74 protein-coding genes and 1 pseudogene (2 of these 75 running past the window's edge) are annotated in these 55,247 nt (G+C 44.1%); all 75 read left to right on the forward strand.

What is annotated here, in order from left to right; translation table 11 throughout:
* Positions 1-1,233, forward strand: partial view of a Mu transposase C-terminal domain-containing protein gene (locus GPK90_RS14280; RefSeq protein ID WP_009297067.1) — the 3' portion only. Its footprint begins 717 nt before the window's first position; only the last 1,233 of its 1,950 coding nucleotides appear in the window; its start codon lies beyond the left edge, outside the window; the stop codon is at positions 1,231-1,233.
* Positions 1,233-2,189: an AAA family ATPase gene (locus GPK90_RS14285; protein ID WP_215703293.1), complete on the forward strand. Its 957-nt coding sequence runs from the start codon at positions 1,233-1,235 to the stop codon at positions 2,187-2,189. The genes GPK90_RS14280 and GPK90_RS14285 overlap by 1 nt, the downstream gene beginning before the upstream one ends.
* Before the next feature lie 25 nt (positions 2,190-2,214).
* Positions 2,215-2,523, forward strand: coding sequence for a hypothetical protein (locus GPK90_RS14290; protein WP_215703294.1), 309 nt, complete (start codon positions 2,215-2,217; stop codon positions 2,521-2,523).
* A gap of 94 nt (positions 2,524-2,617) precedes the next feature.
* Complete coding sequence (locus GPK90_RS14295) at positions 2,618-2,794, forward strand: DUF6906 family protein (RefSeq protein ID WP_009297061.1); 177 nt, start codon at positions 2,618-2,620, stop codon at positions 2,792-2,794.
* A gap of 170 nt (positions 2,795-2,964) precedes the next feature.
* Positions 2,965-3,234 (forward strand): hypothetical protein, encoded by a 270-nt coding sequence (locus GPK90_RS14300; protein WP_009297058.1) that lies wholly within the window; start codon positions 2,965-2,967, stop codon positions 3,232-3,234.
* Between the two features lie 11 nt (positions 3,235-3,245).
* A complete protein-coding gene (locus GPK90_RS14305) occupies positions 3,246-3,626 on the forward strand; it encodes an addiction module toxin RelE (protein WP_215703295.1) in 381 nt (126 codons plus the stop codon).
* A 99-nt stretch (positions 3,627-3,725) separates the two neighbouring features.
* Positions 3,726-3,968: an AbrB/MazE/SpoVT family DNA-binding domain-containing protein gene (locus GPK90_RS14310; protein WP_009297056.1), complete on the forward strand. Its 243-nt coding sequence runs from the start codon at positions 3,726-3,728 to the stop codon at positions 3,966-3,968.
* Positions 3,968-4,612, forward strand: a complete 645-nt coding sequence (locus GPK90_RS14315; protein ID WP_009297055.1) for a hypothetical protein — start codon at positions 3,968-3,970, stop codon at positions 4,610-4,612. The genes GPK90_RS14310 and GPK90_RS14315 overlap by 1 nt, the downstream gene beginning before the upstream one ends.
* 19 nt (positions 4,613-4,631) lie before the next feature.
* Positions 4,632-5,162, forward strand: a complete 531-nt coding sequence (locus GPK90_RS14320) for a regulatory protein GemA (RefSeq protein ID WP_009297054.1) — start codon at positions 4,632-4,634, stop codon at positions 5,160-5,162.
* Positions 5,122-5,448 carry a Mor transcription activator family protein gene (locus GPK90_RS14325; protein ID WP_009297053.1) on the forward strand — a complete coding sequence of 109 codons (327 nt, stop codon included), beginning with the start codon at positions 5,122-5,124 and terminating at the stop codon, positions 5,446-5,448. The genes GPK90_RS14320 and GPK90_RS14325 overlap by 41 nt, the downstream gene beginning before the upstream one ends.
* Positions 5,449-5,555: 107 nt before the next feature.
* Positions 5,556-5,933, forward strand: coding sequence for a hypothetical protein (locus GPK90_RS14330; RefSeq protein ID WP_009297052.1), 378 nt, complete (start codon positions 5,556-5,558; stop codon positions 5,931-5,933).
* Positions 5,930-6,268 carry a hypothetical protein gene (locus GPK90_RS14335; protein WP_009297051.1) on the forward strand — a complete coding sequence of 113 codons (339 nt, stop codon included), beginning with the start codon at positions 5,930-5,932 and terminating at the stop codon, positions 6,266-6,268. Before GPK90_RS14330 ends, GPK90_RS14335 begins: the two co-directional genes overlap by 4 nt.
* Complete coding sequence (locus GPK90_RS14340) at positions 6,268-6,828, forward strand: phage protein Gp27 family protein (protein ID WP_215703296.1); 561 nt, start codon at positions 6,268-6,270, stop codon at positions 6,826-6,828. The genes GPK90_RS14335 and GPK90_RS14340 overlap by 1 nt, the downstream gene beginning before the upstream one ends.
* A 3-nt stretch (positions 6,829-6,831) precedes the next feature.
* Positions 6,832-7,392 (forward strand): transcription termination/antitermination NusG family protein, encoded by a 561-nt coding sequence (locus GPK90_RS14345; protein ID WP_215703297.1) that lies wholly within the window; start codon positions 6,832-6,834, stop codon positions 7,390-7,392.
* Positions 7,393-7,670: 278 nt separating this feature from the next.
* Entirely contained in the window at positions 7,671-9,428 is a 1,758-nt protein-coding gene (gene terL, locus GPK90_RS14350) for a phage terminase large subunit (protein WP_009297048.1), read from the forward strand.
* 15 nt (positions 9,429-9,443) lie between these two features.
* On the forward strand, positions 9,444-10,838 hold the full coding sequence (locus GPK90_RS14355) for a phage portal protein (RefSeq protein ID WP_009297047.1): 1,395 nt from the start codon (positions 9,444-9,446) through the stop codon (positions 10,836-10,838).
* Entirely contained in the window at positions 10,816-12,264 is a 1,449-nt protein-coding gene (locus GPK90_RS14360) for a minor capsid protein (RefSeq protein ID WP_009297046.1), read from the forward strand. The genes GPK90_RS14355 and GPK90_RS14360 overlap by 23 nt, the downstream gene beginning before the upstream one ends.
* Positions 12,264-12,473 carry a hypothetical protein gene (locus GPK90_RS14365; RefSeq protein ID WP_009297045.1) on the forward strand — a complete coding sequence of 70 codons (210 nt, stop codon included), beginning with the start codon at positions 12,264-12,266 and terminating at the stop codon, positions 12,471-12,473. The genes GPK90_RS14360 and GPK90_RS14365 overlap by 1 nt, the downstream gene beginning before the upstream one ends.
* Positions 12,474-12,593: 120 nt before the next feature.
* A complete protein-coding gene (locus tag GPK90_RS14370) occupies positions 12,594-13,265 on the forward strand; it encodes a capsid assembly scaffolding protein Gp46 family protein (protein ID WP_009297044.1) in 672 nt (223 codons plus the stop codon).
* Between the two features lie 14 nt (positions 13,266-13,279).
* Positions 13,280-14,212, forward strand: coding sequence for a hypothetical protein (locus GPK90_RS14375; protein ID WP_215703298.1), 933 nt, complete (start codon positions 13,280-13,282; stop codon positions 14,210-14,212).
* A 13-nt stretch (positions 14,213-14,225) separates the two neighbouring features.
* Positions 14,226-14,573 carry a hypothetical protein gene (locus GPK90_RS14380; protein WP_100931880.1) on the forward strand — a complete coding sequence of 116 codons (348 nt, stop codon included), beginning with the start codon at positions 14,226-14,228 and terminating at the stop codon, positions 14,571-14,573.
* Between the two features lie 10 nt (positions 14,574-14,583).
* Positions 14,584-14,958, forward strand: a complete 375-nt coding sequence (locus GPK90_RS14385) for a head-tail connector protein (RefSeq protein ID WP_009297041.1) — start codon at positions 14,584-14,586, stop codon at positions 14,956-14,958.
* Positions 14,959-15,061: 103 nt separating this feature from the next.
* On the forward strand, positions 15,062-15,307 hold the full coding sequence (locus GPK90_RS14390; protein ID WP_252197487.1) for a hypothetical protein: 246 nt from the start codon (positions 15,062-15,064) through the stop codon (positions 15,305-15,307).
* Complete coding sequence (locus GPK90_RS14395; RefSeq protein WP_009297039.1) at positions 15,307-15,705, forward strand: HK97 gp10 family phage protein; 399 nt, start codon at positions 15,307-15,309, stop codon at positions 15,703-15,705. Before GPK90_RS14390 ends, GPK90_RS14395 begins: the two co-directional genes overlap by 1 nt.
* Before the next feature lie 6 nt (positions 15,706-15,711).
* The gene (locus GPK90_RS14400; RefSeq protein ID WP_215703299.1) at positions 15,712-16,173 is read left to right on the forward strand and encodes a phage tail terminator family protein; all 462 of its coding nucleotides are present in this window, start codon (positions 15,712-15,714) and stop codon (positions 16,171-16,173) included.
* Positions 16,174-16,175: 2 nt separating this feature from the next.
* On the forward strand, positions 16,176-17,243 hold the full coding sequence (locus GPK90_RS14405) for a phage tail sheath C-terminal domain-containing protein (protein ID WP_009297037.1): 1,068 nt from the start codon (positions 16,176-16,178) through the stop codon (positions 17,241-17,243).
* A gap of 13 nt (positions 17,244-17,256) precedes the next feature.
* The gene (locus GPK90_RS14410) at positions 17,257-17,697 is read left to right on the forward strand and encodes a phage tail tube protein (RefSeq protein WP_009297036.1); all 441 of its coding nucleotides are present in this window, start codon (positions 17,257-17,259) and stop codon (positions 17,695-17,697) included.
* 15 nt (positions 17,698-17,712) lie between these two features.
* A complete protein-coding gene (locus GPK90_RS14415) occupies positions 17,713-18,120 on the forward strand; it encodes a hypothetical protein (RefSeq protein WP_009297035.1) in 408 nt (135 codons plus the stop codon).
* Between the two features lie 175 nt (positions 18,121-18,295).
* Positions 18,296-20,629, forward strand: a complete 2,334-nt coding sequence (locus GPK90_RS14420) for a phage tail protein (protein ID WP_100931874.1) — start codon at positions 18,296-18,298, stop codon at positions 20,627-20,629.
* Positions 20,630-20,639: 10 nt separating this feature from the next.
* Positions 20,640-21,314, forward strand: coding sequence for a LysM peptidoglycan-binding domain-containing protein (locus GPK90_RS14425; RefSeq protein ID WP_215703300.1), 675 nt, complete (start codon positions 20,640-20,642; stop codon positions 21,312-21,314).
* 14 nt (positions 21,315-21,328) lie between these two features.
* Positions 21,329-22,312: an XkdQ/YqbQ family protein gene (locus GPK90_RS14430; RefSeq protein ID WP_215703301.1), complete on the forward strand. Its 984-nt coding sequence runs from the start codon at positions 21,329-21,331 to the stop codon at positions 22,310-22,312.
* Between the two features lie 11 nt (positions 22,313-22,323).
* Positions 22,324-22,713: a hypothetical protein gene (locus GPK90_RS14435; protein ID WP_009297031.1), complete on the forward strand. Its 390-nt coding sequence runs from the start codon at positions 22,324-22,326 to the stop codon at positions 22,711-22,713.
* A complete protein-coding gene (locus GPK90_RS14440) occupies positions 22,710-23,162 on the forward strand; it encodes a DUF2634 domain-containing protein (protein ID WP_215703302.1) in 453 nt (150 codons plus the stop codon). Before GPK90_RS14435 ends, GPK90_RS14440 begins: the two co-directional genes overlap by 4 nt.
* Positions 23,163-23,870: a baseplate J/gp47 family protein gene (locus GPK90_RS14445; RefSeq protein ID WP_009297029.1), complete on the forward strand. Its 708-nt coding sequence runs from the start codon at positions 23,163-23,165 to the stop codon at positions 23,868-23,870. It abuts the gene before it with no gap.
* Positions 23,871-23,910: 40 nt separating this feature from the next.
* Positions 23,911-24,720, forward strand: a complete 810-nt coding sequence (locus GPK90_RS14450; protein WP_215703303.1) for a hypothetical protein — start codon at positions 23,911-23,913, stop codon at positions 24,718-24,720.
* Positions 24,717-25,100 (forward strand): hypothetical protein, encoded by a 384-nt coding sequence (locus GPK90_RS14455; RefSeq protein WP_009297027.1) that lies wholly within the window; start codon positions 24,717-24,719, stop codon positions 25,098-25,100. Before GPK90_RS14450 ends, GPK90_RS14455 begins: the two co-directional genes overlap by 4 nt.
* A 12-nt stretch (positions 25,101-25,112) precedes the next feature.
* Positions 25,113-25,367: a hypothetical protein gene (locus GPK90_RS14460; protein WP_009297026.1), complete on the forward strand. Its 255-nt coding sequence runs from the start codon at positions 25,113-25,115 to the stop codon at positions 25,365-25,367.
* A gap of 97 nt (positions 25,368-25,464) precedes the next feature.
* A complete protein-coding gene (locus GPK90_RS14465) occupies positions 25,465-26,763 on the forward strand; it encodes a hypothetical protein (RefSeq protein WP_215703304.1) in 1,299 nt (432 codons plus the stop codon).
* Positions 26,764-27,170: 407 nt separating this feature from the next.
* Positions 27,171-28,364, forward strand: coding sequence for an RNA-directed DNA polymerase (locus tag GPK90_RS14470; RefSeq protein ID WP_215703305.1), 1,194 nt, complete (start codon positions 27,171-27,173; stop codon positions 28,362-28,364).
* Positions 28,324-28,656 (forward strand): hypothetical protein, encoded by a 333-nt coding sequence (locus GPK90_RS14475; protein ID WP_215703306.1) that lies wholly within the window; start codon positions 28,324-28,326, stop codon positions 28,654-28,656. The genes GPK90_RS14470 and GPK90_RS14475 overlap by 41 nt, the downstream gene beginning before the upstream one ends.
* Position 28,657: 1 nt before the next feature.
* A complete protein-coding gene (locus GPK90_RS19170; protein ID WP_252197489.1) occupies positions 28,658-28,771 on the forward strand; it encodes a CD1375 family protein in 114 nt (37 codons plus the stop codon).
* An 18-nt stretch (positions 28,772-28,789) separates the two neighbouring features.
* Positions 28,790-29,017 carry a hypothetical protein gene (locus GPK90_RS14480; protein WP_009297021.1) on the forward strand — a complete coding sequence of 76 codons (228 nt, stop codon included), beginning with the start codon at positions 28,790-28,792 and terminating at the stop codon, positions 29,015-29,017.
* A 51-nt stretch (positions 29,018-29,068) separates the two neighbouring features.
* On the forward strand, positions 29,069-29,341 hold the full coding sequence (locus tag GPK90_RS14485; protein WP_009297020.1) for a hypothetical protein: 273 nt from the start codon (positions 29,069-29,071) through the stop codon (positions 29,339-29,341).
* Positions 29,334-29,684 (forward strand): phage holin, encoded by a 351-nt coding sequence (locus GPK90_RS14490; protein WP_100931863.1) that lies wholly within the window; start codon positions 29,334-29,336, stop codon positions 29,682-29,684. The genes GPK90_RS14485 and GPK90_RS14490 overlap by 8 nt, the downstream gene beginning before the upstream one ends.
* Positions 29,685-29,689: 5 nt before the next feature.
* Positions 29,690-30,463 (forward strand): SH3 domain-containing protein, encoded by a 774-nt coding sequence (locus GPK90_RS14495; RefSeq protein WP_100931862.1) that lies wholly within the window; start codon positions 29,690-29,692, stop codon positions 30,461-30,463.
* Between the two features lie 79 nt (positions 30,464-30,542).
* Positions 30,543-31,301 carry a DNA adenine methylase gene (locus GPK90_RS14500; RefSeq protein ID WP_009297017.1) on the forward strand — a complete coding sequence of 253 codons (759 nt, stop codon included), beginning with the start codon at positions 30,543-30,545 and terminating at the stop codon, positions 31,299-31,301.
* Positions 31,302-31,381: 80 nt separating this feature from the next.
* Positions 31,382-31,654 (forward strand): helix-turn-helix domain-containing protein, encoded by a 273-nt coding sequence (locus GPK90_RS14505; RefSeq protein WP_009297016.1) that lies wholly within the window; start codon positions 31,382-31,384, stop codon positions 31,652-31,654.
* A 428-nt stretch (positions 31,655-32,082) separates the two neighbouring features.
* Positions 32,083-35,127, forward strand: a complete 3,045-nt coding sequence (locus tag GPK90_RS14510) for an SrtB-anchored collagen-binding adhesin (RefSeq protein WP_215703307.1) — start codon at positions 32,083-32,085, stop codon at positions 35,125-35,127.
* 238 nt (positions 35,128-35,365) lie between these two features.
* Complete coding sequence (locus GPK90_RS14515; protein ID WP_032684675.1) at positions 35,366-35,692, forward strand: YdcP family protein; 327 nt, start codon at positions 35,366-35,368, stop codon at positions 35,690-35,692.
* Between the two features lie 15 nt (positions 35,693-35,707).
* A complete protein-coding gene (locus GPK90_RS14520) occupies positions 35,708-36,091 on the forward strand; it encodes a YdcP family protein (RefSeq protein ID WP_080715019.1) in 384 nt (127 codons plus the stop codon).
* A 98-nt stretch (positions 36,092-36,189) separates the two neighbouring features.
* Positions 36,190-36,948: a helix-turn-helix domain-containing protein gene (locus tag GPK90_RS14525; RefSeq protein WP_006857111.1), complete on the forward strand. Its 759-nt coding sequence runs from the start codon at positions 36,190-36,192 to the stop codon at positions 36,946-36,948.
* A 64-nt stretch (positions 36,949-37,012) separates the two neighbouring features.
* Positions 37,013-38,407 (forward strand): FtsK/SpoIIIE domain-containing protein, encoded by a 1,395-nt coding sequence (locus GPK90_RS14530; RefSeq protein ID WP_008393306.1) that lies wholly within the window; start codon positions 37,013-37,015, stop codon positions 38,405-38,407.
* A 183-nt stretch (positions 38,408-38,590) separates the two neighbouring features.
* Positions 38,591-39,787, forward strand: coding sequence for a MobT family relaxase (mobT, locus tag GPK90_RS14535; protein ID WP_173718289.1), 1,197 nt, complete (start codon positions 38,591-38,593; stop codon positions 39,785-39,787).
* A 33-nt stretch (positions 39,788-39,820) separates the two neighbouring features.
* Positions 39,821-39,934: pseudogene (locus tag GPK90_RS14540) on the forward strand (DUF3789 domain-containing protein); the annotation flags it as partial.
* Positions 39,935-40,156, forward strand: a complete 222-nt coding sequence (locus GPK90_RS14545) for a hypothetical protein (RefSeq protein ID WP_002323342.1) — start codon at positions 39,935-39,937, stop codon at positions 40,154-40,156.
* Between the two features lie 93 nt (positions 40,157-40,249).
* Positions 40,250-40,429, forward strand: coding sequence for a hypothetical protein (locus tag GPK90_RS14550; protein ID WP_036744758.1), 180 nt, complete (start codon positions 40,250-40,252; stop codon positions 40,427-40,429).
* A gap of 96 nt (positions 40,430-40,525) precedes the next feature.
* Positions 40,526-40,822, forward strand: a complete 297-nt coding sequence (locus GPK90_RS14555; protein WP_173770430.1) for a conjugal transfer protein — start codon at positions 40,526-40,528, stop codon at positions 40,820-40,822.
* Positions 40,741-41,244, forward strand: coding sequence for an antirestriction protein ArdA (locus tag GPK90_RS14560; protein ID WP_173770429.1), 504 nt, complete (start codon positions 40,741-40,743; stop codon positions 41,242-41,244). The genes GPK90_RS14555 and GPK90_RS14560 overlap by 82 nt, the downstream gene beginning before the upstream one ends.
* Positions 41,245-41,261: 17 nt before the next feature.
* Positions 41,262-41,765, forward strand: coding sequence for an antirestriction protein ArdA (locus GPK90_RS14565; RefSeq protein ID WP_067536062.1), 504 nt, complete (start codon positions 41,262-41,264; stop codon positions 41,763-41,765).
* Between the two features lie 109 nt (positions 41,766-41,874).
* A complete protein-coding gene (locus GPK90_RS14570; protein ID WP_010723729.1) occupies positions 41,875-42,273 on the forward strand; it encodes a conjugal transfer protein in 399 nt (132 codons plus the stop codon).
* Positions 42,251-44,701: a conjugal transfer ATPase TcpF gene (tcpF, locus tag GPK90_RS14575; protein ID WP_195388412.1), complete on the forward strand. Its 2,451-nt coding sequence runs from the start codon at positions 42,251-42,253 to the stop codon at positions 44,699-44,701. Before GPK90_RS14570 ends, tcpF begins: the two co-directional genes overlap by 23 nt.
* Entirely contained in the window at positions 44,701-46,902 is a 2,202-nt protein-coding gene (locus tag GPK90_RS14580) for a CD3337/EF1877 family mobilome membrane protein (RefSeq protein WP_173770341.1), read from the forward strand. Before tcpF ends, GPK90_RS14580 begins: the two co-directional genes overlap by 1 nt.
* On the forward strand, positions 46,899-47,906 hold the full coding sequence (locus tag GPK90_RS14585) for a bifunctional lytic transglycosylase/C40 family peptidase (RefSeq protein ID WP_173770342.1): 1,008 nt from the start codon (positions 46,899-46,901) through the stop codon (positions 47,904-47,906). Before GPK90_RS14580 ends, GPK90_RS14585 begins: the two co-directional genes overlap by 4 nt.
* Before the next feature lie 17 nt (positions 47,907-47,923).
* A complete protein-coding gene (locus tag GPK90_RS14590; RefSeq protein ID WP_215703308.1) occupies positions 47,924-48,835 on the forward strand; it encodes a conjugal transfer protein in 912 nt (303 codons plus the stop codon).
* A 121-nt stretch (positions 48,836-48,956) separates the two neighbouring features.
* Complete coding sequence (locus tag GPK90_RS14595; RefSeq protein WP_006857100.1) at positions 48,957-49,328, forward strand: GntR family transcriptional regulator; 372 nt, start codon at positions 48,957-48,959, stop codon at positions 49,326-49,328.
* A gap of 2 nt (positions 49,329-49,330) precedes the next feature.
* The gene (locus tag GPK90_RS14600; RefSeq protein WP_118003844.1) at positions 49,331-50,179 is read left to right on the forward strand and encodes an ATP-binding cassette domain-containing protein; all 849 of its coding nucleotides are present in this window, start codon (positions 49,331-49,333) and stop codon (positions 50,177-50,179) included.
* Positions 50,179-50,832 carry an ABC-2 transporter permease gene (locus GPK90_RS14605; RefSeq protein WP_006857098.1) on the forward strand — a complete coding sequence of 218 codons (654 nt, stop codon included), beginning with the start codon at positions 50,179-50,181 and terminating at the stop codon, positions 50,830-50,832. The genes GPK90_RS14600 and GPK90_RS14605 overlap by 1 nt, the downstream gene beginning before the upstream one ends.
* 130 nt (positions 50,833-50,962) lie before the next feature.
* The gene (locus tag GPK90_RS14610; RefSeq protein WP_008370354.1) at positions 50,963-51,154 is read left to right on the forward strand and encodes a DUF4177 domain-containing protein; all 192 of its coding nucleotides are present in this window, start codon (positions 50,963-50,965) and stop codon (positions 51,152-51,154) included.
* Between the two features lie 23 nt (positions 51,155-51,177).
* On the forward strand, positions 51,178-51,408 hold the full coding sequence (locus tag GPK90_RS14615) for a hypothetical protein (RefSeq protein WP_021423130.1): 231 nt from the start codon (positions 51,178-51,180) through the stop codon (positions 51,406-51,408).
* A gap of 16 nt (positions 51,409-51,424) precedes the next feature.
* A complete protein-coding gene (locus GPK90_RS19450; protein ID WP_006857095.1) occupies positions 51,425-51,745 on the forward strand; it encodes an ATP-binding protein in 321 nt (106 codons plus the stop codon).
* Positions 51,746-52,038: 293 nt separating this feature from the next.
* Positions 52,039-52,458, forward strand: a complete 420-nt coding sequence (locus GPK90_RS14625) for an RNA polymerase sigma factor (RefSeq protein ID WP_044998991.1) — start codon at positions 52,039-52,041, stop codon at positions 52,456-52,458.
* A 1-nt stretch (position 52,459) separates the two neighbouring features.
* Positions 52,460-52,708 carry a helix-turn-helix domain-containing protein gene (locus tag GPK90_RS14630; RefSeq protein ID WP_004613734.1) on the forward strand — a complete coding sequence of 83 codons (249 nt, stop codon included), beginning with the start codon at positions 52,460-52,462 and terminating at the stop codon, positions 52,706-52,708.
* 371 nt (positions 52,709-53,079) lie between these two features.
* Positions 53,080-53,283: an excisionase gene (locus GPK90_RS14635; protein WP_004613735.1), complete on the forward strand. Its 204-nt coding sequence runs from the start codon at positions 53,080-53,082 to the stop codon at positions 53,281-53,283.
* A 78-nt stretch (positions 53,284-53,361) separates the two neighbouring features.
* The gene (locus tag GPK90_RS14640; protein WP_006857094.1) at positions 53,362-54,552 is read left to right on the forward strand and encodes a site-specific integrase; all 1,191 of its coding nucleotides are present in this window, start codon (positions 53,362-53,364) and stop codon (positions 54,550-54,552) included.
* Between the two features lie 260 nt (positions 54,553-54,812).
* A protein-coding gene (locus GPK90_RS14645) for an RNA polymerase sigma factor (RefSeq protein WP_215703309.1) crosses the window boundary here: on the forward strand, positions 54,813-55,247 show its 5' portion. It continues 126 nt past the right edge of the window; only the first 435 of its 561 coding nucleotides appear in the window; the start codon lies at positions 54,813-54,815; its stop codon lies beyond the right edge, outside the window.

The following is a 55,247-nucleotide window of genomic DNA, read 5'->3' on the forward strand; positions in this document are numbered from 1 at the left end:
TTCAATGACCGCTGCGCTCCATACATCAAACGTATTTATGATGAGATGCAGAGCAATGAGTGGTGGATCGCTGATAACCATACCTTCGATGTAATGGTGAGGGATAAGTCAGGCAAGCTGCACAGGCCATATCTGACAGCCTTCCTGGATGCAAGAAGCGGAATCTTTACAGGGTACTACATTACATATAACCCAGGTTCAGAGGCAACGCTGATCGCGCTCCGGAAGGGAATCCTGGAATATGGCATCCCGGATAATATCTACGTGGATAACGGTCGAGAGTTCCTGACCTTCGATATTGGCGGCCTTGGCCACCGGAAGAAGAAGCCAAAGAATGGCGAGGAAACCTTTGAACCGCCGGGCGTATTCAAACGCCTGGGAATCAATATGACAAATGCTATCGTCCGAAATGCGAAGGCGAAGATCATTGAGCGCCGGTTCAATGATGTGAAGAACGGCCTTTCCAGACTGTTCAATACTTACACGGGCGGCAGCGTGGTGGAAAAGCCAGAGCGTTTGAAATATGTCCTGAAGAAAGATGCCATTTACACAGACGATGAGTTCCAGGAGTATGTGGATGCAATTCTGAAGTATTACTTCAACATGATGGAATACGATGGCCCGGTGGCAGAAGACAAAGGAAAGCTCAAAATGGATGTGTTTAATGAGCATCTGATTAAGCGCCGGGTGGCAGCCGCAGAAGAATTGAACCTGATGCTCATGAGAAGCAGCCGTCCACAGGCCGTGGGCCGCCGGGGAGTGCATCTGGATATCAATGGAGGCCGCCTGGAATATTGGAACGATGAACTGTTGATGAGACATTTCGGTGAGAAGGTATACTTCCGGTACAATCCGAATGACCTGAAGGAAGTCCGGATCTACAACCTGGAAGACAAATATCTGATGACGGTTCCGGTAGATAATACGGCGGTTCTTACATATGGCGCAACCAAGGATGATGTGAAGGCCGGAATGGCAGTGACCAGGAAGCTGGAGAAGATCGCGAATGAATATAAAAAGAACGTGGTCATCGCAGAAGCCGACCGGGTTACCGCGCTGGATCTGGTACTTCGCCAGGCACAACGCAACAAAGAAAGCTACACAGGCAAAGCAGACCCGAAGGTACTGGAGGTTCAGCGGGCAGATGAAACACCGGTATATCAGAAAGTGGTCGGCGGAGTCGATCTTGACACAATGATTGAAAATGCAGCCAAAAGGCAGGGAGGTAAATGATGGGAAAACAGTATAATACAGAACTTCAGACGAAAGTTGAAACGTACATGAAGGAAACGGGAATCAGCCAGGCAAAGCTGGCCCCGATGATGAACCTGAGCGGAGCAGTATTAAGCCAGTACCGCCGCAGCGTTTATGACAAGGGTGATGTAGGTGATGTAGAGCGTAAGATCCGTGAGTTCTTCCAGATCAAGGAGGAGCAGGCTGAAAACGCCAAGAAGACCGAGTCTTTCAATGCGGTACGGGGATATGTGGCAACCTCTATTTCAGAGAGCATTTACAAGATGATCCGTTACTGCCAGCTTGAAAAGGGGATCGTAGTTATTGACGGAGATGCCGGAATCGGGAAGACCAAAGCGGCTACCAAGTTCCTGCGGGACAATCCGGCAACGGCGATCTATATCAGCACCACACCGAGTACCAGCTCTGTAAGAAGCCTTTTAAGGATGATTGCAAGGGCGTTGAAGATTTCGGAAAACCAGAGAACAGAAGACCTTTCCATTTCAATCCGTGAACGGCTGAGAAGTTCTGATAATGTCCTGATTATTGATGAAGCCCAGAACCTGAAGTTCATGGCCCTGGAAGAAATCAGAGGCTGGGTGGATGAAGACCCGATCACCGGGAAGCCTGGCATCGGAATCGCACTGATCGGAAACGATGAGGTCTACAACAAGATGCTTGGAAGACAGGAAGCGATCTTCTCACAGCAGTTTAACCGGACGAAGCTCCACGGGCGGTACCGGGCTACGAATGTAACCAAAGAAGATGTTGAGAAGTTATTCCCTTCCCTGGTGGAGAAAGGAATGACACCGGAGCTGACATACCTCTACAATGTCGGCCACAGCAAGTGGGGAGTGCGCGGCATGGTAAACGTATTCACAGCAGCCGCCAATAACCAGGATGTTTCCCTGGAAGGTCTGCAGAAGGTAACAGGCCCGCTGGGAATCTATTTATAAAATCAATCAAACGGAGGTAAATGCAATGAAGTACATGACAGGAAAAGCAAAAATGATGGTGACAGGGATCGCGCTTGGAACGGTGGCCGCCGGGGGAATGGCGGCGCTGATCGTAGCGGGCAAGGTCGGAGTGGCCGGAAGCCTGGTTGTGGTATTCCTGATGGCTCTGGCGGGAGTTAGCGGCTGGATGATCGGCATTCAGATGCGGGTGAAGATCGAACATGACCGGGCATGGATGAAAGGATATCGTGATGGAAGGGAGAGTTCACTCCCGCCGATCACTGTAACCACCGAGCGTATGCTCATCCGGTACAGGGAAAATCCGGGGCTGTAAAGCCCCACCTTAATGCAGCCATCCGGAAGGATGCCGGTCACAAGCCCGGATAAAGGCAGAGTGAGGTAAAACTGAATAAGGAGGTAAGTGCAGCGTGAAGAACGGAAAGAAGCCGACACTGGCCCAAAAGAAGTTCCTGCAGGGAAAAGGGCTGGTACCGGAGAACTGGCTGATCGTGAAGGATACGCCGGTGGAGCTGGTGGTAGTCAGCCGGGCCGCGCTCCTTAAAAGAACAGGGAAGACAAGAACTTTCAGGAAGGAGCGACTATGAAAGCCATGGAGAAAAAGCCACTCCAATGCCGGAAGAACTGGAAAGAGAGTGGAACGAAGTGCGAGTTTGCTTCCGGTTGCTTCAGTGCAGGAGAGCCAGAATTGTGACGAAACGGATGCTGGACGGTTCTGTGAAGCGATATACCGAGGTCAGAAAGGCGGGTGGATGAGATGGTACAAAGAGAAGAAATGTACTTTGAACCGCGCTGCGTAGGTTCTGACCTGCGTATTCGTTGGTATGGTGAACAGTATTCAGCGCCGGAGCTGGAACGCCATTATGAGGAGACGGTTTACATCCGGGACAGCGGAAAAGAGCTGATGGTTTACAGCATGGAGGCAGACTGCTGGGATGAGAAGGCGAAGATAAAGGCAACATTTTCCCTGATCTGCCGGATTCAAAAGCACAGCACCGGATTCCGGTACGGTAGAAAAATCCAGTAGGAGGAGAGAAGATGCCAGCCAAGTCAAAACGCCTGACCAATAAAGAGAAAGCACTCAAATCGAAAGTCAAAAAGGAACTTCAGGAACAAGGGCTCCTGCCGTCAGACAAACCGAGATTGAACCGGAGAAAGTTTGCTAAGGAAGCAGCCGAACAATTTGATAAAGAAATCAATCTCATGAATCCGATGGATGTGTTTTGGTTTCATAATGCCCTCACATTAGTTACAGCCGGAACTGATGTGCTTCCAATCACTTCAGAACAGGTGGGAGTCTTTAAGCTTATGAAAATAACTGCGGAGATAAAAAAGCTTCATGAAGAAACCAAGAAGTCTGGGAAGGAAGTAACTGTCCGGGATGTGTGCAAAATATCGGATTCTATTATGAAGCTATAAACGCAAGATATTCCAGGGGCGCTTGCCCCTCTTAATGCAGCCGCCGGTAAGGCGATGGTCGCAAGCCCATGAAATGCAGAGCGGGAGAGGAGGTCTATCATGACTGTAAGCAAGAGAGTAGCCAAGAGTGGCGCGGTTACACTTCCACGTCAGCTCCGTCAGGAGACTGGCATTCTTCCGGGTGTTCCGGTAGATATCGAAGCAGATGAGGACGGGGTACATATCCGTAAGCATGTTCCTACCTGTCACTTCTGCGGAACGGTGGACGATGTTAAAACGGTCTGCGGCATTGAGATCTGCCGCGGATGTGCAGAAAAGATCATGGAGGAGTTTAAAGGATAATGGATGCGGCGGAAGTAAAAAAGAAGGTTGACCGTCTGGCAGAGTTAGACCGCCAGATGGTTGCCGTTAAAGGTGAAATGGAAACAATCAAAGCCTGGTTCGAGAAGCAGGCCACGGATGATCTCCGGGATACGAAGAGCAAAACCGTAGAATATTGGGGAAGCGAAAATTCCAAAGTGGTGGTCGGAAACAGCGAGACCGTGAAACCAATCTCCATGACAATGGTAAAGAAGCTCCTGGGGGATGTCTTCAAGGACTTTGTAAAAGAAGATGTTTCTTATAGTATGTCAGCCCCGGCAAAGCGGCTTTTTTCCATGATGTATATGGGAAATTTCACCGAGGGAAGCCTGGACGCTACGATCAGCGCCATCACAAAGGATGAGAAGATCCAGAGAACACTGAAGAAGAAATTGAAAGGCAAATATGAAAAGGACACAGAAACCCTGATGAAACTGGTGGGCCTTTCAGAACAGGAAGCCAGTGACTGGGCTTACCTGGCATCCGAAGTGATCAACTGGGAATGGATGCTGCAGATATTAAAAGCGGCAGAGTGGGGAGGCACACCGCAGGAAGCGGTGGAAGTGATCCGGGCAGCCATATTCGTGGATGAAGGAATCAAGGTAACTGTAGAGGCGGAAAAATAGCAGGAAGGAGCAACGGTAAATGCGAAAGATAGAATCATTCCAGATGAAGAAAATCTATGCTATAGGTCATGCTTTGGGAATAACCGGAAATGGAAGCGAAGATGAGCTTCATATACTGGTGTCGGGCGTTACAGGTAAGGATTCCATAAAGGAACTTTCCTACCAGGAGGCCATGGCGGTGATTAAAAGGCTGGAGGATCTGCAGGGCGGTACCGCTGCTCCGAAACCATCCAGCAGAAAGCCGAAGGAACATTCACAGAGACCAGGAGGCGTGACCAGCGGCCAGCAGAAGAAAATCTGGGCTTTGATGTACGAACTGAAGAAACGCGATAAGAGTCCGAATGAGGTTCCACTGGGAGACAGACTGTGCGCGGTCATTAAGAAAGAATTGCATGTAGACGCTATTGCGAAGAATCCCTTTGCATGGCTCACCTTCAGCCAGGGAAATACCCTGATTGAAGTTTTAAAAGGGTATTTAAAAAGCCTGGAACGGAAGGAGGAGGCCAGCGATGGGATTGTTAGACCATGTGAAGATAGAAAACCTGGATGAAGATCAGAGAAAGATGGTAGAACTGGTGGGCCTGGACGGGTTTAAAAGTCTTGTCCGGGCTTTTGGCGGCACTACAATCTATATTCCGAAGGCAGAGAGCCTGGAACGGGCGGCACGGGATCAGAAGATCCGGGAAGAATTTGACGGAGGAAATTATAGAGAGCTTGCCGCGAAATATGGACTTACCGAGCGCTGGGTGAGATTTATCCTGTTCGGAAAACTGGATAATCTGGATGATGACATGGAGGGTCAGATGAGCATCTATGATTATCCGGAAGCATTTTAAAAAGTGAAGTAAATTAGTGAAGTGCTTCAAAAGACAGTTCACGGGCCTAAGAGGTACACTTGTGTCAGAAACATGAGTGTATCTTTTTTTATTGGAGGAATTACTGGATGGATGAAGGATGGATCATAACAACCGCCATTACGTTGGGTATTGGCGTAATCTCGTATTTTTTAAAAAGAACCATGAACCAGTTGGACTGCACAGTCCAGCAGCTTCAAAAAATAGAACGGGATTCTGTAACAAAAGCAGATCTGAAGGAAACCACAGACGAATTAAAAAAAGACATCAATAAGATCCGTGAGGATTATACACCCAAGGAGACTCACAGTAAGGATTTTGATGGGTGCCAGAAGGAGATTAAGGAGATCCGGCAGAATTACCTGACAAAGGATGATTTCATTCGTGAGATCAATAAGGTGGATCGGAAAGTGGAACAGATGTTAAATATGATGATCGAAATGACAAGAAATGGAGGTTCACAATGAACAGAGAACAGGAAAAGAGAAGACTCCGGGCAGGAGCTTTTATGGTGAATAACGGCAGGGTACTCATGACAATCAACCTGCTCCGGGAAAAGTACAATGCTTTAAGAAGTGTTGAAAAAGGTTTAAAAGCGGAGGGGATTGAGCGTCAGGAGTTCATCGACTCCGTGAATTTTCTCCATGAGGAGGGATATATCTATCTGCGTGATATGGAAAGCAGGGAACCGGCTAATCTGGCCGATGTGGAATATCAGACGCTGGAAGCAAAAGTAACCGGCAAGGGCATCCGGCTCCTTGGCGGCGGCATCACGGATGAAATGGTTGATCTGGACGGCTGATGGAACAGGAGCGTAGAAGACGCAGCACAGGAAAGGTGGACAGACTGCCGCCGGAGCTTAAAGACACCGTGGAGCAGATGCTCCTTACTGGCTGCACTTACAAAGAGATCGTGGCTTTCCTGAAGGCGAATGGTGAGGAGATGAGCCAGATGGCTATCTGTACCTACGCAAGGAAGTATCTGGCCACGGTAGAGATGATTAACGTGGCACAGAGCAATTTCTCCATGCTGATGGATGAAATGAACCGTTATCCGGATCTGGATACTTCGGAAGCCCTGATCCGGCTGGCAAGTCACCACGTTTTAAATGCCCTGACCAATGTAGATGAGGAACAGATGAAAGAAGTTCCTATCGAGAAGCTCATTAAGGAAACCAACGGTTTGATCCGCGCTGCTGCATATAAGAAGCGGATCGAAGTACAGAACAAAGAAAACTATGAGGCGGGACTGGAAGCTGTTCAGAGCATGGTATTTGAGACCATGGCAAAGGATAATCCGGAACTGTACCGTCAGGTCAGCACTTACCTCAATAAGAAAAAAAGCGAAGGAATGGAGGGATAGGCTGTGTGGTATGTGATTCAGGTTAAAACTGGAGAAGAAAGCGGAATTGCAAGGAGGCTGAAAAACCAGGCAATCCGAGCCGAGGTTCCCATTGAGAACCGTCCCATCCGGTCTGGTGGGGCATGGACAAAAAAGGAATATATTCTGTTCCCAGGATATGTGTTCCTGGACATGGATTTCACGGTCAGAAACTATTACCGGGTAAAAGAGGTTCCGGGAGTGATCCGGTTCCTGGGGGACAGTAAGGCACCATCGACACTGTCCTATCTGGAAGCTGAATGGATCAGAATTCTTTCCGGCAATGGAGAGCCGCTGGAACCGACTCTGGTAAGGGAAGACGGAAGCGGTGGTATCACTGTCATCAGTGGAGTTTTAAAACAGTTAGAAAACAGAGTTTTAAAGTGGGATAAAAGAAGCCGGAAGGCAACTTTTGAAATTACGATCTGCGGCGAAGCCAGACAGGTGCAGCTTGGGATCAAAGTGGAAGGTGGCGGAGAACTGCAGGAAGCTGGAAGCGATGCTTCACAGGATGCGGCACAGCCATTATTACAAGACGCGACTTAAAACATGACCGGTTGATTCGTCCCGGCTGTGTTCGGGACGCAGGCATAAAGAAAAGGAACTGAGCAGAAAAGGACGCTGGTCGGGTGGCGAAGCCCGGCCTTTTGGCTTCCTCTGTCCGGTTCCTTTTCTCTTTGCCTGTTATTCCCCTTTTAAAAGCGTTAGGAAGCCGTTTAAAACCGTTTAAAGGTCTGTGGTCGGGGAAATTACCACATAAAGGCAAAATGAGCCGTATGGGGCGAATTTGAACAGGGAAAGATGCGGGACGGAGGTGAAAGGTCATGCGGAGAGGAAAAGACGCAAGTCTGAAGGCGCTGATCAGCGCGATGGCGGAAGCGGAAAGCAAAAGTTACTACGAAGAACAGGAGAATGCTTTAAATGATCTTTCTGGTCTTTTAAAAACATTTTTAAACAGGGATGATTCACCAGAGCGTGTCCGGATCAGGAAAGATTATGAAGCGGGCGCAGCTCTGACTGGAAAAGGCGGAATCCGGCAGCGCCTTGGTGCTGTTGATATGGAATTCTTCGGAAGGGCCTACTTTCCGCATTATTTTTCCAGACCGTCTCCGGAATTTCACCGGGAACTGGATGCCATCTGGCAGGATGGAGTCTTAAAGGGGCTTACACCAAGCACATCGGGGCTGGTCAAGCAGATCAGCCGGATGAATGGCTGCAAGCGTGTAGTGGCAGCTCCTCGTGGACATGCCAAGTCTACCAGCCTGACGTTTAAAGGAACGATCCACGCCGTTGTATATGGGTATAAGCATTATCCGATCATTATCTCAGATAGTTCGGATCAGGCGGAGGGCTTCCTGGATAACATCCGTGTGGAGTTTGAAGAAAACGAAGCGATCCGGGAAGATTTTGGAGATCTGACCGGAAAAGTCTGGAGGAGCAATGTTCTGGTGACCAGCACCAATATCAAGGTGGAGGCGATTGGCTCCGGCAAGAAGATCCGAGGCAGGAAGCACCGGAACTGGAGACCGGATCTGCTGATCCTGGATGATATTGAGAATGATGAAAATGTCCGGACACCGGAGCAAAGAGCAAAGTTGGATAGCTGGTTTAAAAAAGCGGTTTCTAAGGCCGGTGATGATTATACAGATATTGTCTACATCGGAACCCTGCTCCATTATGACAGCTTATTAGCAAATACTCTTAAAAACCCTGGATACAAGGCGATTAAGTACCGGGCAGTTATATCATTTTCGCCGGAGGCAGACCTATGGCAGGAGTGGGAAAATATCTTCACTGACCTGTCTGATGAAGACCATGAGGAAAATGCGCGAAAGTTCTTTGAGGCACACCGGGAAAAGATGCTGGCCGGGACAGAAGTTCTCTGGGAGGAAAAGCTTTCTTACTATGACCTGATGGTCATGAAGGTGACAGAGGGTGAGGCCTCCTTTAACTCTGAGGAACAGAATGAACCGATCAACCCGGAAGACTGTGTTTTCAACGAGGAATGGTTCGACTACTACAACGAAGCAGAAATGGACTTCAAGGACAAGGATTTTCAGTTCTTTGGCTTTGTCGATCCTTCCCTTGGAAAAACCAAGAAAAGCGACTTTTCTGCGATCATCACACTGGCGAAAAGCAAGGTTACTGGTTACATGTATGTACTGGATGCGGATATTGAACGGAGGCACCCGGATCGTATCATCACGGATATCCTGGAGAAAGAACGCTGGCTGAAGCGCGATTTTGGACGGGGCTATAAAAAGTTCGGTGCCGAGACTGTACAGTTCCAGTGGTTTTTAAAAGAGGAACTGGCCAAGGCATCCGCCAGGGCCGGTCTGTATCTCCCGATTGAGGAAGTACCGCAGACCAGCGATAAGACCATGAGAATTCAGACCATGCAGCCAGATGTAAAGAACCACTATATCAAATTCAACAAAAAGCATAAACGGCTCCTGGAACAGATGTTCCACTTTCCGATGGGCGCTCACGATGATGGCCCGGATGCCCTGGAAGGCTGCCGGACAATCGCCAAGAAAAGCAAGCGGTTCCGGATCATGGACAGGAGAGCGGCTGGATTGTAAAGGAGGCGGTATATTATGCCGGTTATTTATATGGACAGGGCTTCTGCAGAAAGCCTGACAGAAAAAGATATTCGGGAGATCATAGATGAAAACCTGATGGATCTGAAATATGGGATGTTGACTGATTACTACGTGGGGCAGCACCGAATTCTTTCAGAGACCAAGAAAGACAGTACAGCACCGAACAACCGTCTGGTTAATAACATGGCGAAGTACATCACGGATACGGCAACCAGTTATTTTGTTGGGCAGCCGGTTGTCTATAACTCCCAGGATGATGCTTATCTGCAGACGGTGCAGGATATTTTTGATTATAACGATGAGCAGGATCATAACATGGAGCTGGCTAAACAGTGCAGCATCTGTGGGAGCTGCTTTGAAATGCTATATCTTGATGAGGACGCGCAGATCCGTTTTGCAAAGGTGGCACCGTCTGATCTGATTATGATTTATGAGAGTGACAGCGGCCATGCCCAGCCTATGGCGGCGATCAGGAGCGTCCGGTCTGTCGATAAAGATAAGAATGTGATCTTGAAGGTGGAGTTCTGGAATGCGTACCAGGTTCTCCGGTTCCGGTCATTCAATAACGGGTACTTGAACCTGGAGGCGATTGAAGATCATTACTGGCAGGATGTCCCCTTTGTGGAGTACATCAATAATGAGGAGCGCCGGGGAGATTTTGAGGGCGTTATCACGGAGATTGATGCCTACAATAAGGCCCAGAGCAATACGGCGAATTACTTCCAGTACAACGATGATGCTATTTTAAAGATCCTGAAGCTGGGAGATGTGAGCAGTGATGATGTTCGGGACATGAAGGAAAAGGGTGCGATCATTCTGGATGATGGAGGAGATGTCCAGTGGCTGCTGAAGCAGGTGGATGATACCGCAATGGAGAATTTTAAGAACCGGCTGCGGGAGGATATCCATACCATGTCCCATGTTCCACATTTGTGTGATGAGTCGTTTGGCGGGAACCTTTCTGGAGTAGCAATCGCTTATAAGCTCTGGGGCTTGGAACAGTTATGTGCCATGAAAGAGCGGAAGTTCAAAAAGGGGCTGCAGCGCCGGATCGAGCTGATTACCAATATCCTGAATATTAAGGGTGGCCATTATGATTATAAGGACATCACTCCGAAATTCCGCAGGAACAAACCGGAAAACAATCTGGAACTGACACAGATCGCAACGCAGCTCTCCGGACTGCTTTCCACGGAGTCAAGGCTGCAGATGCTGCCATGGGTGGAAAACGTCCATGATGAGATGGAAAAGCTGGAGGAAGAAAAAACCAAGGATGTTGACGAATTCGGCACCTATGAGAATTTTGCCAAAGCATTTGAGAGCCAGCAGAACGGCATGACTGCCGGAAAGGCTGCGGAGGGCGTAGATGAGTCAGAAAGAACGGAATGAATGGATTGAACGGGCCAAGGAAAGGGTTCTGAGAAATGCCAAGGAAACCGACACCTATGCCAGGGATATCATGGACCTTTATGATGAGACGGCCAACCAACTGGAAAATGAGATCAATGCCATGTTCCAGAAGTATGCCCAGGATAACAAACTGGATAACGCGGAAGCGGAAAAGCTCCTGTCCGGCGAGGAATACAGCCGCTGGAGAAAGAGCATGGATAAGTATGTGGCTGAGGCCCAGACGGATTCCAGGACGCTGCTGGAGTTAAATACGCTGTCTGCCAAGTCCAGGATCAGCAGAAAAGAGCAGCTTCTTTCGCAGATTTATCTGCAGATGATAAACCTGGCCGGGGATACAGAAACAAAGCTGACAGATCTTCTTGGCGATATGTTTAAAACCAATTATTACCGTAGCTGCTATGATATTCAGAGCATCATGGGAGTAGGCTTTACGGTGGCGAAGGTTGATGAGAAGATGCTGAAGCGTATTCTGGAGTTTCCGTGGTCAGGCAAAAATTATTCCCAGGCGCTGTGGGAGGATACGGATAAGCTGGCGGCTCTTGCCAGAAGGGAACTGACCATGGGCTTCATGTCCGGGGCCAGCGTCCAGAAAATGGCAAAATCCATAGATGATGTGATGCACCGGGGGCGTAAAAATGCGGAGCGCCTGGTGAGAACAGAAAGCAGTTACTTTTCTAATCAAGGCCAGATACAGTCCTATCAGGAGCTTGGAATTGAGGAATACATTTTCTTGGGAGGTGGCTGTGAGATATGCCAGGCTTTAAATGGTCAGGCATTTAAGTTATCTGAGGCCGAGGCGGGAGTCAATCTGCCACCGATTCACCCGAACTGTAAATGTACTACCAGAGCAAAGCCACGGATTGATATGTTTGCACTGAAGGACGGCGCTAACCAATTGAAAGACAATCCAAAGTTTGAAGAATGGAAAAAACGCTATGTAAAAGAAAAGGCAAAAGAGCCTGCGGAACCGTTGACAGACGCGGAGCAACATGCTATGAATAGTTACATAAGCAGTTCTTCTTACGTTTGGAATGACAAGCTCCGCAGGGGAGAAAAACTGACGAAGCAGGAAGAACAGTACATAAAGGCAATGGATTCCGCACTTCAGAAGATGCCGAAGTATGAGGGAACGGTAAAACGGTCGCTTTCAGATTTCGGAATTCTGGATGTGGATGAGTTTGTTGAATCTTATGTTCCGGGAGAACTGAAGATCTTTAATGAGTATTTATCATCTTCAACCGAGGTATATGATGATAGTTTCCAAATACAGTATGTAATTCAGTCAAAGAATGGTCGAGATATACGAAAGTACAATTCGACAGAGAAGGAAATTCTTTTTGAGCGTGGCTCATCATTTATTGTTACCAGAGTTGATGGACATACAATCTACATGGAGGAGTTGTAATGGAAAAGAAACCATATTCTGATAGACGGTGGTGGGAAGCACCAAAGGCATTTGACAGCGCCTGTAACTCATGCACCAGATATCATGGCTATGCAAAATGTGATACATATCCGGATGGGATACCGGGAGCGGTTATAAGGCAATCGGCTCTGGGAACAAACAACTACAAAGAGGATTTTTGCAGAGATATGCAGAAAAAGAAAGCATGATGGGCACCCGAAGGGGTGCCTATTAAATTACAAAAAATTACATTTAAATGGAGCTTAAACACCTTTTAACCAGCGTTAGAGGGTGTTTTTGTTATACAAAAATTCAAGGAGGACATGAAAATGGATGGAGAAATGACCACTAGCACTCAGACAACTGAAACCGCAGCAACTACATCGGCAGGAACATCTACGGGAGCGGCGGGACAGGCCGCAGGTGCGGAAACCGGAAACCAGGAGAAAGCATCTGCCTTTAAGGAATTTCTTGACGGTCTTTTCGGTGCCAAGCAGGAGAAAAAGGAACCTGGAGCAGAAGAAAAGGCTGCTGAAAAAGGAACAGAGCCGCCTGCAGGTAAAACGGAGGAGAAATCCTTCAGCCAGGCAGATATGGATGCAGCCATTGAAAAAGCAAAGCAGGACTGGGAAGCTCAGGCAGAAGAAGCAAAGAGACAGGCCAAGTTAAGCCCGGAGGAAAAGGCTGCCGAGGAACAGAAAAAGAAAGACGAGCAGATCGCAGAACTGCAGGCGAAGCTCTTAAAGAGTGATCTGCAGAAAAAGGCAACGGCATCCCTGGAAAAAGATGGTTATCCGGTCGGCCTGGCTGAACTGCTGGATTATACCAGTGAGGAGGCCATGGAAAAGAGTCTGTCAAAATTAACAGATACCTTCAAGGGAAGCCTTCAGGCAGCGGTGGAATCCAGACTTCGCGGAAAGACTCCGGCGGGCCTTGGCAATGCGGCAAGCGCAGAAAATATGTTAAGAGATCAGATTGCAAGAAACATCAGAGGATTATAAGGAGGATATGAGACATGAGCGTAAATACAATTCAGACAGCAGCGGTCATTCAGAGTGAACTGGATAAGACCGCAGTAGAGCAGGCTACTTCCGGATGGATGGAAGTCAATTCCAGCCTGGTGAAATATAACGGAGGATCAGAGGTCAAGATCCCGGAGCTTTCCATGGACGGCCTGGCTGATTATGATCGACAGAACGGTTTTGTAGCCGGTGGAGTAAACTTCAAGTACCAGACCAAAACAATGACCCAGGACAGAGGACGTTCCTTCAGCTTTGATGAGAATGCCGTAGATGAGACCAACTTTGCACTGACTGCGGCTACTGTAATGGGAGAATTCCAGAGAACCAAAGTGATCCCGGAGATTGATGCTTACCGTTACAGCACGATCGCGGCGGCCTGCATCAAGGCAAAGACAGCATCTGGCGGATATGTACCGGCGGAGGATACCATTCTGCAGAAACTTTACTACGACATTGCAACGGTTCAGGAAATCGTTGGAGATAATACTCCGCTGGTAATTACCATCAGCCGCATGGTGGCAGCGATCCTCTCCATGAGTGATAAGCTGTCCAAAAAACTGGATGTAACAGATTTTAAGCAGGGAGATGTAAGCTTTAAGGTTAGGAGCCTGGATGGACAGCATCCACTGATTTCGGTTGGTTCAGAGAGAATGAAGACTGAATATCTGTTCAAAGATGGAAAAACCAGCGGACAGGAAGATGGTGGATTTGCAGCAACGGCATCCAGCAAGAACATTAACTGGATCATCACACCGAGAAAAGCCCCTGTTGCGGTGTCTAAGACAGATAAGATGAGAATCTTTGATCCGGAGACAAACCAGAAGGCAAGAGCTTACGCGATGGATTACCGCAAGTACCATGATATCTGGATTCCGGATCAGCAGATCAAGACCTGCTTTACCAACGTAAAGGAAGAACTGTCATAGGAGGAGATACGGGATGATTACTTTAAGACGTGACAATGTAGTAAAACAGACAGAGTCTGAAGTTGTAGCGCTGGCATTGGAAAGCCAGGGATTTGTCAGAGAAGGGGCCGCAAAGAAAGCGACTCTGGAAAACGAAGCACCTGCAGCGGAAAAGGAACTGAAGGAGGAACTGGCGGCGGCCAGAAGCCAGAACGCTGCGCTGAAACAGGAACTGGACGGTGCGAAAGACCAGCTTGAGGTGGCCCTGAAAGAAAATGCCACTCTGAAACAGGAACTGGACGGCACGAAAGATCAGCTTGAAGTGGCCCTGAAACAGAACCAGGAAACTGCTGAGAAAAGCCAGACAGCAAGGAAAAAGTAGGAGGGACTGCATGGCAAGTGAACAGGAAAACAGGATTGTAGCCGAAGTCATGGATAACATGAAAATGGCAGAAACGGAAGAAAGCTCCGCAAGGAGATATGTGCGCCGGGCGGTAGATAAGATCCTGATTTACTGCTGCAGAGAAGATCTTCCGGAACGCCTGGAAGGAACTGCAGCCCAGATTGCCGAGGATATGTTAAAGGCAGATCTGCTGGTCTCCACAGGAAAAGAAACATCATCCGTCACCCGTGGAGACACAACGATTTCTTACCGCGATCCAAGCGCTTCCAGGAGCGCCACGGTGGACTTCATGAAGAATTATGAGACATCCTTAAACCACTATAAGAAAATGCGCTTGCCAAAGGATAACCATGCAGGAAGCTGATATTCTGGCAGAGACCTACTGGGATACAGTGACCGTTTACCGACCTTTTAAAGATACTTTACCATCTGGTGAAAGTGTTTTTAAAAGCGGTACGGAAGGGAAGATGATGTATCAGGATGTTCCATGTGCGCTATCTTCCCACAGCGGCGGAGCGTTGGCCCAGAGCAGCTCCACGGCATCTGTAGATACTTCCTACAGCCTTTTTGTAAGGCCGGAGATCGACATCCTGGAAAATGATTTCCTGGTAATTTCCCGGCTTGGAAAAGTTATAGAAGCTCTGGCTGGAGCTGCTGAACGGCAGCCGTCCCACAATAATGTTCCAGTTCGTCTGGATGATCCGGTGGTCTGATGAGTACCGAATATACCTTTGACGGATTGGATGAGTGGGAAAAGAACCTGGCCCAGGTTATAGATCAGCAATATCCGGAAGAATTTAAGCAAATGGTCATTGACATTGCGGAGCGGACACTTGGAAGAGCAAAAGAACTGACTCCGGTTCAGACTGGACATTTGCGGAATGCCTGGAACTTGGGAACTATCGAAAAACGGGGAGACACTTACTATATTGAGATTTACAACAATGTGGAATATGCGGAGCCTGTGGAGTATGGGCATCGCATGAAGGGCGGCGGCTTTAAAAAAGGCGCTCATATGTTGGAGGTGTCTCTGCAGGAAATGGATCGGAAGCTTCCAGATTACCTGCGGGCCTGGTTGACTGATTTTTTAAATACGCATGATTTGGTTTAAGGAGAAATGATGGAAAATCCAGTATTGCAGATAAAAGACGCGCTGATCTGGGCCTTAAAGAAGATAGATCCGGACACAGATGTCTTTTTTGAAGAGATCAAAAGTACAGACCCGGCCCATGGAGTGGAACAGCCTAAAACCTGGTATTTTGTGGATTTGAAGCCAGGAAGTCCTGTAACTGTGGATGGAATTTACACGGACATGAGCGTCATGGTGGATGTTACCTATCATGAGAAGGGCGAAAGCAATAATGCTTATCTCATTAAAGCTGCTGAAATTGACGCAGCCATTCGTCCGGTGCTTTCGTTTGGTGATAGGAAGATCACCATCGGGAATGCGGACATCAATGTAGTGGATCACGTTCTCCACTACATTTTTACTATCAATTTCCGGCACTCCGAAGAACAGAAGGTTGCAAATGACCGGATGGAGGAGCTGGGAGTATCACTGAAAAAGGAGAGTGAGTAAACATGGGCCTGGGATTACCGAATTTTAACTTTATCTTCCAGTCCAAGGGTATCAGTGCCATTGAGCGCAGTGCCAGAGGAATTGTGGCGGTTATTTTGAACGATGACACGGAAGGTGAAGAACAGAATGTTTACAACAAAGTGGATGATGTGGATTTCACTCAGTGGACGGAGGATAACTACAATTATCTGAAGCTGATCTATGAGGGGGCACCTTCAAAAGTGATCGCCATGAGAGTGGCCACCAATGTAGAAAGCTACAACGCGGTTCTGAAGAAGTTAAAGGACTTAAAATGGAATTATCTGTGCATACCTGGAATTAAGGCGGCAGATACCACGATGATCGGAGCCTGGATCAAGCAGTACCGCAATGATGAAAAGAAGACCTTCAAGGTGATTCTTCCCCATTATGCGGGAGATCATGAGGGAATTATCAACTTTACCACAGAGAACATTACTTCGTCTGTTACCGGGAAAAAGCATACTGCAGCGGAATACTGTGCGCGGATCGCAGGAATCCTTGCTGGACTGTCTCTTTCCAGAAGCAGTACCTTTTATGTTCTGAACGATGTTTCTTCGGCAGAAGTGCCGGATGATCCGAATGAGCGGATCGATGCAGGCGAACTGATCCTTACCTTTGATGGCAGCCAGTATAAGATTGGGCGCGGTGTGAACAGCCTGACTTCCTTTACTGCCACCAAAACGGAAGATTTTCGGAAGATCAAGATCGTGGAGGGCATGGATCTCTACATGGATGATATCCGGGATACATTTGAAAAGTATTATGTGGGCAAAGTCATCAATGACTATGACAACAAGCAGATGTTTGTGGCAGCCATCAGCTCTTACCATAAGGAGCTTCTTGGGGATGTCCTGGATCGCAGTTATGACAATACCGTATCTGTAGATGTAGATGCCCAGAGAAATTATCTGGAAGGACGGGGCACCGACACATCAGAAATGGATGATACGGCGGTGGCTGAAGCAAATACAGGAAGTAAGGTCTTTGTGACCAGTAACGTGAAATTTGTGGATGCCATGGAAGATCTGAAAATGACAGTAAACATGTAAGGAGGGAATGACAATGGCAGAGAGTATCAGAGGCAACAAAACTCTTTCCGGTACCTGGGGAGAGCTTTGGATTGATGGAGAGAAAATCTTTGAATTTTCTAAGATCGAGTTAAAGGTAACAGCCAATCGTGAAGATGTCCAGATCGGTATTGATGTGGACTCTAAGATTACCGGGTTAAAGGGCGAAGGCTCCTATACCGTAAAAAAAGTTTATACCAGGGCAAAAGCAATCCTGGAAAGCTGGAAGAAAGGCAAGGATGTGCGCTGCCAGATTATTGCAAAGCTGAAAGATCCAGATGCCGTGAATGGGCAGACAGAGCGCTGGTCAGCTAACAATGTATGGCACAATGAACTTCCGGTGGTCAACTGGGAAAAAGGCGGAATTGTCGAGGAAGAAACCAGCATCGGCTTCACACCGTCTGATCTGCAGAATCTGGATCAGATTGCAGCATAAGAGGAGGAAACAGTCATGGATAAAGATAAGAGCGAGGTATTTAAGAGTTTTACTAACAAGGCGATCAAGCGCTTTCAGGAGAAAAAGGTCAGAAAATACCGCACATTACATATTCCGAGCCTGGATGAAAATATTAAAATCCGCAACCTGGATTATCCGGAAATCGTAGAGTGTACGGAAATCGAAGATGAAAACGATCCGAATGCGGCAGATAAATATACGATTTATCTGGCCGTTGTGGAACCGAACTTAAAAGAAGTCGCACAGGAGATGATGAATCAGGGGCTGATCCAGACATATCCGGAAGTGGTGAATATCTTTGAAATGAGCGAGATAACAGAAATCGCTACAGAGATCATGAAGCTTTCCGGTGTACTCGGAAATAAGAAGGTCACTGTGGTTGAAGAATTAAAAAACTCATAAGCCGAGACGGAGAAACCTATTTCCTGCACTTTTATCTGCAGAAGGGAATCACACCTGAATATATCCTGAATCTGAGCCTGGAGGAAAGGCTCTTTTATTTTGCTTCCATGGAGACGGCCATAGAGGAAAGAAGAAAGCTGTTTGCTTTTGAAGGGAACGGGGGTGCAAGTGACAAATGAGTGTGATAGGAAGTATCAGCATTAAGGATAATGTCACGGCAACTCTCCGGATCATAAAGAAAGAACAAACTTCTTTCCGGGAGGATGTTAAGAAAACCCGTGAGGAGATGGAGAAAACCTGGAAGGAAAAGTACCAGGCAAAGCTGGATGCAACTCCGGCAACCAAGGCACTGAATAGCTTGAAGTCCAAAATGGAACCGCTCCGGAAAAAAGTAGTGACGGCCATGGCTGTAAAGGACATGGCCACAACGAAAGTTAAAGCGGTAGAAAGCCGTGTAAAAGATCTTGGGAAAAAGGTTGCCGAGCCGGTAGTGAAGATCAAGGATGCTACCGGCAAAGGAATTTCTGCTATCAGCGGAAAAATGAAAGAACTGGGAACCAAGGTTGTTATACCGGTTGCAATCGCAGCGGCCACGGCCACTACTGCAGTGGTGGGAGCATCAGTAAGCGAAGGTGCGAAGCTGGAGCAGAGCCGTGGCGGTGTCGAGACCTTATTCAAGGATGATGCGGATACAGTCAAAGCGAATGCGGACAAAGCCTTTGAAACAGCGGGATTATCAGCAAATGATTATATGGAGCAGGTCACCAGCTTTTCAGCTTCGCTGCTGAACAGTTTAAAGGGTGATACGGCAAAAGCGGCCACAGTGGCGGATCAGGCCATGGTGGATATGGCAGATAACGCGAATAAATTCGGTACCGACATAGGCTCTATCCAGAACGCTTATCAGGGCTTTGCCAAGCAGAACTACACCATGCTGGATAACCTGAAACTTGGTTACGGTGGTACGAAGTCGGAAATGGAGCGTCTGTTAAAGGATGCTGGGAAAATTTCTGGAGTTAAGTATAACCTGGATAATCTGGCGGATGTGTATAACGCGATCCATGTGATCCAGGAAAAACTGGATGTTACAGGAACCACAGCGAGAGAAGCATCGACCACATTCAGCGGATCTTTCGGAGCCATGAAGTCCGCAGTTAAAAATCTGCTTGGCTTTATGGCGAGTGGCGGTGATGTAGAAGGCGCTATGGGCTCTGTAGTGGAGACGGCCAGCACGTTCCTGTTCAAGAATGCGGTTCCGATGGTTGGACGAGTCGTAAAAGCGCTTCCTGGAGCTGTGAAAACAGGTATAAAGGCGGCTGCTCCGAAGATTAAAGAATCTGGTGGAGAAATCGTCAAGGGTCTGAAAGACGGAATTGTGAGCGCACTGCCATCTTCTATGAGCGGCGCAGTCAACCAGGCGTTTGATGGTATCGGAAACCTGGGTTCCAAGTTTTCAGCGGCTATACCGGAACTTGTATCTTTCGGAAAGAGCATAACAAATTCCCTTGGTCAGGCTGCAGTAGCCAGTGCCCCAGCAATTGGAAGCATTGTGAACACTGTTTCAACTATGCTTCCAGTAATACTCCCGGTGATTTCAAGTGTGGTTTCTGGTATCAGTGGCCTGATCTCTCAGGCATCGCCGGTTATCGCGGGGCTGGTGTCGGCTATCGGTGTGGCTGTTGTGGCGCTTGCCCCTGTTTTCAGTACAATATTCGATGGCATTGGTGAGAAAGTAAGTTCTGTGATCGGCTTCATCGGAGAGCGGATGGGCTTCATCCAGGAAGTTATCGCAGTAGCTGGCCCGGCAATCGGTTCTGTATTGACCACAGCCTGGAGCGTGATCTCACCTATTATGGATTTGTGCATTAGTGTATTCGAGCTTGTCTTCAGCGTGGTACAGCGCGTATTCCCAGGAATTCAGAGTATCTTGGAGAGCGTCTGGAGCGTGGTTCAGCCTATCGTGGAAGGAATCGGCTCAGCTATCGGTAAGGTGGCGGACTGGATCAGCAGCACAGGAGCCAAGATTGCAGGCTCTGGAGGCAGCAGATCAGGAAACGTTGGAAAGAATGCGGCTGGAGACAACAACTGGCGTGGTGGACTTACTTGGGTAGGTGAGGAAGGCCCAGAACTTGTAAATCTGCCGAGAGGTTCCAGGATACTTCCAAACAAGGAAAGTGTGTCTCTGACCAGCAATGCATTCGGTGGCGTAGTGCAGGGAAGCATGGCAGCATCCTCCGGAAACGGCGGAGGAATGTCCTCTGTTATCGGCATTTTAACAAATATTGACCAGCATCTTTCGGCTCTGATCGACCGGATCAGGGAAAGCAGGGGCGGCATGGAGGTACCGGGCAGCACTTCGTCCGGTGGCGCAAGAGGATTCCTCGGAAGCATCACAGTCCAGATTGCCAAACTTGCAGATACCATCAATGTCCGGTCAGAGGATGATATTGATGAGATGGCTGATAAAGTAGCAAAGAAATTTGTAGAAGTAATTGTAAATATGGGATAGGAGGGAGCTTATGAAAGAGAGGATCATTGAACTAAGCGTGGATAATCGGAGCGAAGTCATCGAGCTCCCGATTAACCCTAAAACGGTGGAATTTACGTCAAAACAGTTAAATCAGACGATAACTTTGTTGGAAATGGGAGAAGTCAATCTGGCAGGAGACCGTGGGCTGAAGCGCACAAAGTTTTCCAGCTTTTTCCCGTCAGAGAATTCTCCGTTCAGTGACTTGGCCGAAGATACACCGAAAGGTTACATCACCATGCTGGATGAGTGGAAAACATCGAAAAAGGTAGTTCGCGTTATTGTAACGGACATGGATATCAATCTGGCAATGCTGATGGATGAACTGAATTATTCTGTAAATGAAGGGGACGAGGATATTTATTATACCATGTCTTTTTCAGAGTACGTTACTTTGAACGTCCCAACGGTAAATATAATGCCAAAAGTCAGAGACAATGGCCTTACAGATCGGCCCAATACCAGCGCAGGTGGAAGCCATACGGTGGTTAGCGGAGATACTTTGTGGGGAATTGCAAAGAAATATTATGGGAATGGGGCACAGTATACGAAGATATATGGTGCAAATAGCGGAACGATTGAAGCGGCAGCCAAGAGCCATGGAAAAAGCAGTTCCGGGAACGGGCATTGGATTTATCCGGGTACTGTGCTTTCGATTCCTGCATAAAGGCGGTGGAAGGAATGAAATTACTGACAGGAGGAAAGGATATCAGCCAGCTAATTGAAAAGATCACTTGGTCTGGTGATACTTCCCAGGTGTCCAGAAAAATCAATTTCACTATCGCACAGAACAAAAAAGATACTCTATTCCCGAATGTGTCCATTGACATTGGGGATGAAATTATCATGCAGGATAATGAAGGAAATAATATTTTCGGCGGGATTATATTTGATGCGGATAAAAAAGGCAGCTCTAAAACTGTAAGTTATCTGGCATATGATCTTTTGTTTTACGTGAACCAGTCTGATGTGAATATGGTCTTTTCTGGGACACCAGAAAGTATTGTCACACAGATCTGCCAGAAACTGGATATTCCCTGCGGAGAACTGGCTCCGACCAATGGAGTTGTAGTGAAATCACCGTGTTTTGGAAAAAAGGCATATAAGGCAATCATGATGGCCTATACAGTAGCAGCCAGAAAGAATGGTACAAAATACATTCCTCTGATTAAAAATATCAATCAGCTTTGTGTGATTGAAAAGGGGACGTTGTGTGGAGCTGTGATGACCGGAGATTACAACCTAATTGATACAGAGTATAAAAGCACTCTGCAGAACCTGGTAAACCGTGTAATTATCACCAACAGTAAAGGAAATCAGATCAAGGTGATAGAGGATGCAGAGTCCATTCAAAAATATGGCCTGGTTCAGAAAGTTATGAAACAGAGCGATAAAGAAGATATTTCAGCAGAAGCACAAAAAGCACTGGTTTCTGTAGAAAATTCTGGATCTGTATCTGGAGTACCGAATGATTTCAGGGCGGTCTCTGGCTATTCCATTATTGTCCAGGATGAAGTTTCTGGACTGTATGGACAGTTTTACATAGAAAGCGATACTCATACCTTTACCAATGGAAAAGCGCAAATGGATCTTACCCTGGCTTTTGAAAATCTGATGGATGAGGAGGAAATCGAGAAGGACACAAACAATAAGAAAAGTAAGTAGGAGGGACTGACATGACAGATCATAACATCGTGCGAATGGTTCACGCAATTGAAGAACGTATATCCGGTGGCGGAGCTGCGGATATAAACTCCGGTGGCGGGGTTCAGGCAAGCGTAGATGGAACATTCCTGGCTGATGTGATCAGTGTGAAGCCTTTGTCTATTCAACTGCAGGGGCAGACAGTATCTGCTGGCATTTACATCAATCCGGCCTTGACGGTAGCGGCATCGGATGGCGGTGATGAGATTTTAAAGCCCTTTGAAACACCGTTTGAACCGGCTGCAGCATATGAATTTTTGAAAGAATTCCATGAAAAATATGTAATCAAGAAAGGTGATACGGTGGTGGTTGTCATGACAGGAAGCGGCTTTTATATAGCTGGAAGGGCGGTGGCAGGATGAGCATTTTTCCATTTATTGATGCGTCTGGGGTTACAGATACGAAAAAAGTAACTGATTTACCATTACTGAAAGAATATGCGTATGATTATGCGAGAAATGAACTGCTTCTGGATGAAAATGGCTGCACTTATCTGGTGGAAGGAAATGCTGCACTCCGGATCTGGATATTTAAGACACTTACAACAGCCCGGTTCCGACACGTAGCTTATTCTCCGGCCTTCGGAGAAGAATATGAGGATCAGCTCATTGGACACTCCATGAACGGAGAAATAGTAAAGTCAGAAATGAAGCGTTATATTACCGAAGCGTTAATGGTAAATCCATATATCAAGAAACTGGAAAATTTTAATTTTGAGACCAGTAGCTGGGGGATGAAAGTAACATTTGACTGTACCAGCATTTATGGGAAAGAAACGGTACCGATCCGAATGGAAGGGGTGAATGTATAAATGGATTTTACGGCAGATGGAATTCTGGCCAGGATGAAAGGAAGCCTCAAAAATGAAGATTCCAGGATAGAGGGAAGCTTTACAATGGATAACCTGCAGGCGGTATCTGAAGAACTGGCCCGATTTAATGCGATGCTCATTGCTCCCCTGCAGGATGAACTGGCTGCTCAAGGAAGTGACATGGGAACCAGTGGAAATGAAAAACATTATGTGAAATGGGCCAAGGAAGCAACCAATGCCCAGGGCAAAAGGGTGGCGGGAAATGCAAAAGTTTCCAGTCCAAGAGACGGAACAGGAAACGTATATATCGCCATTGTTTCCACAACGGCCCAGGCACCTACGGAAGAAGAAATCCGGATTGTGCAGGAGTATATCAATACGAAGCGGCCTGTGGGGGCTAACCCGGTGGTATCTGCAGCGGAGAGTATTGATGTAACCATTGTATGCGAGATTCACAAAACAGCCGGATACACGGAGGAAACGGTTAAAAGCCAGATTCAGACAGATGTTCAGGCACATTTTCTGGAAATTGCTTTCCAGAGCGGAGTGATCTCCCTGAACTTCTTTAAAGTCAGCAATATCATCAGCGCGGTGAGTGGTGTCTCCGAGGTGGTGGACTTAACAATAAATGGAAAAAAGGATTCTATCACGGCAGATTATAACAAATTCTTTTCTCTGAAGGGAGTGATTATCAGTGTCACTGAATAGTGAACAGATGCTTCCGGCCAGAGTGCGAAAGATGAGGCAAATGGAAGACCTTCTGAATGTGGAAGATATAATCCTGGCTGAGATAGAAAGAATTATTGATGAAATGTATGGGGCGGCGGCGCTACTCCATGAGGAGCTGGTCAATGAGGCTTGGTTGAAGGAAAAACTGGATGCCCGAACAGGAGCTGATACAACAGTAGAGGCAGATGCGGACAAGCTCCTGGCAACGATAACGCTGGATGTAAGCAAAATTGTGGGTGTTGATATGAAAGACATCCGGGTATTTTTGGACAAATGGCTGCCAGCACATTTAAGATATCGTGTGATTTTACTGATAGAGAGTGGCTATATTAGCCCGGAAAAATATACCGTGACAGGAATGGCACTGGGTTATGAAGCGCAGTTTTGGCCGGTTCGGACATTGAATGGAGCCTGGTTGCTGGACGGTACATACAATCTTGATGCAGTCCGTAAGGCAGATGAATACGGCTTAACCTATGAAATTGGAGAAATAGAACTTCATGAGGATTTCACGGAGGCAGCCAGATTTATGACAGCAATCTGCCAAGATGAGAACACTGTCGGCATGGTATCCATGGGCTTTGAATCCCAGTTCTGGCAAGTTCCAACACTAAACGGTGCGTGGAAATTAGATGGTTCTGTTCTTCTTGAAATTCTGAGACACCCACATGAGTACGGACAACACTTTGACTTTGGAATGATAGAAAATAAAGAGGAAAATGACTATCGTGTTCGGCTGGATAAGGATTTATGGTTCCTGGATGGCAGCCAGAATTTGAACGGAAAGAGAATATTGGACGCTGAGAGGCGTGAGGAGGAATTGACATGACACAGAATCAGATCATCACAGTGACAGCAAGAAAAAATATGGTTAGAGCCAGGGCCGGAGAGATCCAGCTCCCGAAAATCGTGGGTTTTGTTTTCGGTGATGGCGGTGTGGATGAAAGCGGGAACATTATTCCTCTTTCGGAAACAGACAGCACCCTCGGAAATGAACTTCTCAGAAAGAAGTATGACGGCTATACAATGGTCAGCGATACAGAATGCAAGTATGAATGTACGCTGACCGAAGAGGAGCTGGCGGGCAAAGAGATCAGCGAGATCGGCTTGTATGATGCTAATGGTGATATCGTTAATATTAAGCGGTTTTCAGCTAAAGGCAAGGATGCGGATCTTGCGATGACCTTCTGGATTAAGGACACGTTTTAAGGGAGGAACACAATGGCTAACTTACCAATCAAGAACAATCCTACATTGAACCTCCAGATGGAGGCTCTTACAACATCAACTCCTGCACATGCAGACCGGTTTAACGAACGCTATCAGCAGTTACTTGAAAATGACAAGGCACTGCAGGTGGATGCCAAAATTTATGAGGATGACAAAAACGGAGCGAAGATCCGTCTGGGGATGGAAAATGGTCATCTTTATTATGTTCAGCTTCCTTCGGAAGAAGCTGATGGCACTGGAGAATAACGGATTCCGTTATATGATAACGGGATACGTTATAAAATAACAAAATAAGCAAAAATATGACGCATCGTGTTATATTATGCTGGAAATGAGGGAAAAAATGACGGAAAATAAGGTTTTTATTGCGGAGCAGGAAACCCTTTTGGAAGTGAAGGAGCAGACAGAGAAGCTGATCCGGAACCTGATCCCGACTGACGCACCGATCTATGGAATGGTTATTCACGAAGCATCAGATCTGAATCCAGCTACCCGTGTAGAATACTTGGGCGCTAACAAGGACTTTAAGCCTATGTCCATGAATATGGCTACTCATGCCATGGATTATGGCTCCTGGGCGGATTGGAGCTGGTTAAAAGCGAATGTGCCGGTTATGTGTGGGTGGGATGGAGAAATCAAATATTATCTGAATCCGGATGATTATACGAAGAAAGCAGACGGAACAGCTTCAGATGTATCAAATGCAAATTTTGCAGGAAATGCAATGGCGGTCATTAAGAAGATCTACAAAAAGGAATATAAGGTCGGTTCAGATCGTTATGTATACTTCTGCGAGCGGCAGGTTGATCCGGATTTCCAGCCGGTTGGTTTTAATGTCAAAGGAAAAGTTAGGGACTACATGCTCATTCCCATGTTCTATGGCTCTATTGATGGAAACGGAAGGATGAGAAGCATTGCAGGTCAGTGGAGCTGCCTGACTGCTTCAGGAAGCTCTTCTGATAATTCATCAGGAACCGCAATAGGCACTACAGAGCAGAACACAGCGATTTTGAAAACGAGTGCAAGCGGGTTATTCTTCGGCGGCCCGCTTACAAATACGTTAGCAGATATTTGTGTAATGCTTACGCGAAGCACAGATTCACAAAGTTCTTTTGGAAGCGGAATGTGCTCCAGCTATGTAGAGGATAAAGCCCAGCATTATGGAACTCAGATCAACAAGGTAGTTGGAGGCGGCCGGTTTTATGGATCAGATGATAATAAGTCTTTCAATAAGATTTTTCATAGCGCTGTTCTGGGCAGTTATATGCTTTGGCAGCGTGATCCGTATATGGTCGCGGTCAATGGAAGAATTAAGGTATCTACAGATTATACCTACAATCTGAGTGGAGACGGGTATCTGGATACAGGCTGCAACGTGACAGCAAACCATTACAATGCGACCATGCACGTAGTCAAAGGTTTTGGAGCGATTCCGTCAGAGGAAATTGAGGGAACTTCGGCAACTGGCTATTGTGATCATACTTGGGTAAACGCCACAATCACGGCGGTTTCGCTACGGTTCGGCCATTGCCTTGACGGTCTTGCTGACGGCCTCTGGGCCCGCACGCTGCTCAATGTGGCTGCTGACGCCTGGTGGTTCTTCGGCGCGTCCTTACTTCTTCCAGCACCTGCAGCAGCGTGAGCTGCTGTTAGGGGGTATGGGGGTCTTCCCCCATAAAGAAAATAGGGGGTTCGGGGGATTTCCCCCGATGCCCTTGCAGGGAATAAACGAATTTTAGGGGTTACCGGAACACCCTTTCCGGCGGTTTCGCTACGGTTCGGCAATTGCAATGACGGTCTTAATGACGGCCTCTGGGCCCGCACACTGAACAATGTGGCTGCTAACGCCTGGTGGAACTACGGCGCGTCCTTTTTCTATCAATTTTAGAACGACAACCAAAATGTTCCCGGTAATCCTACACCGCAGACGATTGAAACATCGTTATATCCGCCCTTATGGGTTTTGGTGAGTGGAAATAGTTCCGGTCAGGAGCTGCAAGTAGCAGGAAATGTCCGAAAGCGGCGAGGAGATAGAAGATCATGCGTATATTGAAATACGATATTGAAAAGGTGACCGGGATTCCCTGGAAGAAAAAGAAAAGTTATAGATACCTGTATCGGCTGGCCTGCCGGGAAGATGTGATTAAAAAGGCTTTTAAAAGTATGAGAAAAGGGAAAACCAAGAGAAAAGACTTTCAAATGGCGGAGGAAAATCTGGATGCCTGGGTTAAGAAAATCCAGGAAATTATCCTGAATACGAAACCGGATGGATGGCAGACTGATCCCCAAAAACGATTTAAGCCAGTAAAGCATAACCCGGTAATTATTAAAGAGTTTGGAAAGACGAGGGTTGTTTATGTACCGACTATGGTGGAACTCTGGATTCAGCATGTTATTGTAATGATCCTGGAGCCGATCATAGCGGGAAGCAGTTATCCGATGAGCTTCTCATCGTTTCCCGGAAGGGGTTCCCTGAAGGGGCAGCGAGCTATCAGACGTTGGATCGAAAGTGGAAAGGGAATCAGGAACTTTGCACAGGCAGATATCCGACATTTTTATAGCCATATTCAGTATAAAATTGTTCGGAAAAAATTAGAGCGTAGAGTTAAAGATAACTTTTTCCTACATCTGATTGATGTCTGCATGACATATTTTCCTAAAGAAATGCCTTTAGGTTTCTATCTTTCTCAATGGCTTGCGAATTTCATGCTCCAGGAACTGGATTATGACATTAAATGTAAGCTGAAAATAGCACATCATGTCCGGTATATGGATAATTATACGCTGGCTGATGATAACAAAAAGAAGCTGCACCAGGCACTGCTTTACATTCGGCAGGTGCTTGGAAAGATGAGACTACGCATGAAGAGTGACTGGCAGGTGTTCCGATTTGAATACACCAAGAAAAATGGGAAGAAAACGGGGCGCTGCGTGTCGGCCATGGGCTGGCTGTTTTACCGGTCAAAAGTGTTGATCCGGAAGCGCATATTACTTCATGTAGAGCGCATAGCCCGAAAATTGCATAAAAAGGAAGAAAACGGCCAGCGGTTTCCGCTGGGGCTTTGCCGTGGTTTTGTATCGTTGCTGGGGTGGATCACACATTCAGAAACGTATGACTGGTATTTGATACATATTAAGGAATTGGTAAACGTCCGTAAAATCAAACGGATTATTTCAAAGATGACAAGGGAGGTAAATCGTCATGCAGGAATGGAAAAAGGAACTCTGCAGAGAACAGCCTGAAACCTTTCAGGAGCTTGGAAAAGGCACTTACATTCAGAGGCGCAATATCACTCCGTATGAAAGAAAAGACGGGAACGGAGAAGTTGATAAGGGTTATTCATGCGAGTACAGGATTCTTACAAAAGAAGAATATTTTTCAGCCCTGGAGCAGGAAAACAGCAATAAAAATATGCTGACTTCCATGGCCGCTCAGGCAGATATCTATGAAAAACTTATTGAAACAGAAAAAAATCAGTTAGTCATCATGCAGGCCATTGCAGATCTGTATGAAAAAGAGAATGGAGGCGTGTAATATGTTAGAACTTTATGTGACTTTAGTTAAAGCTGGAATCAGAACCATTGACAGCGTACCGGCGGCCTTCCGTGAAAAGGTGAAAGCGGCTATTGAAGCGGAAAAACAGGAATGATAGGAAGGGAGAAGAAACATGACTCTGCTTCATATTATAGACACGCTTTGCGATGTGACAACCAAGCAGGCAGATCTCCTCCGGGAGCTGGTAACAGATCTGGAACATATGAACCAGGTTTCCGAAGAAGTAAAGAATTATTATCGGGAGAAGCTGGATTCTATTGATCAAGAAATGAACGTAGCTGAATACGGCTGCAGAGAACTTCCCTATATGGATGAAGCTCACAGAGAAATAATAAGGTAAAAACAGGTGCATCGGATATTTCCGATGTGCCTTTTTAATTGGAGGAAGATCATGCAAAAAGAGAAGTGGAAAACCATGGATGTGATCCTCGTAATCCTGGCGATATTTTTACTTGTTTTTGTGATTGTGATGATTGCTATTTACATAAGAACAGGAGGAATTCCGGATACCTTATGTACCTGCGTGTTTAGTGTATGTGGCGGAGAATGCGGAGTAATGGGCTGGATCAAAACAACGAAAGACAGACACCTTTCCAGACAGTATGAACTGGAGGATAGGGAGACAGACAAAAAAGAAAGCATGGAGGAAACGGAGAATGAGTGATATTTGCTTTGAAGGTTTAAAGATTTTGGTGATGGTGGCGGTGCTGGTATTAACCAGATATGTACTTCCCTGGGTAAAAAGCAAGGCTGATTCCGAGAAGTTGAACCTGGTGGCTCAGTGGGCGTATAAAGCGGTTTTAATGGCCCAGCAGACCATGAAAGCCACTGATGGAAAAGAGAAAAAAGCCATCGTTACGCAGTTTTTAAAAGAGCTTCTTCAGGAGAAGAACATCGCACTTTCGGACACGCAGATTGAGATCCTGATTGAAGCCGCAGTAAAACAGATGAAGATTCAGGAAAATGCAGGAATTGTGATTGAAGCAACGGATGATGTGGAGGTGTAGTCAACATGGGAGTAAGAGTTGGAAGCGCAAGAAGCAATGAAAATGGTGGAGTAAATGGTGGCAAGGCGGGCGATCAGACCGGCAGAGAGGTGTCAACGCAGCTCTGGTATCTGCATTCAAAGGGCTGGATCGTTATTAGGGCGAAGGCACCTGCAGTCCGGGAGGCAATCGCTAAAAACATGGAAGCTGCCTGCCAGAATGACAATATCGGTTATTGCCAGGGCCACAGAGGAACGGCAACGGCTGCAGCGAAGCCATATGATTACGATCTTTCCAAGGTAAATACAGCCGTGGAAACAGACTGCTCTGAATTGGTACGTTGCTGTGTGCTTTATGCTGGAATTCATGTGAATAGTTTCAGCACAGCGAATGAGGTGGCAGCACTGAGGCAGACTGGCCAGTTTGATATCCTGGAAAAAGATGAGTATTGCAAAGCTTCAGACTATTTGTTACGAGGAGATATCCTGGTCACAAAGACGAAAGGCCACACTGTGGTTGTTCTGGACAATGGCTCCAAGAGCAGCCAGAATAAAAAAGTTGAAGCAGCTCAGAAAAAGGATGTATCTATCAGTGGAACCTATAAAACCACGGCAGATCTGAATTTGAGAGCGGGAGCCGGTACAACAAAAGATATTCTGGTTACAATTCCGAAGGGAGCAGCGGTCTCCTGTTATGGATATTACAGCCTGTACAACGGAAAGCCATGGTATTATGTAAAGACTACTGTGAAGGGAGTAGCTTACACGGGCTTCTGTAGCAGTGCGTATTTAAAACGTTAGATAAATGAAGGCTCTGGGAGTACGAGCTCCCGGAGCATCCTGATTTCATGCCCCTTAAAATTGAAATCAGGAGGACATAATGAATAGTTTTATTGCATGGATCGGTGGAAAGAAATTACTGAGAAAAGAGATTGTAAAAAGGTTTCCAGAAGAAGGCTTTACACGGTATGTGGAAGTTTTTGGTGGAGCTGGATGGGTTCTTTTTGAAAAAGAGCAGGGAAAAGAACTGGAGGTATTCAACGACCGCGACAGCAACTTGATAAACTTATATCGGTGCATCAAGTATCATTGCGGAGAACTGCAGAGAGAGCTGGAATGGCTGACTATATCGCGGGAACAGTTCTTTGACAGCAAGAGCCAGCTTGACAGTCAGGGACTTACGGATATCCAGAGAGCGGCGCGGTTTTTTCATATTATAAAGGTGAGCTTTGGTTCAGATCGCAGAACCTTCGGAACGAATAAAAAGAACCTTGCTAATGCTATCGAGTACCTTCCCCTCATTCAAAAGAGGCTTCAGGGTGTTGTAATCGAGAACAAGGACTTTGAAAACCTGATTCGGGTTTATGATAGACCAGGGGCACTCTTTTATCTTGATCCGCCTTATCATGGGACGGAAAAATATTATGAGGGAAGCTTCACCGAAGCGGATCATGAGCGTTTAAAAGCCGTTTTAAGCAGTATCAAAGGCCGTTTTATCTTATCTTATAATGATGATACTTACGTCAGAGAACTGTATAAGGGTTACAATATCGAAGAAATAAGCCGGAATAACAGCCTGGCGGGTAAGACGAAAACTTCGCAATTCAAGGAATTGATAATCAGGAATTACGAAAAATAACGTATTTCGTTATAATATAACAAAATGACTTTTAAAGAGTGCCCTCGTGCTAGAATAACCAGCAAAGGGGCATGGATATCATGATTAAAATTCATTTATCACGGCTTCTTGGAGAAAAAAGGTGGACGCAGAAAGATCTTGCAGAAGCCACTGGAATCCGGCCAAGTACAATCAACGAATGGTATCACGAATTCGTAACCCGTATAAACCTGGATCACGTTGACAAGATTTGTGAAGTATTAGAGTGCGATATTTCAGATCTAATTGAATATGTACCGAATCAGCACAAAATCACGGGAAAAGATCTGATTGTTGAAGAGCATGGAAACCGAAAGCCGAAGAAAAAGCAGTAGAAAAAGGACGTTTTGGAGGGTATTTTACAGCCCTTTAAAACGTCCTTTTTCTGTTTTTAAAATAGGTTTTTGCAAATGACGCGAAAACATTTTGCATTTTGCGCGAAAAGCTACAACGAAGCCAATTTTTTGTCTTTTTTATATAAAAACACAATAAAAATCTGATTATCCGCTAAAACACAGTATCTATCAGCATTTTCAAGGAAACAAACACATCAATTTACTACTTATTTACTACTAACGAATGAGCCTTGATACGCAAGTTTTCCTAGATATGCAAAGATATGGTACAGCACATCAGTATTGAAACAAGAAAAAATTGAATAACTTATAGACTATGGAACGCCTAAAATGACGTTCCTTTTCTATTTCCAGCCGTTCTTATTGGACGGCTATTTTATTACCAAAAATGAAAGGAGCATTAAACTATGAAAAAGACATGGAAACGATTGTGTACGGGCTTTTTAGCTCTTGCGACTGTCGTTACTGCTTTACCGACTACACCCGTTCATGCAGAAAGTAAGCAATACTGGACGGAGTCAAAAGAGCGTGTCGGTATCGTTGAAAAAGTAATGAATGACGGTTCGATTGGTTCTACCTTTAATGAGGGACATTTGACCGTTGAGGGCGAGGACGCTTACTGTATTGACATTAACACAGACTTTAAGAACGGTTACAAGACCAGAGCTGACGCAAGCTCACGCATGAGTGCCGACCAGATAAGCGACGTTGCCTTATCTATCGAATATGTAAAACAGTACACAGACAGCCACAGCGGAATAAGCAAAAATCACGCTTACCTTTTAAGACAGCTTGTAGTCTGGCAGAGATTAAGCGTACATCTGGGCTGGCAATGTGATAACGTGCGAGCTTCTTATGATGAAATTCCAAAGGCTACGCAGGACGAAGTTTTCGCTGGTGCAAAAGCCTTTGTCAAAGAGAATAAGGGACGCTATGAATGTGGCGGTTATATCTACTCTGGCGAGGGGCAGGAATTGGGACAATTCTGGGCGAAACTGAATGTCGGAAATGCGAAACTGCAAAAGACTTCCAGTAATACCAGCATTACAGACGGTAACGGGAATTACTCTATTGCAGGTGCAACATACGGTGTCTTTGCTGATAAGAATTGCACAAAACAGCTTGCCACCCTTACGACTGATGAAAATGGAAATACAGATGTTGCAGAGGTAAAAGCATGCACAGTTTATATCAAGGAACTATCCGCACCAGCAGGATATAAAGTGGATAAAACAATCTATCCATTGACAATCAAAGCTGACGAAACAGCGACCTTGAAAGTATCAGACACACCAAAAGTAACAGACACTTTGATTGAGCTTTTCAAGATTGATATGGAAACACAGAAAGACAATCCGCAGGGGAACGCTTCTCTAGCAGGTGCGGAATTTACATGGAAGTATTATGCTGGCTTCTACAATAAAGGAAATCTCCCTGCCGAAGCTACTCGTACATGGGTTACAAAGACAATCGCTGAAACAGACAGCGACGGGACAACTCATTACATCACAAAATTAGCGGACGCATACAAGGTATCTGGCGACAGTTTCTATATGCAGGACAGTAAGGCGGTTCTTCCACTTGGAACGCTAACTGTTGAGGAAACGAAAGCTCCAAACGGCTACTTGTTAGACGGTGCATATATGCAGGCTGGCGATAAGTCCGAACAGATAAAAGGCTTATATGTAACACAGATTACCGAGGACGGCGACCTTGCCGTACTATCTGGAAGTAACCAGTTTTCCGTATCAGACAAGGTTATCCGTGGCGGTGTGAAAATTCAGAAACGAGATTTAGAAACGGGCGATACAAAGCCACAAGGAAGTGCCACATTAAAAGATACTGCTTTTGACATCATTTCCTTAAATGATAATGCGGTATTGGTTGAGGGCAAGCTATACAAGAAAAATGAAGTAGTAAAGACAATCCGTACAGATATTGAGGGTATCGCTTCTACTTCTTCTGACCTCTTACCTTATGGAAGATTCCGTATCGTTGAAAGTGAAGCTCCCGACGGTTACTTAACTGACGGTGCAAAACCGATTGATTTTACAATCACAGAAAATGGAAAAATCGTGGACTTAACAGACGAAGCCCATTCTATCTACAATCAGATTAAGCGTGGAGATATTGAGGGTGTAAAAATCGGTGCAGGCACACACAAGCGTCTTGCTGATGTTCCCTTTAGGATCACAAGCAAGACAACGGGCGAAAATCATGTAGTGGTAACTGATGATAACGGGCAATTCTCCACTTCTGCTGACTGGGCTTCTCATAAGCACAATACCAACGCAGGCAAGACCAGCGAGGACGGTGTGTGGTTTGGAACTTCTGAACCAGACGACAGCAAGGGTGCATTACCCTATGATACCTACATCATTGAAGAAATGCGTTGCGATAGTAACAAAGGCTTTGAACTTATCCCACCTTTTGAAATCGTGGTATCAAGAAATAACCTTGTGATTGATTTAGGAACGCTGACTGATGAATACGAAAAAGAAATTTCTATCCATACCACAGCGACCAGCAAAGACGGCGAAAGGACTATCCTTGCAGGAAAAGAGATTACGATTGTTGATACTGTAAAATTGGACGGACTTACAAAAGGCACAAAATATCAGCTCAAAGGCTGGCAGATGTTAAAGGAAGAAAACGCCGAGCTTATCATTGACGGGAAACGTGTAGAAAACGATTATACCTTTATCGCTGATGATGAAGAAATGAAAGTGGAAATTTCCTATACATTCAATGCGTCTGCTTTAGGTGGCAAAAACCTTGTTACCTTTGAAGAATTGTATGATTTAAGCAATCCAGACGAACCCGTGAAAGTTGCAGAACATAAGGACATTGAGGACGACGGGCAAACGGTACTTATCACAGAGCGTATCATCAAAATTCATACGACTGCTACCGATAAGGACGGCAACAAAGAACTTGAAGCAGGAAAAGACGTTACAATCATTGATACCGTAACCTTAGAGGGCTTAGAAGTCGGTACACAGTACAAACTTGTGGGCTGGCAGATGTTGAAAGAAGAAAACGCAGAGCTTCTTATCAATGGAAAGCGTGTGGAAAGTGATTATATGTTTACCGCTGACAGCGAAACTATGAAAGTGGAAGTTGCCTTTACCTTTGACGCTACTTCTCTTGACGGCAAACAGCTTGTAACTTTTGAAGAATTGTACGATTTAAGCAATCCAGACGAGCCGAAGAAAGTTACCGAGCATAAGGATATTGAGGATAAGGGACAGACAATTACCTTTAAGGAAAAGCCAGAAGAACCAGAGAAACCCGAAACACCACCGACACCAGAAAAGCCTAACAGACCTAGCGACAGTCCCAAAACGGGCGACAGTACAAATGTAATGGCATTTATCGTGATGTTGCTTGCGTCTGCTGGTGGACTGGCTGGAACATATCTTTACAAACGCCGTAAAATGAAGAAATCATAAGGCGGTAACGGTATGAGGAAAGAAAAATCACGCTCTCCGCCGAAGCTGTCAAACGGCAGACTTCCGCTTATTCTGGCTTGTCTGCCTACAACCTGCAAGAACACGGATAGTCAAGGGTGCGTAAGCATTGATTTTACCCTTTACTATCTGGGGGATTGCTGGTACTTCCCAAACCGCCAGAATAAGAAATCACAATCAAAAAACTTATCAAAAATAGAAAGAAACGAGGTAAAACAATATGGAAATGAAATATGTCGTGCCAGATATGGCACAGTCTTTTGGAACTCTTGAATTTGCAGGCGAAAGCGACCATGTTTTTGACAGAGATAAAGATAACCGCAGATTTTTCGCAAGAAGAAGCTACAACCTTTATTCAGATGTGCAGAGAGGGGAAAATGTTGTGGTAGAAATTCCCGTGCAGGCTGGCGAAAAGCATTTCAAGTATGAGCAGAAAGTAAAACTTGTCAATCCGAAGTTATACGGCAGAGGTTACGCAATCGGGGATATGGGACATACCGATTATGTGCTAGTTGCTGATGATATTGTAGCAGTTGAAGAAAAGTAAAGGAGTGAAGAATTTATGAGATTATCAAACGGGTTTGTTATTGACAGAGAGAAAACATTTGGAGAATTAAAATTTACAGCGGTGCGTGATGTGTTCTTGCAGAATGAGGACGGGACACCGAGTAGCCAGCTTAAAAAGCGTATCTATGATTTGAAATGCAGTCTGCACGGTGGAATTATCCCCGTGTCTGTACCGCCAGAAGTACCGTTAAGGGAATTTCCGTACAATGCAGTTGTTGAGCTTGTCAATCCCGTAGCTGATACGGTATCACGAAAAACCTATACGGGTGCAGATGTGGACTGGTATGTAAAGGCAGAGGATATTGTATTGAAGAATAAAGGCAACCAGAACGCAGGCAGTCCACAGTCCCCTACACCGCAGGGACAGCCGAAAAAATAAAAATTCTCCTCATAGGTTAGAAAAATAGCGGTACTCTCCCGTTAGTAGATTGCCTACCTTATCGTAAATGGTTAAAATAACGATAGGAGGTGGCACAAATGTATCAAATCAACAATGAAAAATTCGGACACTTTTTAGCCGAAGTGCGAAAAGAAAAACAAATGACACAAAAGGACTTAGCAGATAAGTTGTTTGTGTCGGATAAAACAGTTAGTAAATGGGAACGTGGAAACAGTATGCCAAATGTTACATTACTTATCCCTATTGCTGATGTACTTGGTATTACAGTAACAGAACTTTTACAAGGAGAAAAATTAAAAGAGAACAAGACATTAAATAGTGATGTGGTAGAAACTCTTGTTGTAAACTCGTTAGACTTGTCGTTGCGTGATACAATTCGTCAACGAAAAAAGAACTGGATATTTGCATTTCTTATCTCAATCGGTGTGGTAGTTATAGAAGCAATATTATTAACTGTTTCTGGAATTTCCATAGAACAAATGGGAGATAGTTTGTATATATCTTTGTTAATGCTTTTGTTTGCAAGTTGGCTTTGCATTTTTGCAAAAGAATTATTACCGACATATTATGATACAAATAAAGTTAATTTTGTATCACAAGGAATTTTCAGAATACACATGGCAGGGCTATCTTTTAATAATGCAAACTGGGGATATGTATTAACAGTATTTAGAGTATTTACATTAGGAACTGCTATTCTATATCCTATTATTTGCTATATCAGTTTTTTAGTTGGTGGCATTTCATTATGGAATACTGTAAAATATCCAGCTATAATTATTTTGCTGATAGGAATGTTAGTAACAACCTATATTGTTGGGAAAAAATACGAATAATGATATAAGCAGTTAGTCTTAGGATTGACTGCTTTTTTCATACCCAGAAAGGAGTGATTGATTTATGCGTAAGATTTGGAACAAAGGACACCGTATCAGAGCCAGCGACAAACACCTTGTCTATAATTTTTCCATAGGGACGCTTCTGTTTGTATTCGTGGCGGTTCTCCTGCTACTGAATATGAAACAGCTCATGCGTACCGATTGGGAAAATTTCAGCTTGTTAGAGAACGGCTTGACGCTTTCCACATACAACTTCATAACCATACTGATAGCGACTGGTGTTTGTGCATTGGTCGCTTTTCTGTATTACCGCTTCTGTTACGATAATTTCAAGAAGCTCCTGCACCGTCAAAAGCTGGCAAGAATGATACTGGAAAATAAGTGGTATGAAGCCGATACCGTACAAGACAGCGGTTTTTTTACTGACCTGCAAAGCAGATCAAGGGAAAAAATCGTCTGGTTTCCAAAGATTTACTATCAAATGGAAAAGGGACTGCTTCATATCCGCTGTGAAATTACGCTGGGAAAATATCAAGACCAGCTTTTGCGGTTAGAGGATAAATTGGAAAGTGGCTTGTATTGTGAGCTGACCGACAAGACCCTGCATGACGGCTATATCGAATATATCCTGCTTTATGATATGATAGCGAACCGCATTACCATTGATGAAGTACGGGCAGAAAACGGCTGTCTTAGATTGATGAAAAATCTTGTCTGGGAATATGACGCACTCCCTCACGCTCTGATTGCTGGTGGGACTGGTGGCGGTAAAACCTATTTTCTGCTGACGCTCATTGAAGCCTTACTGCATACCGACGCTGTCCTTTATATCTTAGACCCGAAGAACGCTGACCTTGCAGACTTGGGAACAGTTATGGGAAATGTGTATCATACCAAAGAAGAAATGATAGATTGCGTCAATGCCTTTTATGAGGGCATGGTACAGCGAAGTGAGGAAATGAAACGACACCCGAACTATAAGACGGGCGAAAACTACGCATATCTTGGACTGGCACCCTGCTTTCTTATCTTTGATGAATATGTAGCATTTTTTGAAATGCTTGGGACGAAAGAAAGCGTGAGCTTACTTAGCCAGTTAAAGAAAATCGTTATGTTAGGACGACAAGCAGGTTATTTCCTTATCGTTGCCTGCCAGCGTCCAGACGCAAAATATTTCTCGGACGGTATCAGAGATAACTTCAATTTCCGTGTGGGATTGGGGCGTATCAGCGAGCTTGGTTATGGTATGCTGTTTGGTTCTGATGTGAAAAAGCAGTTTTTCCAGAAGCGTATCAAGGGGCGTGGCTATTGTGATGTGGGAACAAGCGTGATAAGCGAATTTTACACGCCTTTAGTCCCGAAAGAACATGATTTTTTGCAGACTATCGGCTCTCTTGCACAAGCAAGGCAGGACGGGACGGCGACGGGCGAAGCGAAAGGCGACGGCACGGACTAGCCGTTGCTGGTGTGGCGTAAGCCACGCCAGCAGGTAAAACCCCTCGGTATCTAACAGAGGGGTACGTTTGCAAATAGACAATAGACAAAAAGCATAGGAAACATAAGGCTTCTGACATGGTTTCCTAACAAAAATCGGCTGTGAAGTCGCCTTAAAAAACTTCACACTTTATAGATTGGGGGTATGGTTCTGAATGAAGAACAATGGATAAAAGAATTACGGGAGAAGCGGGTTGCTTACGGTATCTCACAAGGCAGGCTGGCGGTGGCTTCTGGTATCACAAGAGAATATCTCAATAAGATAGAAAGCGGAAAAATGAAGCCGTCAAAGGAGCTTCTGGAAACTCTGCATAAAGAACTGGCAAGGTTCAATCCAGAAGCACCGCTTACCATGCTGTTTGATTATGTGAAAATTCGTTTTCCCACGCTGGATATACAGCACATTATCAAAGATATATTAAAACTGAATATCAATTATATGCTCCATGAAGATTACGGACATTACAGCTATACGGAGCATTATTCTTTAGGGGACATCTTTATCTATACGTCGGCTGACGAAGAAAAAGGTGTCCTTTTAGAGTTAAAAGGGCGTGGTTGCCGACAGTTTGAAAGTTACCTGCTGGCACAGCAAAGAAGCTGGTATGACTTTCTCATGGACGCACTCGTAGACGGTGGCGTGATGAAGCGTATCGACCTTGCTATCAACGACCATACGGGCATTTTGGATATTCCAGAGCTTGCGGAAAAATGCAGGAAACGGGAATATATCGGAAAGTCCAGAAGCTATAAGTTTTACCAGTCGGGCGAGCTTATCAAGCACAGAGAGGACGACAGAGAATATATGGGACGTACCCTTTATCTTGGTTCGCTGAAATCAGATGTGTATTTCTGTATCTATGAAAAGGACTATGAGCAGTACGTCAAGTTAGGGACACCGCTTGAAGAAGCCGACATTATCAATCGTTTTGAGATACGGCTTAGAAATGAACGTGCCTATTATGCAGTACGAGATTTGCTGACATATTATGACGCAGAGCAGACTGCCTTTTCTATCATCAACCAGTATGTGAGGTTTGTTGATGAAGAACCAGACAAGCGAAAAAATGACTGGAAACTCAATGACCGCTGGGCTTGGTTTATCGGCGATAACAGACAGAGCTTGAAGCTGACGACAAAGCCAGAGCCTTACACCTTAGACCGTACATTGCGGTGGGTACAACGGCAGGTAGCACCGACCTTGAAAATGCTGAAAAAGATTGATAAAGGAAACGGTACAGACTACATGGAAACAATCGAACAGCAGGCAAAGCTCACAGAAAAGCATGAAATGATAATCAAACAGCAGACGACCACTGCAAAAGATTTGGTGGAAAGTTAGGAGTGATAAAAAATGTGGGTATTATTAAAAGACTTCCTGCTGGTATCTATGGGAATGGGTATCGGCGTAGTCTTGATGTGTATTTTGAATGTCGGCAAAGAAGCTGACTATGAAATGAAACAATTAGAAGAAAGCGAGGACAATTAAATGAATTTCGGACAAAATTTATATCAATGGTTTTTATCAAACGCACAGAGCTTAGTGCTTATGGCGATTGTGGTTATCGGTATCTACTTAGGGTTCAAGCGTGAGTTTTCCAAACTTATCGGCTTCTTGGTAGTCGCCTTGATTGCTGTCGGCTTGGTATTCAATGCCGGTGGTGTGAAAGATGTACTATTAGAGCTGTTCAATAAGATTATCGGAGCATAAAATTTTATTGTGGTGCTGATATGAGAATGGTATAATGTGGATATGAAGAAAACGGCAAATTTGAATTTAGAAAAATCAAAGGAGGGTTTCAGAATGACTAAAAGAAAAATATGGATTATTTTATTCATTATTGGCATAGTCATGATTTTAGGAGCTTCGGAATTTAGCAGATTTTTAGCGAATGAGATAAACTGGTACACAGCAGGAATAATATTATCTATTGTTTCCGGACTTGGATTATTATTTGAAATGTATTTTAGACGGAATAAGTAAATTTCAGTTTGACAATTTCATATCCATATACACAAAGCAGTTAGTCTTATGATTGACTGCTTTTTTCTTACCAAAATTTCAGATTGGAGTGATGAAATGAGCGATATTTTTAAGGATATGCAGTCAAAAGTCGGCTGTGAATACATTTCCGACCTGCCCTCTTACAAACGTAAGGTGTGGCAGGAAATGAAACGGCTGAACCCTGCCGATTATGAAGAAAGACAGTTAGAAGATTTTTCAAAATATGTGTTTGGTATGTCGTACCAGACCTTAAAAGATGTAATGAAACAACAGAAAGGACGTGAGGAACAATGCAGGAAACAAGGGTGCTGGTGGAAACGAAAGGAACAACTGGCGAAGAAACAATATCATATTGGTTTGACCTGCCGATAGATGTTGCCGAGTTTGAAGAAAAGTTAGGTATCGGTGCAGAAAGTGGGGATTACCGCATTATCGAAAAGGTGTTGCCTTATGCTGATGAAGTCCACGAATATACAAGTGTCTATCAGCTCAACGAATTAGAGTTTATGTACCGCCAGCTTTCAAGTGATATGCAGGAAGAATATGTATCACTACTTACGGTGTTTGAGAATTTAGAAGCACTTTATATTTGCAGGAACGTGATTACGGTTTATCCCGACTGCAAAAGCATGATTGATGTTGCAAGGCAAAAACTGATGAACGACCCGACGTTCAAACATTTATCCGAGGACTGTCAAGAATACTATTTCGATTTTGAAGCCTACGCTTCTCACTTGCAGGAACACGGGAAATTTTTAGTAACGGAACACGGTATCTTTGAACTGCCAGAGTAGGAAATGAGGTGGTGCTTATGATTGATGATATGGCGGTTTATATTGCTAATCTTGGCAAATACAATGAGGGCTATTTAGTCGGTGCTTGGTTCACGTTTCCCATTGACGAGGAAGATGTAAAAGAAAAAATCGGCTTGAATGAACAGTATGAGGAATACGCTATCCATGATACCGACAACTTCCCTATTGCGATTGGCGAGTATGTTTCCATTGAAGAACTCAATGAGATGTATGAAATGATAGAGGAACTTCCCGACTATATCGTAGAGTGTCTGGACGAATTTATCAGCCACTACGGGTCGCTGGAAGAAGTCGTGGAACATAAGGACGATATTTACTATTATCCCGACTGTGAAACCATGACAGACGTTGCCTACTACTATATAGACGAATTGCAGGCACTTGGGGATATTCCACCCAGCTTACAGAACTACATTGACTATGAAGCCTACGGACGAGATTTGGATATGGGCGGTTGCTTTATTGAAACAAGCCGAGGTATGTGCGAGATACCATATTAACGCTGGAAGATCAGCGACAAGCATGGTTGCTACTGACAGCGTATTTCTCTTTTAAGGGACAGTCTGAAACATGGCTGTCCTTTTCTATTTTGAAAGGAGCTGAAAGAACTTGAAAAAGATTAAATCTTATACGGGTATCTGGAACGTGGAAAAAGTCTTGTATGCAATCAATGACTTTAACCTGCCTTTTCCCGTTACCTTTACACAGATTACATGGTTTGTGATTACGGAATTTCTCATTATTCTGTTTGGGGATATTCCCCCACTTTCCATGATTGAGGGAGCATTTCTCAAATACTTTGGTATTCCCGTTGCTCTCACTTGGTTCATGTCGCAGAAAACCTTTGACGGAAAGAAGCCGTACAGCTTTTTGAAATCACAGATAACCTATGCCCTGCGACCTAAAATCACTTATGCAGGAAAAGCCGTAAAACTGCATAAGCAGACCTTGAATGAAACAATCACGGCAGTAAGGAGTGTGAACTATGTTCCCGATAAAATATATTGACAATAACCTTGTCTGGAACAAGGACAATGAGGTGTTCGCTTACTATGAGCTGATACCATACAACTATTCTTTCCTATCCGCAGAGCAGAAATTTATCGTGCATGACAGCTTTCGCCAGCTTATCGCACAGTCCCGTGAGGGAAAAATTCATGCGTTGCAGATTGCCACGGAAAGCTCAATACGAAGTATGCAGGAGCAGTCAAAGAAGCTGGTTACGGGGAAATTAAAGGAAGTTGCCTGCCAGAAGATAGACGAACAGACCGAAGCGTTAGTATCAATGATTGGGGACAATCAAGTGGACTACCGCTTTTTTCTTGGCTTTAAGCTCATGGTTACGGAAGAACAGCTCAATCTGAAGAACATCAAAAAATCGGCGTGGCTGACGTTCACGGAATTTCTCCATGAAGTGAACCATACGCTGATGAATGATTTTGTTTCCATGCCGAATGATGAAATCAACCGTTACATGAAAATGGAAAAGTTACTGGAAAATAAAATCTCCCGTCGCTTTAAGGTGCGTCGCTTGGAAATCAATGATTTTGGGTATCTCATGGAACATCTTTACGGCAGGGACGGTATTGCTTATGAAGATTATGAGTACCAGCTACCAAAGAAGAAATTGCAGAAAGAAACGCTGATAAAATACTACGACCTTATCCGTCCGACAAGGTGTGTGATTGAAGAAAGCCAGCGATATTTACGATTGGAACATGAGGACAAGGAAAGTTATGTGTCCTATTTTACCGTCAATGCGATTGTCGGCGAGCTTGATTTTCCGTCGTCTGAAATCTTCTATTTCCAGCAACAGCAATTCACATTCCCCGTTGATACTTCTATGAATGTAGAAATCGTGGAAAATCGAAAAGCATTAACGACAGTCCGCAACAAGAAAAAGGAATTGAAAGACCTTGACAATCACGCCTATCAAGCAGGAAGTGAAACCAGCTCAAATGTGGTGGACGCTTTAGACAGCGTGGACGAGCTGGAAACGGACTTAGACCAGAGCAAAGAAAGTATGTATAAGTTAAGCTACGTTATTCGGGTGTCTGCCCCCGATCTTGACGAGCTGAAACGCCGTTGTGATGAAGTCAAAGACTTTTACGACGACCTCAATGTAAAGCTGGTGCGTCCTGCTGGGGATATGCTGGGGCTTCATTCTGAATTTCTTCCAGCCAGCAAGCGATATATCAATGACTATGTGCAGTATGTAAAATCAGATTTTTTAGCTGGGCTGGGCTTTGGAGCTACCCAGCAGTTAGGGGAAACTACGGGTATCTATATGGGGTATTCTGTTGATACGGGAAGAAATGTGTACCTGCAACCGTCCCTTGCCAGTCAAGGTGTGAAAGGTACAGTTACCAACGCCCTTGCTTCTGCGTTTGTCGGTTCGCTTGGCGGTGGTAAGTCGTTCTGCAACAATCTTCTGGTGTATTATTCGGTTCTCTTTGGGGGACAAGCAGTTATCTTAGACCCTAAATCAGAGCGTGGAAACTGGAAAGAAACGCTCCCAGAAATCGCCCATGAAATCAATATCGTAAATCTTACCAGCGACAAGGACAATGCAGGACTTCTTGACCCATTCGTGATTATGAAGAATGTAAAAGACGCTGAAAGTCTGGCAATCGACATCTTGACATTCCTTACGGGTATTTCCTCTAGGGACGGCGAAAAATTCCCCGTGCTACGAAAAGCGGTTCGTTCCGTTACCCAGAGCGACAGTCGGGGCTTGCTCCATGTAATAGACGAGCTACGCCGTGAAGATACGCCCATATCAAGAAATATCGCAGACCATATCGACAGCTTCACGGACTATGACTTTGCACACCTGCTGTTTTCGGACGGTACGGTAGAAAATGCTATCAGTCTGGATAATCAGCTCAATATCATTCAAGTAGCGGACTTAGTATTACCAGATAAGGACACGACCTTTGAGGAATACACGACCATTGAATTATTGTCGGTGTCTATGCTGATTGTGATTAGTACCTTTGCCCTTGATTTTATCCATTCGGACAGAAGTATTTTTAAGATTGTAGACCTTGACGAAGCGTGGGCGTTCTTAAACGTGGCACAAGGCGAAACCTTATCAAATAAGCTGGTTCGTGCTGGACGAGCTATGCAGGCAGGGGTTTATTTCGTTACACAATCTTCTGGAGACGTGTCAAAGGAAAGTTTGAAAAACAACATCGGCTTGAAATTTGCCTTTCGTAGTACCGACATCAACGAGATAAAACAGACCTTAGAATTTTTCGGTATTGACAAGGACGACGAGAACAACCAGAAACGGCTTCGTGATTTGGAAAACGGACAATGTTTATTGCAGGACTTATACGGGCGTGTCGGTGTGGTACAGATACACCCCGTCTTTGAAGAACTGCTACACGCCTTTGATACCAGACCGCCCGTACAGAGAAATGAGGTGGAGTGATGAAAGAAAGGATAAAAGGTGCATTCACAAAAAAGAAGATTTTCCACTTTCTCAAAATGGCTCTGTTCGTGGTGGCACTCTCCCTTATCCTGCTTTCACTTCTGGGGACGGTGGCTCATGCAACGGGGCTTGTGGACGATACCATAAACGCAGAAAATCTTTACTCAAAATATCCGCTTTCCAACTACCAGCTTGATTTTTATGTGGATAATAGCTGGTCGTGGTTGCCGTGGAACTGGCTGGACGGGATTGGAAAATCGGTGCAGTACGGGCTTTACTGCATTACCAACTTTGTCTGGACGATAAGCCTTTATTTAAGCAATGCTACGGGCTATGTGGTGCAGGAAGCCTACAAACTGGACTTCATCAATGACATGGCAGACAGTATCGGGCAGAGCATACAGACCCTTGCAGGCGTAACACAGAACGGCTTTTCTTCTACGGGCTTTTATGTTGGTTTCCTGCTTCTCATTATCTTAGTGGTGGGACTTTATGTTGCCTATACGGGACTGATAAAAAGAGAAACCAGCAAAGCTGTTCAAGCGGTTATCAATTTTCTTGTGGTGTTCGTACTGTCCGCTTCGTTTATCGCCTATGCTCCCGATTACATCAAGAAGATAAATGAATTTTCATCAGACATCAGTACCGCTTCACTTGATTTGGGAACAAAAATCATGCTCCCCAACTCTGACAGCGAGGGCAAGGACAGCGTGGACTTGATACGGGATAGCTTATTTTCTATTCAAGTGGAACAGCCGTGGCTCTTGCTTCAATTCGGTAACAGCAACGTAGAAGAAATCGGGGCAGACCGTGTGGTCGCTCTTGTATCAGCAAGCCCAGAGGACGAGGACGGGAAAACCAGAGAGGAAGTCGTGAAAACAGAAATCGAGGACAACGACAACAACAATCTGACGATACCGCAGGTGGTAAACCGTTTAGGCATGGTGTTCTTCCTACTGTTCTTCAATTTAGGGATAACAATATTTGTATTCTTACTTACGGGCATGATGTTGTTCAGCCAGATACTTTTTATTATCTTTGCAATGTTTTTACCTATCAGTTTTCTACTTTCCATGATACCGAGCTATGAAAGCATGGCAAAGCAGGCAATCGTGAGGGTGTTTAATACCATTATGACACGGGCAGGAATAACGCTCATTGTAACGGTGGCGTTCAGTATTTCCAGTATGTTTTATAACATATCCACAGACTATCCATTTTTCATGGTGGCGTTTTTGCAGATAGTATGTTTCGCTGGTATCTACATGAAGCTGGGCGATTTAATGAGTATGTTCTCTTTGAACGCTAATGACAGTCAAAGCATGGGACGAAGAATTTTCCGCAGACCGTATCTGTTTATGCGACATAGGGCTAGGCGTATGGAACACCGTATTGCAAGGGCGGTAAGTGCTGGCGGTATTTCGGGCGGTGTCGCTGGTGCGGTGGCTGGAAGTGCCGTTGCTAATAAACGAGCGGAAAGAAAAAATACAGCTTCTAAAGAAAATCGGGGCAATACCACTTCCAGCATGGGACAGCGTGCAGGCTCAAAGGTGGGTGCTGTCTTAGATACGAAAAATAAAGTGAAAGACAAGGCAAATGCTGTCAAAGAGAATATCAAGGATATGCCGACACAGACCGCTTATGCGGTGTATTCCGCAAAGGAAAAGGCAAAGTCCAGCGTGTCTGATTTCAAGCGTGGCATGGTGCAGGAACAGCAGTCCAGACAGTCGGGACGATTGGAAAGGCAGGAACAGCATAGACAGAATATCGCTGACAAGCGTATGGAGCTTCAAAAGGCACAAGAAGCAAGGCAGGCACAGCGAAAGGCTGACGGATCAGCGACAACGGGAGCTACCCGTCCCCATGAGCGACCAGCCACAACTTCAAAGCCGAGTGCGGAAAAAACGCAGGAAGTCAAACGCCCTGCCACAGCTACCACTTCAAAAGCAAGTGAGCCAGTCAAGACGAATGTTGTAAAAGAGCGTCCGTTATCTTCTGGTGCTTTTGATAGAAAAGCGACCCAGCCTACACAGCCAGTACATAGGCAGAATGTAGAAAAAGTAGTATCGCAGGAAACACGCCAGAATTACACAAAAGACCGCAGGACAAAGGTTCAGCAGACCCAGAGCGTTCAGAAGAACCAGCAGACCACAGAGAAAAGCCGTAACCTTGTAACGAAGAAAGGACAGAAGAAAAAATGAAACTGAAACATATCGCTCTCATTGGCAGTCTGTTTCCTATCCTCTTTTCTCTGGTGCTTTTCTTTGGTGTCCTCATTAGTGCAGACAGCGACGACGAAAACAGCAACTTTTCTTCTGGCATTACGAGTATGAACTTATCCGCAGAAGTCTTGAAACATCAGCCTATGGTGGAAAAATACGCCAGAGAATACGGCATTTCCGAGTATGTCAATGTGCTATTGGCTATCATTCAAGTAGAAAGTGGCGGTACGGCAGAAGATGTTATGCAGAGTTCGGAAAGTCTTGGTTTACCGCCTAATTCCTTAGATACGGAAAGTTCAATCAAGCAGGGGTGTAAGTATTTTGCGTCCCTGCTTTCTTCCTGCAAAAATCAAGGTATCGACGATTTGAATGTAGCGATACAGTCTTATAACTATGGCGGTGGCTATGTGGGATATGTGGCAGGAAAAGGAAAGAAACACACCTTTAATCTTGCAGAGAGCTTCGCCCGTGAGAAATCGGGTGGAAAGAAAGTAACCTATACCAACCCGATAGCCGTTGCGAAGAACGGGGGCTGGCGATATGGTTACGGAAATATGTTCTACGTCGAATTAGTCAATCAATATCTGACCGTGGCACACTTTGATAATGCGACGGCACAAGCGATTATGAATGAAGCGTTGAAATATCAAGGCTGGAAGTATGTGTATGGTGGCAGTAACCCGAACACTTCCTTTGATTGTAGCGGACTTGTGCAATGGTGCTATGGAAAAGCTGGTATCTCCTTACCGAGAACCGCACAAGCCCAGTATGACGCAACCCAACATCTTCCACTCTCGCAGGCAAAGGCTGGGGACTTGGTATTTTTCCATTCTACCTATAACGCTGGTTCGTATGTAACACACGTCGGTATTCTTGTTTCGCCGACACAGATGTACCATGCAGGCGACCCGATAGGATATGCAGACCTAAGTAGTAGTTACTGGCAACAGCACTTAATCGGTGCAGGACGAGTAAAACAATAGAAAGGACTTGAAAAAATATGTTTAAGAAGAATAAGAAACAGACAGAAACTATCAAAGAACCAAAAGAAAAAAAGGTGCGTACTGTCAAAGTAGGCACACATAAGAAAACCGTGATTGCGTTGTGGGTGGTGCTTATCGCAAGCGTGAGTTTTGGGGTGTATAAGAATTTTACCGCTATCGACCAGCACACGACCCATGAAAAAGAAATCATTGAACTTCGCTTGCAGGACACCAACGGGATAGAAAATTTCGTGAAGAACTTTGCGAAGTCTTATTACTCATGGAATAACAGCAAAGAAGCGATTGAAGCAAGGATGCAGGCAATCAGCGGTTATCTGACAAAGGAATTGCAGGACTTGAATATTAATACAATCAGAACGGATATACCAACCAGCTCCACAGTTACAGATGTGATTGTATGGAGTATTGAACAGTCGGGAACGGACACTTTTTCTGCTACCTACGAAGTAGATCAGCAGATAAAAGAGGGAGAACAGACAAACAATGTGAAAGCAACCTATACCGTAAAAGTCCATGTGGACGCTGACGGGGATATGGTAATCGTTCAGAACCCTACCCTTGCACCAGCAATCGAAAAGTCCGACTATGAGCCAAAGACACCAGAAGCAGACGCAAGTGTAGACGCTGATACCGTGAATGACGCTACCGCATTTCTGGAAACATTCTTTAAGCTCTACCCGACAGCTACGGAAAAAGAGCTTGCCTATTATGTATCGGGAAATGTGCTTGAACCTATCGGCAGGGACTATCTTTATTCTGAACTGGTAAACCCTATCTTTACAAAGGACGGGGACAATGTGAAAGTCAAGGTAGGCGTGAAATTCCTTGATAATCAGACAAAGGCGACGCAGATATCGCAGTATGAACTTGTGCTACATAAGGATAGTAACTGGAAGATTGTAGGATAAATTATATAGCGTGCATTTCCTAAATGAGATTTGCACGCTTCACTTTCTGTACAAACACCATATAACACTTGACAACAGCGTTACTCTGTTATATACTGTTTATACAGAAAGGAGCTGTGAGATGAAAATTATTATAAACCATTCTTCAATGATACCTATTTACGAGCAAATAGTAGAACAAGTTAAAGCTTTAATTCGGAATGGAAAATTAAAAGAAAATGATAATCTTCCGTCTGTTCGTTCTCTTGCAAAAGAATTAAAAATAAGTGCTCTAACTGTGAAAAAAGCATATGATAGCTTGGAAAACGAGGGGTTTACGGTAACAATTCATGGAAAAGGAACATATGTTACTGCTACAAATACAGAGCTTTTATTAGAGGAACAGAAAAAGGAATTAGAAAGTGATTTAGAACGAGTTATTCAAAAAGGCAGATGTTACGGTATCAGTGATGAAGATATAAAAAAACTATTTGAGTTAATTTTGGAGGGTTAGATATGTTAAAAATTGAGCATTTGAAAAAAAGTTATGAAAACTTTTCGCTTGATTGTTCTCTTGAAGTAAAGAAAGGTCATGTAACTGGTTTGATTGGTCAAAATGGTGCAGGAAAAAGCACAACATTTAAAGCTATTTTAGGGCTAATTTCCTTTGATAGTGGAACTATCAATATTCTTGGAAAGTCATTACAAGATTTTACTGCAAAAGACAAGCAAGATTTGGGAGTAGTTCTTTCGGACTCTGGCTTTAGTGGATATTTAACAATCAATGATATTATTCCTATTATTGATAATTTATATCAAAATTTTGATAAATCATTTTTTATAGAACAAGTTAAAAAGTTTCAGCTTCCACGAAATAAAAGAATAAAAGATTTTTCAACTGGTATGAAAGCGAAAGTAAAAGTCTTAGTTGCTGTTTCACACAATGCAAAGTTGTTAATTCTTGATGAACCAACGGCGGGATTAGATGTAATAGCTAGAGATGAATTGTTAGAAATGCTAAGAGATTTTATAGAAAAAGACGAAGAACGCTCTATTTTAATTAGTTCTCACATTTCCAGTGATTTAGAAACTTTATGTGATGACCTTTATATGATACATCAAGGAAAAGTAATTATGCACGAAGATACTGATGTTTTACTAAGCGATTATGCACTACTTAAAGTTGATGAAGAAGAATATTCCAAATTAGATAGACAATATATTTTACGTACAAAAAAAGAAAGCTATGGATATAGTTGTTTAACTAATCAAAAACAATATTATGCTGAAAATTATCCTCAAATGGCGATTGAAAAAGGAAATATAGACGAAGTAATAACAATGATGATTAGAGGTGTTGAATAATGAAAGGTTTATTGATTAAAGATTTTAAATTGCTGAAAGGACAGAAAAACTTCTTTATGACTATTACTGCTATATCTATAATAATGATAATAGTATCTCCGGGGACTTCGTTTCCGATTGGTTTCTTAGGTTTTGTGGGGGCATTATTCTCATTGAGTTCAATTAGCTATGATGAATTTGATAATGGAAATGCTTTTTTATTTTCTTTACCGATAACACGAAAAGATTATGTACTGGAAAAATATATTTTTGGATTGATTTCAGGAATAATGTTTTTGTTGTTGGGAACTGTTATTAGTTTAGTTGTTATTGGTATTACAAAAACAGGCAGTTTTAATGAAATTTTTTTAACAGCAGGTTCTTTATTTCCTACTATTTTATTGATTTTATCAATCATGCTTCCTTTTATCTTGAAATTTGGTGGAGAAAAAGGAAGAATTGCTATCATAGGTGTAATGGGATTTATATTTGTTATAGGACTGCTTCTTATAAAAACTACTGAATATTTAGGAATAGATTTATATGTCTTAATAAATAAATTACCTAAATTTGAACCACTAGTATATATAATATTATTTTTATTGCTTTCAGTTGTTATTTTAGGTATCTCCTATCTTATTAGCTTAACAATACTAAAGAAAAAAGAGTTTTAGAAAAGAGAGGTGTGCTTATGGACTTGACTATTTTGGTAGTAGGATTGATATTGGGCGTTGGTATTCCTTTAAGAAATAAGGCAATCAAAAAGCGTAGAGAAAATATGAAAGAGAAAGGAAATGAGGAAAAATGAAAAAATATGAATATTTAGAAATTGATTATACTGCGAAAGGTGTTGTGTTCCTTTGCACCGATAAACATAAGGAAGTTATAAATAGCTATGCAGAAAATGGGTATCGCTATGTTGGTTTTATACCTACAGAAATTGACGCAAAAGGTTGTATGCGAAAGATTGATTTAATTTTTGAAAAAGAAGATTAACTCATTTTAGGGAGTTGGTTCGAATGATAGGGTTAAAAAAACGAGATATTAAAAAAGCATTAAAGGCTGGTGCAAAGGCTGGCGGTATGTCATTAGCTGATGTACGGGAAAATATTGAAGCAACGATTGATGAAGCTATGAATAGCACCGACCCAGAGGTGCAGGCAAATTTCAAAAAGTATTTTGGGAATAAACGCCCTACACCAGAAGAATATATTTATATCATTACAAAAAAGACAAAGGTAAAATTATAATAAAAGGGTCGTGGAAATGCTTCACAAAATTGTGATCTGCATTATCACGGCTCTTTTACTCTCTGTTTACTTTCAAAACTGTAAGTGTACAAATATATTGCTTGTGATTGAAGATAATGGTTGTGGAATAAAAGCGTCTGATTTATCCCGTGTATTTGAAAAAGGTTTTACGGGTTCAAATAGAAACAAGGCAAATGCAACGGGTATGGGACTGTATCTATCGAAAAAATTATGCGATAGGTTGGGCTTGAAATTGGATATTGCTTCTACGGAAAAAGAATATACAAGACTGACCATTACATTTCCAAAAGGAACAGTTCATAATTTTTCAGAGTAATTTGAAAACCATGCCAACATTGATACGGTGCTTTAAGGGGGCTTGCATTATGGAAAGCTTTAAGTACAATTCTTTGCAATCAAATTCCACCTAATAGCACACTATTAAAAATTGAATATGTTTTAGCTTTAAAGGCTCGTACAGACTATATGTTTTGTGCGGGCTTTTTTCATACCCGAAAAAAATTTAAAAATTTTTCAAAAGAGGTCATTAAATCACACCTTTCATTCCCTATATGGTGCGGAAAGAGGGATAAACACTTTTCAAATCATAGTGGAAAGGGGGTGAGATTGATGAAACCGTCTGACTTCCAGAAAACAGTTCAATGTCGCTTTGAAAGTTGTTTGAAGAAAGTTGTCCGTCATATTGTAAAGGACTACCAACAAGGATTGAAACGACGAAAAGATAAAGAAATTCCATTCTGTGAACTTCCAGAAATTTTCGTTGAAAATTTTGCTGTGTGGGATGACTACGAAACAGATTATACAATCTTTTCAGTATGTGGCATTGATATTCGTGTCCTTGATGATGAGCTGGCAGAAGCCTTGAAAAAACTTCCAGAAAGAAAGAGAAATACTTTGTTAATGTATTACTTCTTGGAAATGACAGAAAGTGAAATTGCCAACTTACAAAAGATTACGCAAAGCGGTGTATTTAGAAACCGACATCATGCTTTGGAAACTATGAAAAAAATACTAAAGGAGAAGCAGTAAAATGAAGCAAACATTTAAGAAGCCGTCCTACTATTTGCTTTCGCAAGCAATGGACGGGGACGAAAAAGCGATTGAAAAAATACTGGCATTTTATGACCCGTACATATCAAAGTGCTGTTTGCGTCCACTCTATGATGAATACGGCAATGTCTATATTGTTGTAGATATGGAGTTAAAGGGACTTATCCGAGAAGCACTTATCAAAATGATTTTAGGGTTTGATATTGCCTTAGAAATCGAAGAAGAATAAGCAGTTTTTAGCAGAGCATGGTTTAATGTCCCCCTCTTTCCTGCTCTGCCCTGCTTTTACATGAAAGCAACACGCTTTCGCCACAGCTCTTTGACAACTGAATAAAGCAGACAGATACGTTTGTGAGATAGCGAGCCACGGGGACTGTACGCAACGACCTTTCCAAAAGAAAGCGAGCGACCCACGCAGTGATCCGAGAGCGACTGTTGGAAAAGTCGTTTTGCCATGACCTATCCTCACAGAATAATGATACGTCCGCATGGTGCGGTTCTGCCCACAAGAATGGGAATAGTTGAGATACTAATGGAGCTTTCCAAAGCCGTCTGTCTGCTTGTAAAAAAACAACACACAGTAAAGGGGGTGCATAGATTATGAACAATACTGATGTGCCTATCTGGGAAAAATATACGCTGACGATTGAAGAAGCGTCTAAATACTTCCGCATTGGCGAAAAAAAATTGCGTAAATTAGCCGAAGAAAATATTGACGCTGGCTGGGTTATCGTGAACGGTAATCGTATTCAGATTAAGCGAAAACAATTTGAAAAAATCATAGATACATTGGACGAAATCTAATGTCATTGAGCCGTAGATATGGTATAATAAAGTATAGCGTATCACGGCTCATTCCATGACGGAAAGGAGCTTTACACTATGTCTAATGTAAAACGAAAAGACAGTAAAAATCGCAATTTGCGTAATGGAGAGAGCCAGCGAAAAGACGGAAGATACGTTTATAAATATACCGATATATACGGAAAGCCACAATTTATCTATTCTTGGAAACTTGTACCGACAGACAAGACACCTGCTGGAAAGCGTGATGATATTTCATTGAGGGAAAAAGAAGCACAGATAAAAAAAGACCTTAACGACAGTATCGACACAGTCGGCGGTAAAATGACAGTCTGCCAGCTTTACGAGAAAAAGAACAGCCAAAGAAAGAACATCAAGAGGGCTACCGAAAAGGGACGACAGTATCTTATGAACGCTCTGAAAAATGACCCATTGGGTATGAGGGCGATTGATACTGTTAAGCAGTCGGACGCTAAAGAATGGGCTATCAGAATGAGTGAAAAAGGATATGCCTATAAAACAATTGATAACTATAAGCGTTCCTTGAAAGCGTCATTTTACATGGCGATACAAGACGACTGTATCAGAAAGAACCCATTTGAATTTAAGCTAAGTGATGTTCTGGAAGATGATACGGAGCAGAAAGTTATCCTTACACCAGAGCAGGAAGAACGCCTGCTTGCCTTTATGGAAAAGGATAAGATTTACAGCAAGTATTATGATGAGGTTGTGCTTCTGTTGGAAACGGGACTTCGTATTTCTGAATTTTGCGGACTGACGACGCATATTGATATGCAGAACAAAATACTCAATATAGACCACCAGTTATTGAAAGACAGCGAAATCGGCTACTATATTGAAACGCCAAAAACCAAAAACGGAAAACGGGAACTTCCATTGACAGAACGGGCTTATCAAGCAATCCAAAGAATACTAAAGAACAGAGGAAAGGCACAACCGCTGATTGTAGGTGGTTACAGCAATTTCCTATTCTTAAACCGTGAGGGCTTGCCTAAGGTTGCAGGAAACTATGAGGGTATGGTGCGAGGGCTGATTAAGAAGTATAACAAATATCACACGGACAAGTTACCGAACATCACACCACATTCATTCCGACATACTTATTGTACAAATATGGCAAACAGAGGAATGAACCCAAACACCCTGCAATATCTCATGGGACACGCCAACATAACCATGACACTTGGCTATTACGCACACGGTACATTTCAATCTGCAAAAGCAGAACTGGAAAGACTGGCTTGTTAATATCGGAGCGTATATTTACTACTCATTTACTACTTTTGGTTGCATTTTCATGCTGGTAAATGCCAGCTTATGCAAGGTATCTTCCGAAAAGAAAATACCGATAAAGCCCTAAAATACGGGATATATCGGCATTTACCAACTTATGAAAAGATAATCAGAAATTTAGTAAGTTTTTATTGTAAATTATTAGAAAAAATGAACTTTCCTCAAGGTTCCTGTCTCTATAAGACAGATGCATCAAAAAAGAGAGGAGGCAGGACATGGATGAAGAGAATATCGTGAGACGGATGATCGATGGCGACATGGACGCATTCGGAACATTGATGGAGCAATATGAGAAGCCGGCACTCAGAGCCGCATGGCTGATATCCGGAAATGCGGCGGACAGTGAGGACATTGTCCAGGAGACATTTACCGCCTGTTATTTAAACAGAAAGAAGCTCAGAGAGCCGGCGGCCTTTAAGACATGGTTTTACCGGATCCTCACGAGGTCGGCATGGAAGATCTGCAAAAAGACAGGGCGGGAGCGTCCGGAGGAGGAACCGGCATCCGGGCAGGAGGACACAAAACGGTCGGTCCTGGAAACCTGCATCATGAAGGAGGAGGAACGGATCCTTTTTGAGGCGGTGGAGAAGCTGCCGCCGAAACAGAAAACGGTTCTGATCCTTTACTATTATAATGACATGCCGATCCGC

The organism is Clostridium sp. MCC344, assembly GCF_018785365.1.
Taxonomy (GTDB): domain Bacteria; phylum Bacillota; class Clostridia; order Lachnospirales; family Lachnospiraceae; genus Pilosibacter.

Excerpts from the sequence above, each read along its gene's own strand:
- GPK90_RS14605 (WP_006857098.1), top strand. The coding sequence starts at position 50,179 with ATGAAAGGTTTATTGATTAAAGATTTTAAATTGCTGAAAGGACAGAAA.
- GPK90_RS14420 (WP_100931874.1), top strand. The coding sequence starts at position 18,296 with ATGAGTGTGATAGGAAGTATCAGCATTAAGGATAATGTCACGGCAACT.
- GPK90_RS14545 (WP_002323342.1), top strand. The coding sequence starts at position 39,935 with ATGAATTTCGGACAAAATTTATATCAATGGTTTTTATCAAACGCACAG.
- GPK90_RS14635 (WP_004613735.1), top strand. The coding sequence starts at position 53,080 with ATGAACAATACTGATGTGCCTATCTGGGAAAAATATACGCTGACGATT.
- GPK90_RS14285 (WP_215703293.1), top strand. The coding sequence starts at position 1,233 with ATGGGAAAACAGTATAATACAGAACTTCAGACGAAAGTTGAAACGTAC.
- GPK90_RS14510 (WP_215703307.1), top strand. The coding sequence starts at position 32,083 with ATGAAAAAGACATGGAAACGATTGTGTACGGGCTTTTTAGCTCTTGCG.
- GPK90_RS14390 (WP_252197487.1), top strand. The coding sequence starts at position 15,062 with ATGATGTATCAGGATGTTCCATGTGCGCTATCTTCCCACAGCGGCGGA.
- tcpF (WP_195388412.1), top strand. The coding sequence starts at position 42,251 with ATGTTCCCGATAAAATATATTGACAATAACCTTGTCTGGAACAAGGAC.
- GPK90_RS14325 (WP_009297053.1), top strand. The coding sequence starts at position 5,122 with ATGGGATTGTTAGACCATGTGAAGATAGAAAACCTGGATGAAGATCAG.
- GPK90_RS14330 (WP_009297052.1), top strand. The coding sequence starts at position 5,556 with ATGGATGAAGGATGGATCATAACAACCGCCATTACGTTGGGTATTGGC.
- GPK90_RS14590 (WP_215703308.1), top strand. The coding sequence starts at position 47,924 with ATGTTTAAGAAGAATAAGAAACAGACAGAAACTATCAAAGAACCAAAA.
- terL (WP_009297048.1), top strand. The coding sequence starts at position 7,671 with ATGCGGAGAGGAAAAGACGCAAGTCTGAAGGCGCTGATCAGCGCGATG.
- mobT (WP_173718289.1), top strand. The coding sequence starts at position 38,591 with ATGGTTCTGAATGAAGAACAATGGATAAAAGAATTACGGGAGAAGCGG.
- GPK90_RS14595 (WP_006857100.1), top strand. The coding sequence starts at position 48,957 with ATGAAAATTATTATAAACCATTCTTCAATGATACCTATTTACGAGCAA.
- GPK90_RS14480 (WP_009297021.1), top strand. The coding sequence starts at position 28,790 with ATGACTCTGCTTCATATTATAGACACGCTTTGCGATGTGACAACCAAG.
- GPK90_RS19170 (WP_252197489.1), top strand. The coding sequence starts at position 28,658 with ATGTTAGAACTTTATGTGACTTTAGTTAAAGCTGGAATCAGAACCATT.
- GPK90_RS14625 (WP_044998991.1), top strand. The coding sequence starts at position 52,039 with ATGAAACCGTCTGACTTCCAGAAAACAGTTCAATGTCGCTTTGAAAGT.
- GPK90_RS14290 (WP_215703294.1), top strand. The coding sequence starts at position 2,215 with ATGAAGTACATGACAGGAAAAGCAAAAATGATGGTGACAGGGATCGCG.
- GPK90_RS14530 (WP_008393306.1), top strand. The coding sequence starts at position 37,013 with ATGCGTAAGATTTGGAACAAAGGACACCGTATCAGAGCCAGCGACAAA.
- GPK90_RS14395 (WP_009297039.1), top strand. The coding sequence starts at position 15,307 with ATGAGTACCGAATATACCTTTGACGGATTGGATGAGTGGGAAAAGAAC.
- GPK90_RS14525 (WP_006857111.1), top strand. The coding sequence starts at position 36,190 with ATGTATCAAATCAACAATGAAAAATTCGGACACTTTTTAGCCGAAGTG.
- GPK90_RS14440 (WP_215703302.1), top strand. The coding sequence starts at position 22,710 with ATGAGCATTTTTCCATTTATTGATGCGTCTGGGGTTACAGATACGAAA.
- GPK90_RS14355 (WP_009297047.1), top strand. The coding sequence starts at position 9,444 with ATGCCGGTTATTTATATGGACAGGGCTTCTGCAGAAAGCCTGACAGAA.
- GPK90_RS14615 (WP_021423130.1), top strand. The coding sequence starts at position 51,178 with ATGATAGGGTTAAAAAAACGAGATATTAAAAAAGCATTAAAGGCTGGT.
- GPK90_RS14490 (WP_100931863.1), top strand. The coding sequence starts at position 29,334 with ATGAGTGATATTTGCTTTGAAGGTTTAAAGATTTTGGTGATGGTGGCG.
- GPK90_RS14495 (WP_100931862.1), top strand. The coding sequence starts at position 29,690 with ATGGGAGTAAGAGTTGGAAGCGCAAGAAGCAATGAAAATGGTGGAGTA.
- GPK90_RS14445 (WP_009297029.1), top strand. The coding sequence starts at position 23,163 with ATGGATTTTACGGCAGATGGAATTCTGGCCAGGATGAAAGGAAGCCTC.
- GPK90_RS14465 (WP_215703304.1), top strand. The coding sequence starts at position 25,465 with ATGACGGAAAATAAGGTTTTTATTGCGGAGCAGGAAACCCTTTTGGAA.
- GPK90_RS14305 (WP_215703295.1), top strand. The coding sequence starts at position 3,246 with ATGCCAGCCAAGTCAAAACGCCTGACCAATAAAGAGAAAGCACTCAAA.
- GPK90_RS19450 (WP_006857095.1), top strand. The coding sequence starts at position 51,425 with ATGCTTCACAAAATTGTGATCTGCATTATCACGGCTCTTTTACTCTCT.
- GPK90_RS14405 (WP_009297037.1), top strand. The coding sequence starts at position 16,176 with ATGGGCCTGGGATTACCGAATTTTAACTTTATCTTCCAGTCCAAGGGT.
- GPK90_RS14560 (WP_173770429.1), top strand. The coding sequence starts at position 40,741 with ATGCAGGAAACAAGGGTGCTGGTGGAAACGAAAGGAACAACTGGCGAA.
- GPK90_RS14550 (WP_036744758.1), top strand. The coding sequence starts at position 40,250 with ATGACTAAAAGAAAAATATGGATTATTTTATTCATTATTGGCATAGTC.
- GPK90_RS14455 (WP_009297027.1), top strand. The coding sequence starts at position 24,717 with ATGACACAGAATCAGATCATCACAGTGACAGCAAGAAAAAATATGGTT.
- GPK90_RS14320 (WP_009297054.1), top strand. The coding sequence starts at position 4,632 with ATGCGAAAGATAGAATCATTCCAGATGAAGAAAATCTATGCTATAGGT.
- GPK90_RS14600 (WP_118003844.1), top strand. The coding sequence starts at position 49,331 with ATGTTAAAAATTGAGCATTTGAAAAAAAGTTATGAAAACTTTTCGCTT.
- GPK90_RS14515 (WP_032684675.1), top strand. The coding sequence starts at position 35,366 with ATGGAAATGAAATATGTCGTGCCAGATATGGCACAGTCTTTTGGAACT.
- GPK90_RS14520 (WP_080715019.1), top strand. The coding sequence starts at position 35,708 with ATGAGATTATCAAACGGGTTTGTTATTGACAGAGAGAAAACATTTGGA.
- GPK90_RS14485 (WP_009297020.1), top strand. The coding sequence starts at position 29,069 with ATGCAAAAAGAGAAGTGGAAAACCATGGATGTGATCCTCGTAATCCTG.
- GPK90_RS14410 (WP_009297036.1), top strand. The coding sequence starts at position 17,257 with ATGGCAGAGAGTATCAGAGGCAACAAAACTCTTTCCGGTACCTGGGGA.
- GPK90_RS14425 (WP_215703300.1), top strand. The coding sequence starts at position 20,640 with ATGAAAGAGAGGATCATTGAACTAAGCGTGGATAATCGGAGCGAAGTC.
- GPK90_RS14335 (WP_009297051.1), top strand. The coding sequence starts at position 5,930 with ATGAACAGAGAACAGGAAAAGAGAAGACTCCGGGCAGGAGCTTTTATG.
- GPK90_RS14555 (WP_173770430.1), top strand. The coding sequence starts at position 40,526 with ATGAGCGATATTTTTAAGGATATGCAGTCAAAAGTCGGCTGTGAATAC.
- GPK90_RS14505 (WP_009297016.1), top strand. The coding sequence starts at position 31,382 with ATGATTAAAATTCATTTATCACGGCTTCTTGGAGAAAAAAGGTGGACG.
- GPK90_RS14585 (WP_173770342.1), top strand. The coding sequence starts at position 46,899 with ATGAAACTGAAACATATCGCTCTCATTGGCAGTCTGTTTCCTATCCTC.
- GPK90_RS14385 (WP_009297041.1), top strand. The coding sequence starts at position 14,584 with ATGGCAAGTGAACAGGAAAACAGGATTGTAGCCGAAGTCATGGATAAC.
- GPK90_RS14610 (WP_008370354.1), top strand. The coding sequence starts at position 50,963 with ATGAAAAAATATGAATATTTAGAAATTGATTATACTGCGAAAGGTGTT.
- GPK90_RS14640 (WP_006857094.1), top strand. The coding sequence starts at position 53,362 with ATGTCTAATGTAAAACGAAAAGACAGTAAAAATCGCAATTTGCGTAAT.
- GPK90_RS14315 (WP_009297055.1), top strand. The coding sequence starts at position 3,968 with ATGGATGCGGCGGAAGTAAAAAAGAAGGTTGACCGTCTGGCAGAGTTA.
- GPK90_RS14375 (WP_215703298.1), top strand. The coding sequence starts at position 13,280 with ATGAGCGTAAATACAATTCAGACAGCAGCGGTCATTCAGAGTGAACTG.
- GPK90_RS14310 (WP_009297056.1), top strand. The coding sequence starts at position 3,726 with ATGACTGTAAGCAAGAGAGTAGCCAAGAGTGGCGCGGTTACACTTCCA.
- GPK90_RS14365 (WP_009297045.1), top strand. The coding sequence starts at position 12,264 with ATGGAAAAGAAACCATATTCTGATAGACGGTGGTGGGAAGCACCAAAG.
- GPK90_RS14580 (WP_173770341.1), top strand. The coding sequence starts at position 44,701 with ATGAAAGAAAGGATAAAAGGTGCATTCACAAAAAAGAAGATTTTCCAC.
- GPK90_RS14565 (WP_067536062.1), top strand. The coding sequence starts at position 41,262 with ATGATTGATGATATGGCGGTTTATATTGCTAATCTTGGCAAATACAAT.
- GPK90_RS14450 (WP_215703303.1), top strand. The coding sequence starts at position 23,911 with ATGGAAGACCTTCTGAATGTGGAAGATATAATCCTGGCTGAGATAGAA.
- GPK90_RS14630 (WP_004613734.1), top strand. The coding sequence starts at position 52,460 with ATGAAGCAAACATTTAAGAAGCCGTCCTACTATTTGCTTTCGCAAGCA.
- GPK90_RS14475 (WP_215703306.1), top strand. The coding sequence starts at position 28,324 with ATGCAGGAATGGAAAAAGGAACTCTGCAGAGAACAGCCTGAAACCTTT.
- GPK90_RS14435 (WP_009297031.1), top strand. The coding sequence starts at position 22,324 with ATGACAGATCATAACATCGTGCGAATGGTTCACGCAATTGAAGAACGT.
- GPK90_RS14400 (WP_215703299.1), top strand. The coding sequence starts at position 15,712 with ATGATGGAAAATCCAGTATTGCAGATAAAAGACGCGCTGATCTGGGCC.
- GPK90_RS14370 (WP_009297044.1), top strand. The coding sequence starts at position 12,594 with ATGGATGGAGAAATGACCACTAGCACTCAGACAACTGAAACCGCAGCA.
- GPK90_RS14430 (WP_215703301.1), top strand. The coding sequence starts at position 21,329 with ATGAAATTACTGACAGGAGGAAAGGATATCAGCCAGCTAATTGAAAAG.
- GPK90_RS14380 (WP_100931880.1), top strand. The coding sequence starts at position 14,226 with ATGATTACTTTAAGACGTGACAATGTAGTAAAACAGACAGAGTCTGAA.
- GPK90_RS14460 (WP_009297026.1), top strand. The coding sequence starts at position 25,113 with ATGGCTAACTTACCAATCAAGAACAATCCTACATTGAACCTCCAGATG.
- GPK90_RS14300 (WP_009297058.1), top strand. The coding sequence starts at position 2,965 with ATGGTACAAAGAGAAGAAATGTACTTTGAACCGCGCTGCGTAGGTTCT.
- GPK90_RS14500 (WP_009297017.1), top strand. The coding sequence starts at position 30,543 with ATGAATAGTTTTATTGCATGGATCGGTGGAAAGAAATTACTGAGAAAA.
- GPK90_RS14415 (WP_009297035.1), top strand. The coding sequence starts at position 17,713 with ATGGATAAAGATAAGAGCGAGGTATTTAAGAGTTTTACTAACAAGGCG.
- GPK90_RS14340 (WP_215703296.1), top strand. The coding sequence starts at position 6,268 with ATGGAACAGGAGCGTAGAAGACGCAGCACAGGAAAGGTGGACAGACTG.
- GPK90_RS14360 (WP_009297046.1), top strand. The coding sequence starts at position 10,816 with ATGAGTCAGAAAGAACGGAATGAATGGATTGAACGGGCCAAGGAAAGG.